General features: G+C 62.2%; 49 protein-coding genes and 2 pseudogenes (1 of these 51 only partly in view). 17 read left to right on the top strand and 34 right to left on the bottom strand.

The features are described 5' to 3' along the window. The 5 genes from ACTJKT_RS07630 to fabB form a co-directional block, all read left to right on the top strand. A protein-coding gene (locus tag ACTJKT_RS07630; RefSeq protein ID WP_440786671.1) for a TonB-dependent receptor plug domain-containing protein crosses the window boundary here: on the top strand, window positions 1–1,587 show its 3' portion. It extends 537 nt beyond the left edge of the window; 1,587 of the gene's 2,124 nt are visible here — the last part of the coding sequence; its start codon lies off the left edge, out of view; the stop codon is at window positions 1,585–1,587. Window position 1,588: 1 nt separating this feature from the next. Then, window positions 1,589–2,518, top strand: coding sequence for an ABC transporter substrate-binding protein (locus ACTJKT_RS07625; RefSeq protein WP_440786670.1), 930 nt, complete (start codon window positions 1,589–1,591; stop codon window positions 2,516–2,518). Beyond that, on the top strand, window positions 2,515–4,416 hold the full coding sequence (locus tag ACTJKT_RS07620) for an ATP-binding protein (RefSeq protein WP_097302559.1): 1,902 nt from the start codon (window positions 2,515–2,517) through the stop codon (window positions 4,414–4,416). The genes ACTJKT_RS07625 and ACTJKT_RS07620 overlap by 4 nt, the downstream gene beginning before the upstream one ends. 248 nt (window positions 4,417–4,664) lie before the next feature. Further along, entirely contained in the window at window positions 4,665–5,180 is a 516-nt protein-coding gene (gene fabA, locus ACTJKT_RS07615; protein WP_007931558.1) for a 3-hydroxyacyl-[acyl-carrier-protein] dehydratase FabA, read from the top strand. A gap of 11 nt (window positions 5,181–5,191) precedes the next feature. Further along, window positions 5,192–6,412 (top strand): beta-ketoacyl-ACP synthase I, encoded by a 1,221-nt coding sequence (fabB, locus tag ACTJKT_RS07610; RefSeq protein ID WP_440786669.1) that lies wholly within the window; start codon window positions 5,192–5,194, stop codon window positions 6,410–6,412. Between the two features lie 78 nt (window positions 6,413–6,490). On the opposite strand, the pseudogene ACTJKT_RS07605 reads toward fabB, so the two are convergent. From ACTJKT_RS07605 to ACTJKT_RS07595, 3 genes and pseudogenes are all read right to left on the bottom strand, one after another. Next, window positions 6,491–7,087: pseudogene (locus ACTJKT_RS07605) on the bottom strand (methyl-accepting chemotaxis protein); the annotation flags it as partial. Window positions 7,088–7,345: 258 nt separating this feature from the next. Continuing rightward, window positions 7,346–8,053: pseudogene (locus ACTJKT_RS07600) on the bottom strand (MCP four helix bundle domain-containing protein); the annotation flags it as partial. A gap of 200 nt (window positions 8,054–8,253) precedes the next feature. Further along, window positions 8,254–8,718: a DUF3859 domain-containing protein gene (locus ACTJKT_RS07595; protein WP_440786668.1), complete on the bottom strand. Its 465-nt coding sequence runs from the start codon at window positions 8,716–8,718 to the stop codon at window positions 8,254–8,256. Window positions 8,719–8,930: 212 nt separating this feature from the next. On the opposite strand from ACTJKT_RS07595, the gene ACTJKT_RS07590 reads away from it, so the two are divergent. The 4 genes from ACTJKT_RS07590 (at window position 8,931) to ACTJKT_RS07575 (ending at window position 13,027) form a co-directional block, all read left to right on the top strand. After that, entirely contained in the window at window positions 8,931–9,347 is a 417-nt protein-coding gene (locus ACTJKT_RS07590; RefSeq protein WP_007931549.1) for an OsmC family protein, read from the top strand. Between the two features lie 62 nt (window positions 9,348–9,409). Further along, window positions 9,410–10,297, top strand: a complete 888-nt coding sequence (locus ACTJKT_RS07585) for a pirin family protein (protein WP_440786667.1) — start codon at window positions 9,410–9,412, stop codon at window positions 10,295–10,297. Between the two features lie 178 nt (window positions 10,298–10,475). Continuing rightward, window positions 10,476–11,852 (top strand): pyridoxal-phosphate dependent enzyme, encoded by a 1,377-nt coding sequence (locus tag ACTJKT_RS07580; RefSeq protein ID WP_440786666.1) that lies wholly within the window; start codon window positions 10,476–10,478, stop codon window positions 11,850–11,852. After that, window positions 11,849–13,027 (top strand): trans-sulfuration enzyme family protein, encoded by a 1,179-nt coding sequence (locus ACTJKT_RS07575; protein ID WP_226305005.1) that lies wholly within the window; start codon window positions 11,849–11,851, stop codon window positions 13,025–13,027. The genes ACTJKT_RS07580 and ACTJKT_RS07575 overlap by 4 nt, the downstream gene beginning before the upstream one ends. A 93-nt stretch (window positions 13,028–13,120) precedes the next feature. Here ACTJKT_RS07575 and ACTJKT_RS07570 read toward each other — a convergent pair whose 3' ends face one another. The 4 genes from ACTJKT_RS07570 to ACTJKT_RS07555 form a co-directional block, all read right to left on the bottom strand. Further along, a complete protein-coding gene (locus tag ACTJKT_RS07570; RefSeq protein ID WP_440786665.1) occupies window positions 13,121–13,849 on the bottom strand; it encodes a dienelactone hydrolase family protein in 729 nt (242 codons plus the stop codon). A gap of 67 nt (window positions 13,850–13,916) precedes the next feature. Next, entirely contained in the window at window positions 13,917–15,821 is a 1,905-nt protein-coding gene (htpG, locus tag ACTJKT_RS07565; protein WP_025805268.1) for a molecular chaperone HtpG, read from the bottom strand. An 88-nt stretch (window positions 15,822–15,909) separates the two neighbouring features. Continuing rightward, on the bottom strand, window positions 15,910–16,362 hold the full coding sequence (locus ACTJKT_RS07560; protein ID WP_440786664.1) for a PaaI family thioesterase: 453 nt from the start codon (window positions 16,360–16,362) through the stop codon (window positions 15,910–15,912). After that, window positions 16,359–16,835 (bottom strand): PaaI family thioesterase, encoded by a 477-nt coding sequence (locus tag ACTJKT_RS07555; RefSeq protein WP_440786663.1) that lies wholly within the window; start codon window positions 16,833–16,835, stop codon window positions 16,359–16,361. The genes ACTJKT_RS07560 and ACTJKT_RS07555 overlap by 4 nt, the downstream gene beginning before the upstream one ends. Window positions 16,836–16,993: 158 nt before the next feature. Here ACTJKT_RS07555 and ACTJKT_RS07550 point away from each other — a divergent pair, with 158 nt between their 5' ends. Beyond that, window positions 16,994–17,245: a hypothetical protein gene (locus ACTJKT_RS07550; protein ID WP_009047772.1), complete on the top strand. Its 252-nt coding sequence runs from the start codon at window positions 16,994–16,996 to the stop codon at window positions 17,243–17,245. A 65-nt stretch (window positions 17,246–17,310) separates the two neighbouring features. Here the strand turns inward: ACTJKT_RS07550 and ACTJKT_RS07545 are convergent, their stop codons facing one another. From ACTJKT_RS07545 to sdhC, 12 genes are all read right to left on the bottom strand, one after another. Further along, window positions 17,311–17,712: an MAPEG family protein gene (locus tag ACTJKT_RS07545; RefSeq protein ID WP_053278014.1), complete on the bottom strand. Its 402-nt coding sequence runs from the start codon at window positions 17,710–17,712 to the stop codon at window positions 17,311–17,313. Further along, the gene (locus tag ACTJKT_RS07540) at window positions 17,712–18,449 is read right to left on the bottom strand and encodes a DUF599 domain-containing protein (RefSeq protein WP_025805264.1); all 738 of its coding nucleotides are present in this window, start codon (window positions 18,447–18,449) and stop codon (window positions 17,712–17,714) included. Before ACTJKT_RS07540 ends, ACTJKT_RS07545 begins: the two co-directional genes overlap by 1 nt. Window positions 18,450–18,623: 174 nt before the next feature. Further along, window positions 18,624–19,937 (bottom strand): branched-chain amino acid transport system II carrier protein, encoded by a 1,314-nt coding sequence (gene brnQ / locus ACTJKT_RS07535; protein ID WP_025805263.1) that lies wholly within the window; start codon window positions 19,935–19,937, stop codon window positions 18,624–18,626. A 383-nt stretch (window positions 19,938–20,320) separates the two neighbouring features. Then, window positions 20,321–21,202 (bottom strand): succinate--CoA ligase subunit alpha, encoded by an 882-nt coding sequence (sucD, locus tag ACTJKT_RS07530; protein WP_007931513.1) that lies wholly within the window; start codon window positions 21,200–21,202, stop codon window positions 20,321–20,323. Continuing rightward, a complete protein-coding gene (gene sucC, locus ACTJKT_RS07525; RefSeq protein ID WP_009047768.1) occupies window positions 21,202–22,368 on the bottom strand; it encodes an ADP-forming succinate--CoA ligase subunit beta in 1,167 nt (388 codons plus the stop codon). Before sucC ends, sucD begins: the two co-directional genes overlap by 1 nt. A 224-nt stretch (window positions 22,369–22,592) precedes the next feature. After that, window positions 22,593–24,029, bottom strand: coding sequence for a dihydrolipoyl dehydrogenase (lpdA, locus tag ACTJKT_RS07520; RefSeq protein WP_025805261.1), 1,437 nt, complete (start codon window positions 24,027–24,029; stop codon window positions 22,593–22,595). Between the two features lie 112 nt (window positions 24,030–24,141). Next, a complete protein-coding gene (gene odhB / locus ACTJKT_RS07515; protein ID WP_440786662.1) occupies window positions 24,142–25,356 on the bottom strand; it encodes a 2-oxoglutarate dehydrogenase complex dihydrolipoyllysine-residue succinyltransferase in 1,215 nt (404 codons plus the stop codon). Window positions 25,357–25,398: 42 nt separating this feature from the next. Continuing rightward, the gene (locus tag ACTJKT_RS07510; protein ID WP_124323825.1) at window positions 25,399–28,230 is read right to left on the bottom strand and encodes a 2-oxoglutarate dehydrogenase E1 component; all 2,832 of its coding nucleotides are present in this window, start codon (window positions 28,228–28,230) and stop codon (window positions 25,399–25,401) included. Between the two features lie 276 nt (window positions 28,231–28,506). Beyond that, entirely contained in the window at window positions 28,507–29,211 is a 705-nt protein-coding gene (locus ACTJKT_RS07505) for a succinate dehydrogenase iron-sulfur subunit (protein ID WP_007931501.1), read from the bottom strand. A gap of 12 nt (window positions 29,212–29,223) precedes the next feature. Further along, entirely contained in the window at window positions 29,224–30,996 is a 1,773-nt protein-coding gene (gene sdhA, locus ACTJKT_RS07500) for a succinate dehydrogenase flavoprotein subunit (RefSeq protein ID WP_440786661.1), read from the bottom strand. Window positions 30,997–30,999: 3 nt separating this feature from the next. Next, window positions 31,000–31,368, bottom strand: coding sequence for a succinate dehydrogenase, hydrophobic membrane anchor protein (sdhD, locus tag ACTJKT_RS07495; protein WP_007931497.1), 369 nt, complete (start codon window positions 31,366–31,368; stop codon window positions 31,000–31,002). Next, on the bottom strand, window positions 31,362–31,748 hold the full coding sequence (sdhC, locus tag ACTJKT_RS07490) for a succinate dehydrogenase, cytochrome b556 subunit (RefSeq protein ID WP_169915034.1): 387 nt from the start codon (window positions 31,746–31,748) through the stop codon (window positions 31,362–31,364). Before sdhC ends, sdhD begins: the two co-directional genes overlap by 7 nt. A gap of 351 nt (window positions 31,749–32,099) precedes the next feature. Between sdhC and gltA the strand changes: the two genes are divergently transcribed. Beyond that, window positions 32,100–33,389 carry a citrate synthase gene (gene gltA / locus ACTJKT_RS07485; protein WP_009047765.1) on the top strand — a complete coding sequence of 430 codons (1,290 nt, stop codon included), beginning with the start codon at window positions 32,100–32,102 and terminating at the stop codon, window positions 33,387–33,389. A gap of 308 nt (window positions 33,390–33,697) precedes the next feature. Here the strand turns inward: gltA and ACTJKT_RS07480 are convergent, their stop codons facing one another. The 3 genes from ACTJKT_RS07480 to ACTJKT_RS07470 form a co-directional block, all read right to left on the bottom strand. Next, window positions 33,698–35,356, bottom strand: a complete 1,659-nt coding sequence (locus ACTJKT_RS07480; RefSeq protein WP_007931491.1) for a cation acetate symporter — start codon at window positions 35,354–35,356, stop codon at window positions 33,698–33,700. Beyond that, complete coding sequence (locus ACTJKT_RS07475; RefSeq protein ID WP_009042787.1) at window positions 35,353–35,664, bottom strand: DUF485 domain-containing protein; 312 nt, start codon at window positions 35,662–35,664, stop codon at window positions 35,353–35,355. The genes ACTJKT_RS07480 and ACTJKT_RS07475 overlap by 4 nt, the downstream gene beginning before the upstream one ends. Window positions 35,665–35,856: 192 nt before the next feature. Further along, a complete protein-coding gene (locus ACTJKT_RS07470; RefSeq protein WP_440786660.1) occupies window positions 35,857–36,708 on the bottom strand; it encodes a glycine betaine ABC transporter substrate-binding protein in 852 nt (283 codons plus the stop codon). A 341-nt stretch (window positions 36,709–37,049) separates the two neighbouring features. Between ACTJKT_RS07470 and ACTJKT_RS07465 the strand changes: the two genes are divergently transcribed. Beyond that, the gene (locus ACTJKT_RS07465; protein WP_440786659.1) at window positions 37,050–38,603 is read left to right on the top strand and encodes a glycoside hydrolase family 17 protein; all 1,554 of its coding nucleotides are present in this window, start codon (window positions 37,050–37,052) and stop codon (window positions 38,601–38,603) included. A gap of 89 nt (window positions 38,604–38,692) precedes the next feature. Here ACTJKT_RS07465 and ACTJKT_RS07460 read toward each other — a convergent pair whose 3' ends face one another. Beyond that, entirely contained in the window at window positions 38,693–39,064 is a 372-nt protein-coding gene (locus ACTJKT_RS07460) for a hypothetical protein (protein WP_440786658.1), read from the bottom strand. A 241-nt stretch (window positions 39,065–39,305) separates the two neighbouring features. On the opposite strand from ACTJKT_RS07460, the gene ACTJKT_RS07455 reads away from it, so the two are divergent. From ACTJKT_RS07455 to ACTJKT_RS07445, 3 genes are all read left to right on the top strand, one after another. Then, entirely contained in the window at window positions 39,306–40,604 is a 1,299-nt protein-coding gene (locus ACTJKT_RS07455) for a hypothetical protein (protein WP_063429052.1), read from the top strand. Beyond that, on the top strand, window positions 40,597–41,385 hold the full coding sequence (locus ACTJKT_RS07450; RefSeq protein WP_440786657.1) for an MlaA family lipoprotein: 789 nt from the start codon (window positions 40,597–40,599) through the stop codon (window positions 41,383–41,385). Before ACTJKT_RS07455 ends, ACTJKT_RS07450 begins: the two co-directional genes overlap by 8 nt. Window positions 41,386–41,559: 174 nt before the next feature. After that, window positions 41,560–43,590, top strand: a complete 2,031-nt coding sequence (locus tag ACTJKT_RS07445) for an FUSC family protein (RefSeq protein ID WP_440786656.1) — start codon at window positions 41,560–41,562, stop codon at window positions 43,588–43,590. A 69-nt stretch (window positions 43,591–43,659) separates the two neighbouring features. Here ACTJKT_RS07445 and ACTJKT_RS07440 read toward each other — a convergent pair whose 3' ends face one another. From ACTJKT_RS07440 to ACTJKT_RS07395, 10 genes are all read right to left on the bottom strand, one after another. Further along, window positions 43,660–44,265: a LysE family translocator gene (locus ACTJKT_RS07440; protein WP_009042782.1), complete on the bottom strand. Its 606-nt coding sequence runs from the start codon at window positions 44,263–44,265 to the stop codon at window positions 43,660–43,662. 89 nt (window positions 44,266–44,354) lie between these two features. Next, window positions 44,355–44,984, bottom strand: a complete 630-nt coding sequence (locus ACTJKT_RS07435; protein WP_097302546.1) for a LysE family translocator — start codon at window positions 44,982–44,984, stop codon at window positions 44,355–44,357. A gap of 81 nt (window positions 44,985–45,065) precedes the next feature. Next, on the bottom strand, window positions 45,066–45,668 hold the full coding sequence (locus ACTJKT_RS07430; RefSeq protein WP_440786655.1) for a formyltransferase family protein: 603 nt from the start codon (window positions 45,666–45,668) through the stop codon (window positions 45,066–45,068). A gap of 60 nt (window positions 45,669–45,728) precedes the next feature. Beyond that, entirely contained in the window at window positions 45,729–47,051 is a 1,323-nt protein-coding gene (locus ACTJKT_RS07425; RefSeq protein WP_440786654.1) for an aspartate aminotransferase family protein, read from the bottom strand. A 27-nt stretch (window positions 47,052–47,078) separates the two neighbouring features. Continuing rightward, a complete protein-coding gene (locus tag ACTJKT_RS07420) occupies window positions 47,079–47,222 on the bottom strand; it encodes a hypothetical protein (protein WP_007931463.1) in 144 nt (47 codons plus the stop codon). A gap of 34 nt (window positions 47,223–47,256) precedes the next feature. Further along, window positions 47,257–49,098 (bottom strand): carbamoyltransferase family protein, encoded by a 1,842-nt coding sequence (locus tag ACTJKT_RS07415; RefSeq protein WP_440786653.1) that lies wholly within the window; start codon window positions 49,096–49,098, stop codon window positions 47,257–47,259. Between the two features lie 65 nt (window positions 49,099–49,163). Then, the gene (locus tag ACTJKT_RS07410) at window positions 49,164–49,790 is read right to left on the bottom strand and encodes a LysE family translocator (protein ID WP_007931461.1); all 627 of its coding nucleotides are present in this window, start codon (window positions 49,788–49,790) and stop codon (window positions 49,164–49,166) included. Between the two features lie 14 nt (window positions 49,791–49,804). Continuing rightward, complete coding sequence (locus ACTJKT_RS07405) at window positions 49,805–50,848, bottom strand: inosamine-phosphate amidinotransferase 1 (protein ID WP_440786652.1); 1,044 nt, start codon at window positions 50,846–50,848, stop codon at window positions 49,805–49,807. Between the two features lie 16 nt (window positions 50,849–50,864). Beyond that, entirely contained in the window at window positions 50,865–53,042 is a 2,178-nt protein-coding gene (locus ACTJKT_RS07400; RefSeq protein WP_440786651.1) for an iron-containing redox enzyme family protein, read from the bottom strand. 185 nt (window positions 53,043–53,227) lie between these two features. Next, window positions 53,228–54,232: an inducer of phenazine A gene (locus ACTJKT_RS07395; RefSeq protein ID WP_097302541.1), complete on the bottom strand. Its 1,005-nt coding sequence runs from the start codon at window positions 54,230–54,232 to the stop codon at window positions 53,228–53,230. Window positions 54,233–54,507: 275 nt separating this feature from the next. Between ACTJKT_RS07395 and ACTJKT_RS07390 the strand changes: the two genes are divergently transcribed. Further along, window positions 54,508–55,923, top strand: coding sequence for a PLP-dependent aminotransferase family protein (locus ACTJKT_RS07390; RefSeq protein WP_440786650.1), 1,416 nt, complete (start codon window positions 54,508–54,510; stop codon window positions 55,921–55,923). A gap of 51 nt (window positions 55,924–55,974) precedes the next feature. On the opposite strand, the gene ACTJKT_RS07385 is transcribed toward ACTJKT_RS07390, so the two are convergent. Beyond that, window positions 55,975–56,901 carry a DUF808 domain-containing protein gene (locus tag ACTJKT_RS07385; protein ID WP_440786649.1) on the bottom strand — a complete coding sequence of 309 codons (927 nt, stop codon included), beginning with the start codon at window positions 56,899–56,901 and terminating at the stop codon, window positions 55,975–55,977. Between the two features lie 135 nt (window positions 56,902–57,036). Between ACTJKT_RS07385 and ACTJKT_RS07380 the strand changes: the two genes are divergently transcribed. Then, complete coding sequence (locus ACTJKT_RS07380) at window positions 57,037–57,645, top strand: TetR/AcrR family transcriptional regulator (RefSeq protein ID WP_440786648.1); 609 nt, start codon at window positions 57,037–57,039, stop codon at window positions 57,643–57,645. Window positions 57,646–57,671 lie beyond the last annotated feature (26 nt).

Below are 57,671 nucleotides of genomic sequence, written 5' to 3'. Positions count from 1 at the left end.
GGCATCAGCGACTGGTACGCCAGCCAGGGCACCGGCTGGGACACCGGCGACCTGCGCCTTTCGCTGTCCGGGCAGGAAGACGACGGCTTCGACAGCGATCGCAACGGCGCCGACTACCGCGACAGCCGGCGCTTGAACCGCTTCAGCCTGTCGGTCAGCCAGATGCTCAACGAGCAACAGAGCATCGACTGGCAGCTCAGCGCCAAGGAAGGCAGCAACCAGCGCCCCTATACCTACCGCCCGGTGTTCTCCGGTATCACCTCGGCCGGCTACAACTCCGACGTGATCGCCAAGGACTATGCCGGCTCGCTGCGCTGGAACCTGGACATCAACCCGGACCACAGCCTTTATATACAAGGCTCGGCCCAGCATTGGGACCGCCAGCAGAACTGGCGCGCCTGTGACGCCGAAGTGTCGTTCAGCCCGGAACTGACCCGCCTCTGGCAGCTCAACCCGAACTACGCCGAACTGCTGGCCCGACACATGGACAATTTCACCGGCTCCGGCGCCCCTCCGGGCACCGCGGCCGAACAAGCCCTGGCGAACCAGGTGTTGACCCAATGGAAGGACGGCGCCAAGCGCACGGTCTGCGGGGACATCGACCAGAGCGCCCGCGAATCGCGCTACGACCTCGAACTGCAGGACACCCTGAGCCTGTCCGACGGCGTGCGCCTGGTCAGCGGCCTGAACTATCGCTACGACCGCGCCGACTCGGAAACCTACTTCAACGGCACCCTCGACGACAGCACCTGGCGCGCCTTCGGCCAGCTGGAATGGCGCGCCACCGAGCACTGGCTGCTGCAGGGCGGCGCCATGTTCGAGGACTCGCAGCTGAGCGGCAGCTCGCTGACCCCGCGGGTGGCGGTCAACTACCTGATCAACCCGCGCCACGGCCTGCGGGCGGTGTATTCGGAAGCGATCCGCTCGCCGGACATGTTCGAGAACAACGTCAACTGGAGCTACCGGGTCACCAAGCTGAGCCCGACCGCCTACGGCCAGCCCAGCGCCCAGTACTTCGTCAAGACCCGCGGCCCGGGCAACCTCGACCAGGAACGCATGCGTTCACGGGAGCTGGGCTACAACGGCTTTTTCGCCGATCTCGGGCTGAACCTCGATGTGAAGCTGTTCTACGACGAAATCAGCGGGATGATCAGCGAGCCGCTGCGCAACAACCAGTACATCGCCAGCAACAGCAACAACTCACGCTTCGCCGGCACTGAAACCCAGCTGGACTGGCGCCTGAACCCGGCGGACCGGCTGCGCCTGACGTACGCCTATGTCGACGCCGAGGCCAGCAACCCGCTGGACGAGCAATTGACCGCGCGCCACAGTGGCTCGGCGGGCTGGTTGCGCGACTGGGGCCAGGGCTGGTCCAGCGCGCTCTTCTATTATGGTTCCAGCGCGCTCAACAGTTACCGCTTCGAACGGGTCGATACCCGCGTCGCCAAGCGTATCCCCCTGGGCAAGGGCAGCCTGGAGCTGGCCGGCGTGCTTCAGCAACGGCTCGACGATGAGCCCACTACCTTTGTCGACAACAACTATGACTCGCACCACGTCCTCTACTTCAGTGCGGAGTTGACGTTCTAGCATGAGCCACCGTCAGTCAGGGATGACGCCTGCCTTGAACCGTTTCCGGGTTCGCCTGCTGCTGTTCTGTTGCCTCTGGGGTGCATTCCCCGCATGGGCGGCCCAGGTGTTGCTGACCGGCGCCGAAGACAGCGCCGGCGTGCAGGCCTTTGCCCAGGCACTGGCGCAACAGCGGCCCCAGGACGACGTGCGCTTCGAACCCCTGGCCAACCTGCCTGCCCCCGGTCAATTGCCAGCAGGCACCCGATTGATCCTGCTCGACCCGGCCAGCCTCGAATGGCGCCAGCAGGAGGCCCAGGGCCCGGCCACGCTGGTGCTGCGCATCGGCCGGATCCAGGCCCAACAGCGTCTGGGGGCAACCTCATCGCCCCGGCTGAGCCTGCTATGGAGCGACCCGCCGCTGGCTCGGCAATTGCGACTGATCCGCAAGATCCTCCCCCAGGCCCGGCGGATCGGCGTGCTCTACGGCGCCGACAGCGAGTTCCTGCTCAAGGAACTGCACCAGGCCGCCCATCCCCTGGGGCTGGAGATCGTCGCCGAGCGCTGGGACGACACCAATGACAGCCGTCCGCTGCAAAGCCTGCTGAAAAGCAGCGACGTCCTGCTGGGGCTGGACGACCCGCGGCTGTACAACCCGAAAACCGCGAAGAATCTGTTATTGAGCAGCTATGCCCGGCAGCTGGCGCTGATCGGCCCCAATGCCGGCTTCGTCAAGGCCGGCAGCCTGGCCAGCACCTACAGCGACCAGGAAGACTGGCTGCAGGTGCTCGACGATTTGCTGGACCGGCCCACGACCCACTGGCCGCGTACCCTGTATCCGCAACCGTTCAAGGTGTTGAGCAACCCGCAAGTGGCACGTTCCCTGGGTGTCGAACCGATTGACGAGCAATCGGTGGCGACCCAGCTGGCCGAAGGAGAAAAACGCCCATGACCTTCCGTCGCCGTTGGGACATCAGTACCCGCACCCAGATCATCTGCCTCGGCCCGGCGCTGCTGCTGACCCTGCTGCTGATCAGCTTCTTTACCTTCGTGCGGATCCAGGATCTGCGCCAGGAGCTGAACCACACCGGCCAGTTGATCGCCAACCAGTTGGCTCCGGCCACCGAGTACGGGGTGATTTCGGGCAACAGCGAAGGCCTGGAAAGCCTGCTCAAGGCCACCCTGTCCACGCCCCATGTGCGCTTTCTCGAAGTCCAGGACAGCCGCAACAAGATCCTGGTGTACGTCGAGCAGCCTTCGGAAACCCACAACCGCTCGCAGCAGGTGGAAGTGTTCCAGGCCCCGGTGCGCCTGCAACGCATCCAGCTCAACAACGATTTCTTCCAGGACGACCCGGGCGCCAGCACTACCCCCAACGCGGACTACCTGGGGCGGGTGATCGTCGGCATGTCCAACGACGCCTTCAGCCAGCGCCAGCAGGAGATCCTGTTCAAGGCCGGCATCCTCGCGCTGTTCGCCCTGCTGTTCACCTTCCTTCTGGCCCGCCGCCTGGCGGCCAGCCTGTCGCAGCCGATCAGCGCCATGGGCACCGCGGTCAAGGCCATTCAACAGGGTGACTTCAAGACTCCGCTGCCGATCGTCGACGATGCCGAGCTGGGCGATCTTTCGCGGCATATCAACAACCTCGCCGCCGGCCTCGAACAGGCCAGCCGCGAACAGCACCAGGCCATGGCCCAGTTGATCCAGACCCGCGAAGAAGCGGAGCGGGCCAACAACGCCAAGTCGGACTTCCTGGCGATGATGAGCCACGAACTGCGCACGCCCATGAACGGTGTGCTGGGCATGCTGCAACTGCTCGAAACCACGGAAATGACCGATGAGCAGCACGAATACGCGGCGCTGGCGTCCGAGTCCACCGAGCACCTGCTCAAGGTGATCAACGACATCCTCGACTTCTCGCGCATCGAGCGCTCGGCCCTGGAGCTGGAGCACATCCCGTTCAACCTCGCCGAACTCATCGGCAGCTCGGCCCAGGCCTTCCAGCACAGTGCCGCGCAGCGCGGGCTGGACCTGCAGCTGCGGCTGCCGCCCGGCATGGAGTCGCTGCAAGTCAAGGGCGACCCGACGCGCATCCGGCAGATCCTGGTGAACCTGATCGGCAACGCCTTGAAGTTCACCGAACAAGGCAGCGTCACCATCGAGCCGCAATGGCAGGCCCTGGACCACGAGCTGCTGTGGTTCACCTGTACCGTGCGCGACAGCGGGATCGGCATCAGCCCGCAAAGCCTGGAACTGATGTTCAACGCCTTCCAGCAGGCCGACAGTTCGATTTCCCGGCGCTACGGCGGCACCGGCCTGGGGCTGCCGATCGCCCGCACCCTGGCCGAACGCATGGGCGGCACCCTGCGCGCCCAGAGCGAGGAAGGCCGCGGCTCGGTGTTCACCCTGGAGATCCCGCTGGCGCTCTACCAGCAAAGCCTGCCGGTGCTGGCGCCGCGGGTGCACAGCGGGCATGCCCATGGCGAAGGACGCAATGTGCTGCTGGTGGAGGACAACCCGGTCAACCAGACCGTGATCCAGGCCATGCTGCGCAGCCTGGGCTTCACGGTCAGCATCGCCACCGACGGCGCCCAGGCCATTCGCAGCGCCGAAAGCCTGATCTTCGAGGCGATCCTGATGGATTGCCGGCTGCCGCTGATCGACGGTTACGAGGCCACCCGGCAGATCCGCCAACTGCCCGGATGCGCCGATCTGCCGATCATCGCCTTGACCGCCAACGCCTTGCAGGGCGACCGCGAAGCCTGTCTGTCGGCGGGCATGAACGATTACCTGGCCAAGCCGTTCAAACGCACGGATCTGCAGCAAATTCTCCAACGTTGGGTGCAGTAGCGGCCATTTATCGACCATCTGCGACTGGCGTGAAGGGCGAAAGTGCGGCAGTCTTAGGCACCCGAACAGGCCCCTCACAGGGCCTGTATAATAATTTCAGTGCACAAGTGTACATTCATGTCCCTTGTGCTGTGACTTTCACCACAACGCAATAGTCTATGAGTAGGCTGCCGGCTCGAGGCATGAACGCTTCGATCGGCCGGGAAGATTTGCCCCACCCTGCCGCATGGGACTATTGAGGAGCTCGCATGACCAAACAAAACGCCTTTACTCGGGAAGATCTGCTGCGCTGCAGTCGCGGTGAGCTGTTCGGCCCAGGTAACGCGCAACTGCCCGCCCCGAACATGCTGATGGTGGATCGCATCACTCACATCAGCCAAGAGGGTGGCAAGTACGGCAAAGGTGAATTGGTCGCCGAGCTGGATATCACCCCTGACCTGTGGTTCTTCGCCTGCCACTTCGAAGGCGATCCGGTGATGCCGGGCTGCCTGGGCCTCGACGCCATGTGGCAACTGGTCGGCTTCTTCCTGGGCTGGCAAGGCCTGCCGGGCCGCGGTCGCGCCCTGGGGTCGGGCGAAGTGAAGTTCTTTGGTCAGGTGCTGCCGACCGCCAAGAAAGTCACCTATAACATTCATATCAAGCGCGTCCTCAAGGGCAAGCTGAACATGGCCATCGCCGATGGCTCGGTCAGCGTCGACGGCCGCGAAATCTACACCGCCGAAGGCCTCCGGGTCGGCGTTTTCACCTCCACTGACAACTTCTAAGGGTTATCCGCATGCGCCGCGTCGTTATCACTGGTCTGGGCATCGTTTCGTGCCTGGGCAATGACAAAGAGACCGTCTCCGCTAACCTGCGTGCAAGTCGCCCTGGCATCCGCTTCAACCCGGAATATGCCGAAATGGGTCTGCGTAGCCAGGTTTCCGGCTCCATTGACCTCAACCTCGAAGAGCTGATCGATCGCAAGATCTATCGCTTCGTCGGCCACGCGGCGGCTTACGCCTACCTGGCCATGAAAGACGCCATCGCCGACTCCGGCCTGACCGAAGAGCAGGTTTCCAACCCGCGTACCGGCCTGATCGCCGGCTCCGGCGGCGCCTCGACCCTGAACCAGATGGAAGCGCTGGACATCCTGCGCGAGAAAGGCGTCAAACGCGTCGGCCCATACCGTGTAACACGGACCATGAGCAGCACCGTTTCCGCCTGCCTGGCCACTCCGTTCAAGATCAAGGGCCTGAACTACTCCATCGCTTCCGCCTGCGCCACCAGTGCTCACTGCATCGGTACCGCCATGGAACAGATCCAGATGGGCAAGCAGGACATCGTGTTCGCCGGCGGCGGTGAAGAAGAACACTGGAGCCAGTCGTTCCTGTTCGACGCCATGGGCGCCCTGTCCAGCCAGTACAACGAAACCCCGGACAAGGCTTCCCGTGCCTACGACGCCAAGCGTGACGGTTTCGTCATCGCCGGCGGTGGCGGCATGGTGGTGGTCGAGGAGCTGGAACACGCTCTGGCCCGTGGCGCGAAGATCTACGCCGAAATCGTTGGCTACGGCGCGACGTCCGACGGCTACGACATGGTGGCACCAAGCGGCGAAGGCGCAATCCGTTGCATGCAGATGGCCATGTCCACCGTCGACGCACCGATCGACTACCTGAACACCCACGGCACCTCGACTCCGGTCGGCGACGTCGCGGAAATGAAAGGCGTGCGTGAAGTGTTCGGCGACAAGGCCCCGGCCATCAGCTCCACCAAGAGCCTGTCGGGTCACTCCCTGGGCGCCGCCGGCGTTCACGAAGCGATCTACTGCCTGCTGATGATGGAAGGCAACTTCATGGCCGGTTCCGCCAACATCGAAGAGCTGGATCCGGAAGTGGCCGACATGCCGATCCTGACCAAGACTCGCGAAGACGCCACCATCAACACCGTGATGAGCAACAGCTTCGGCTTCGGCGGCACCAACGCCACCCTGGTCCTGAAGCGCTGGCAGGGCCAGTAAGCCCCGCCGCTTCGCTACATGAAAAACGCCCCGACTGGTTCGGGGCGTTTTTTATTGGGCGATTGTTTTCCGAAGCCCTTACACCGAGAACCGCGCCACCAGGGTGTTCAGGTCCACCGCCAGTCGCGACAGCTCCTGGCTCGCGGCGCTGGTCTGGTTGGCCCCGGCCGAGGTCTGCATGGCCAGGTCGCGGATGTTCATCAGGTTGCGGTCCACTTCCCTGGCCACCGCAGCCTGCTCCTCCGAGGCGCTGGCGATCACTGTGTTGCGCTCGTTGATCAGGGTGATAGCCCCGGCGATTTCCTCCAGCGCCGCCCCCGCCGCCTTGGCCAGCTCCAGGGTCGAACGGGCCCGGCTGTTGCTCTGCTGCATGGAGCTGACAGCCTGGTCGGTGCCCTGCTGAATGCCGCCGATCATCTGCTCGATCTCCTGGGTCGATTGCTGGGTGCGATGAGCCAGCGCCCGTACCTCGTCCGCCACCACCGCGAACCCGCGGCCGGCATCTCCGGCCCGCGCCGCCTCGATGGCCGCATTCAGGGCCAGCAGGTTGGTCTGCTCGGCCACCGAGCGAATCACATCCAGCACCTTGCTGATGCCATAGACCTTCTGCGCCAGCTCTTCGACCTGGGAGGCGTTGGCGGTCACGTCGTCGGCCAGGGACTCGATGGACTGCACCGTCTGCCGCACCTGCTCGCGCCCATGCTGGGCAATCAGGTCGGACTGGCGGGAGGCTTCGGACGTCGCCACGGCATTGCTGGCCACCTCCTCCACCGCGGCGGTCATCTGGTTCACCGCCGTCGCCGCCTGCTCGATTTCCTGGCTCTGCTGATGCAGGCCGCGGGTGGCGTCCTCGGTCACGCAATTGAGCTCCTCCGAGGCAGAGGCCAGCTGGCTGGAAGAGTCGGCGATGCGCCGGATGGTTTCCCGCAGGCTGTTCTGCATGGCCTTGAGCGCCTGCAGCAGGCGGGCCGGCTCATCCTTGCCGCTGATGCGGATGTCCTCGGTCAGGTCGCCGCCGGCCACCACTTCGGCCACGTTCAGCGACTGCGAGAGCGGCAGCACAATGCTGCGGGTGAGCAACAGGGCCAGGACAATGGTCATCAGTCCGGCCACCACGATCATCACGACCACCCAGACCTTGGCGCTGTTGAACACCGCCCGGGCCAGCTCGGTGGCCAGGTTGGCATTGTTCCGGTTCAGGGCCACCAGTTCGTTGAGGGTGCCCGCCAGGTCATCGGCCAGCTGGCTCATTTCGCCATTGACCACCGCGACCGCATCCTCCACCCGCCCCTGTTGCGACAGCGCCATCACCTGGTTCTGGTGTTCGAGGTAACGTTTCTCGGCGGCTTTGTAGCGATCGAACAGCACGCGCTCTTCCGGCAGCACGATCAGCGCGTTATAGCGCTCCTGGGCCACCTTCATGCCGCTCTTGATCTCATTGAGCTTGCTTTCGTTCTGCGCCAGGGCCTGGGGGCTGCGGTTGAGCAACAAGCGCATGGTCAGCGCGCGGACCCGCAGCAGGTCCTGATTCATTTCGCCCACCGACATCACACTGGGCAGCCAGTTGTTGTCGACCTCGTCGGACTGCGCACGCATGTTCGCCATCTGCAGCAGGGCGAACGCCCCCAGGCCGAACACCATCAATGCCAGCAGACCGAAGCCCAGGCCCGCACGCGGTGCAATGTTGAGACTTCTGATGCTCATTCTCCGGTTCCTTCCAAAAGCGCTGCATTCGCCATGCAGCGGGCTGCTGTTGAAAGTATCGGGTCCCGGAAAATTTGCTTAAGACGAAAACGTGATATCAAAACGCCCAAGCACTCCGATGCCTGGGCGTAAACGATTCAGCGTACGGTAAAACGCTGCTGAACCAACAAACGGTCGCCCTGGAACACCATGAAGCGCCACTCGCCGGGGATCACTTCATGACTCTCGGTGAACTCGTAGGCCATGATGTCCTGCGGCGCGCCCGGTACCAGTTTCTGGGTCACTTCGAGCTTGTCGTGACGCTTGCCATCCGGGGTACGGATGCCCGGCGTGAAATACAGCAGGGTCAGCGGCACATCCTCGACCACCTTGCCGGCCAGCTGATAACGCAGGCCGAACTTGGTGCCCAGCCGCGCAGGCACGATCTCGGTCTGCTCGATGTTTTCGTTGCTGCGCCGCAGCACCCGCTCACCCGACTGCAACGCGGCCTTCGGCCCTTCGAACACACCATATTCCACCGGTCCTTCGACACGGACTTCAGCACTGGCAAGGCCACTGAGCATCATCAGCGCCGCCAATGCGCTTAAACGGGTGAGGTGCATATCGCGCTCCTTGATTGAGATGGCGCGAGCCTATGACGCAGGCATGACAGGCTGATGACAAACCTGCATCGCTACCCTCGCCCCTCGACGGGCAGAGCGCGCCCCAGGCAGCGCGAAGTAGAAAAAGTGGAACGCACAGACAACCTAATGCTCTATAACTGCACCACCTTTCAACCGCTGTTCCGACTGCTCACTACTGCCCGAGGTCCGTCATGACTATCACCGTCAACACCGAATCCAGCGAAGGTTTCCGCCACAGCATCCAGATCGATGACCACCAATTGTTCGCCGACCTGCCCAAGACCCTGGGTGGCGAAGGTTCCGCGCCGGAGCCCCACGACTTTTTCGATGCGGCCCTGGGCGCCTGCAAGGCCCTGACCCTCAAGCTGTACGCGCAGAAAAAAGAGATTCCGCTCACGGGCGTCACGGTCGAGGTCAAGCACGACAACAGCCAGGAGCAGAAAGGCAAATACGCGCTGCACGTCAAGCTGACCCTCAAAGGCGTACTGACCGACGCCCAGCGTGAAGAACTGCATCGCGTCGCCGACCGCTGCCCGGTGCACAAGCTGATGACCACCGCCGAGGTAAGCATCGAGACCCACCTTTCCGAAGGCGCCTTCAGCCAGTAACGCCATGCTCCGTACACGCGGGTTATGCTTGCGGGCATAACCCGATCAGCCTGGAATGCACCATGAACACACCGCTCGTGATCCGTCCTCGTATCGAGGACGTCGAAGGCCAACCCATCCTGCGCCCGCTGCCCTCGGCCCAATGCCGCAGCGTCGGGCCCTTCGTGTTTTTCGATCACATGCTGCAAACCCGCTACCCCGCGGGCAAGGGCATGAATATCCGCCAGCATCCGCATATCGGCCTGTCGACCCTGACCTACCTGTTCCAGGGGCAGATCCAGCACAAGGACAGCCTGGGTTCCGATCAGGTAGTGAACCAGGGGGATGTCAGCTGGATGACCGCCGGCAGCGCCATCGCCCATGTCGAGCGCACCCCAAAGGCGCTGATCGACAGCGACTTCAGCATGCATGGCCTGCAAGTCTGGCTGGCCTCCCCCAAGGCCCATGAACAAGGCCCGGGGCACTACAGCCACCACCCGGCCGCGACCCTGCCGGTCAGCGACAACCTTGGGGTCAAGATCCGCATGATCGCCGGCAGCGGTTTCTGCCTGGAGTCGCCGGTCCCGGTGCTCTCGCCGACCCTGTATGCCGAACTGCAGCTGCAGACCGCGACCACCCTGCTGATCCCCGCCGAACACGAGGAGCGCGCCCTGTACGTGCTCGAAGGCGACGCCCAGCTGGACGGCGAGCCCGTCGAGCCCCATGCGCTGGTGATCCTGCCGGCCGGAACCACCCCCACCCTGTTCGCCGACAGCGACTGCCATGCCGTGCTGTTCGGCGGTGCGCCGCTGGATGGTCCACGACGGATCAACTGGAACTTCGTCTCCAGCGACCCGGCCCGTATCGATGAAGCCCGCCAACGCTGGGCCGCCGGCGACTGGCCGACGGTCCCGGGAGAAAGCGAACGAATCGAACTGCCCAAAGGCAAAGGCTCGCCGTCACCCCTGTAGCGGCGGGCGTGCGGCGGCTCGGAACTGGCCAGACACCGGCCAGTCTCCACCGCCGCCAGGTTGCGGGTAGCCGGATCCCGGCCTATGGTCCAAGCGATGCATTGCCTGCGACCACCGCGCGATGATTCGCCGTGGGTCGCTGTCCATCCAGCGCAGCTTTGCGCAGCGAGGTGACAACATGCCAAACGATTCCCGTCCTGCCGTGCTCGAACTGATCGGCAACACGCCGCTGGTGCGTGTCAGCCGTTTCGATACCGGCCCCTGTACGCTGTTTCTCAAGCTTGAATCGCAAAACCCCGGAGGTTCGATCAAGGACCGCATCGGCCTGGCGATGATCGACGCCGCCGAGCGCGACGGTCGCCTGCGACCCGGCGGCACCATAGTCGAGGCCACCGCCGGCAACACTGGCCTGGGCCTGGCCCTGGTCGGCCGCGCCAAGGGCTACCGGGTGGTCCTGGTGGTGCCGGACAAGATGTCCACCGAGAAGGTCCTGCACCTCAAGGCGATGGGCGCCGAAGTGCACATCACCCGCTCCGATGTCGGCAAGGGCCACCCTGACTACTACCAGGACATGGCCGCGCGGCTGACCAAGGATATTCCCGACGCCTTCTTCGCCGATCAGTTCAACAATCCGGCCAACCCGCTGGCCCACGAATGCAGCACCGCGCCGGAAATCTGGGCCCAGACCCAACATGATGTGGACGCCATAGTGGTCGGCGTCGGCTCCGCCGGTACCCTGACCGGGCTGACCCGTTTCTTCCGCCGGGTGCAGCCGGACCTGGAGATGGTCCTGGCCGACCCGGTGGGCTCGGTGATGGCCGAATACAGCCGCAGCGGCACCCTGGGCACGCCCGGCTCCTGGGCGGTGGAAGGCATCGGCGAAGACTTCATTCCGTCCATTGCCGACCTTTCCAGCGTGCGCAAGGCCTATTCCATCAGCGACGAGGAAAGCTTCGAGCACGCCCGCCAGCTGTTGCGCGCCGAGGGCATTCTCGGCGGCTCTTCCACCGGCACCCTGCTGGCCGCGGCCCTGCGCTACTGCCGCGAGCAGACCGAGCCGAAGCGGGTGGTCAGCTTCGTCTGCGACACCGGCACCCGCTACCTGTCGAAGATCTACAACGACCAATGGATGAACGACCAGGGCCTGCTTGCGCGCAAGCGCTACGGCGACCTGCGCGACCTGATCGCGCGGCGCTTCGAGGACGGCCGGGTGATCAGCGTGGGGCCGGACGACACCCTGCTCACCGCCTTCCAGCGCATGCGCCTGGCCGACGTCTCGCAACTGCCGGTGCTGGTGGACGGGCAGCGGCTGGTCGGGGTGATCGACGAGTCGGACATCCTCCTGGGCGTGCACGAAGACGCTTCGCACTTTCGCCAGACCGTGGCCAGCGCGATGAGCGATCAGCTGGAAACCCTGCCTCCCGGCGCCAGCCTGGCTGAACTGGAGGCGGAACTCGACCGTGGCTTCGTGGCGATCATCGCCGACGCCTCGGGCTTCCACGGCTTGATTACCCGGGTCGACATGCTCAATCACTTACGGAGATCCTTAACATGAGTCAGCAGGATGAAACCGGCGCGCCGCGTGCCTTTGCCACCCGGGTAATCCATGCGGGGCAGACGCCGGACCCTTCCACCGGGGCGCTGATGCCGCCGATCTACGCCAATTCCACCTATGCCCAGCAGAGCCCCGGGGTGCACAAGGGGCTCGACTACGGGCGCTCGCACAACCCCACGCGCTGGGCGCTGGAGCGCTGTGTGGCGGACCTCGAGGGCGGCACCCAGGCCTTCGCCTTCGCCTCCGGGCTGGCAGCGATTTCCAGCGTGCTCGAACTGCTCGACGCCGGCGCGCATATCGTTTCCGGCAATGACCTGTATGGCGGCACCTTCCGCCTGTTCGAACGGGTGCGCCGGCGCAGCGCCGGGCATCGCTTCAGCTTCGTCGACCTGTCCGACCTCTCGGCCTTCGAAGCGGCGCTGCAGGACGATACCCGGATGGTCATGGTCGAGACTCCGAGCAACCCCCTGCTACGCCTCACCGACCTCGCCGCCATCGCGCGCATCTGCCGCGCCCGGGGCATCATCTGCGTCGCCGACAACACCTTTGCCAGCCCGTGGATCCAGCGCCCGCTGGAGCTGGGCTTCGACATAGTGCTGCACTCGACGACCAAGTACCTGAACGGCCACTCCGACGTGATCGGCGGTATCGCAGTGGTCGGACAGAACCCTGACCTGGCCGAGCGCCTGGGCTTCCTGCAGAACGCCGTGGGGGCCATCGCCGGGCCGTTCGACGCCTTCCTCACCCTGCGTGGGGTGAAGACCCTGGCGCTGCGTATGGAGCGCCACTGCAGCAACGCCCTGGAACTGGCGCAATGGCTGGAACGCCAGCCCCAGGTGGCGCGGGTCTACTACCCGGGCCTGCCGTCACACCCGCAGCACGCCCTGGCGCAGCGGCAGATGCGCGGTTTCGGCGGGATGATTTCCCTGGATCTGAACTGCGACCTGGCCGGTGCCAAGCGTTTTCTCGAGAGCGTGCGGATCTTCGCCCTGGCCGAAAGCCTGGGAGGCGTGGAAAGCCTGATCGAGCACCCGGCGATCATGACCCACGCCAGCATTCCCGCGGAAACCCGGGCGCAGCTCGGCATCGGCGATGCCCTGGTGCGTTTGTCGGTTGGGGTCGAGGATGTGGAGGATCTGCGCGCCGACCTGGCCCAGGCGCTGACGCGTATTTGAATAAGTAACAGGCACAAAAAAGCCCGTTTTGCGTACAAGGCGGCTCACTGAGAGCCGCATTGCATCGCCAGGCGGGCTTGTCGTTTCCAGGGCTCAGCCCTTGAACACTTCTTCCAGCAGGTTGTGCATCGAGGTAAAGGCACGGCCCGCGGTCCTGGCGTCGTACATCATCATGCCCGGCACATTGGCGTGCGGATCGGTGAAGGAATGCACCGCGCCGCCGTAGCTCAGCAACTGCCAATCCACGCCCGCGGCGTTCATTTCCGCTTCGAAGGCCGGCAACTGCTCTTTCGGCACCAACGGGTCGGAGGCGCCATGCAGCACCAGTACCGAGCCCTTGATATTCCCCGCGTCGGCCGGGTTCGGCGTATCCAGGGTGCCGTGGAAGGACACCGCGGCTTTCAGCGGCGCACCGCTGCGCGCCAGCTCCAGGGAGCAGCAGCCACCGAAGCAGAAGCCGAAGGTGGCAAGCTTCGCCTTGTCCAACGCAGCTTCCTGCTGGCTTTGCAGCGCCTCGAAGGCTGCCTGCATGCGCTTGCGCAGCAAGGCCCGATCATTCTTCAGCGGCATCATGGCGGCGCCCGCCTCGTCACCATTGCTCGGACAGACCTGTTGCCCGTACAGGTCGGCGATCAGCACCACATAACCCTTGGCGGCCACCGCCTCGGCGATCTTCTCGGCGCCGGCGCTGACCCCCATCCAGTTCGGCGCCATCAACAGCCCCGGGCGCGGCCCTTTGTGGCTGGCATCGAACGCCAGGCGGCTTTCATAGGCTTGACCATCAATCTGGTAGACCAGGGAACGAACAGTGACTTGGCTCATTTCAGACTCCTGATTCAAAAACACCTGAATGAAAAAACCCGCCGAAGCGGGTTTTTATGCAACGCAGTTAAACCGACAGTTCAACCAGCAGCTTGTTCAGGCGGCGCACATAGGCGGCCGGGTCTTTCAAGCTGTCGCCGGCAGCCAGGGCCGCCTGATCGAAGAGGATGTGCGACAGATCGCCGAAGCGCTCGTCGCTCCGCTCGCCGTCGAGTTTCTCGATCAACGGGTGAGCCGGGTTGAATTCGAAGATCGGCTTGGAATCCGGCACCTTCTGCCCGCTGGCCTCGAGGATCTGGCGCATCTGCAGGCCCAGGTCCTGTTCGCCGATCGCCAGGATCGCCGGGGAATCGGTCAGGCGGTGGGAAACCCGCACTTCGCTGACGCTCTCGCCCAGGGCGGTCTTGATCCGCTCCACCAGGCCTTCCTTGCTCTTGGCGACTTCTTCCGCGGCCTTCTTGTCCTCTTCCGAGTCCAGGTTGCCCAGGTCCAGGTCACCACGCGCCACGTCGACAAAGCTCTTGCCGTCGAAGTCGCTCAGGTAGCTCATCAGCCACTCGTCGATGCGGTCGGTCAGCAGCAGCACTTCGATGCCTTTCTTGCGGAAGACTTCCAGGTGCGGGCTGTTCTTGACCTGCGCGTAGGTTTCGCCGGTGAGGTAGTAGATCTTGTCCTGACCTTCCTTGGCGCGCGCCAGGTAGTCGGCCAGGGAAACATTCTGCTCGCCGTCGTCGCCCTGGGTGGAGGCGAAGCGCAGCAGGCCGGCGATCTTTTCCTTGTTGGCGAAGTCTTCGGCCGGGCCTTCTTTCATCACCTGGCCGAAGTTTTTCCAGAAGCCCTTGTATTGCTCAGGCTCGTTCTTCGCCAGTTTTTCCAGCATGTCCAGCACGCGCTTGGTCAGCGCCGACTTCATGGAGTCGATGATCGGGTCTTTCTGCAGGATTTCCCGCGACACGTTCAGCGACAAGTCGTTGGAGTCGACCACGCCCTTGATGAAGCGCAGGTACAGCGGCAGGAAGGATTCTGCCTGGTCCATCACGAACACGCGCTGCACGTACAGTTTCAGGCCTTTCGGCGCTTCACGCTGGTACAGGTCGAATGGCGCACGGGCCGGCACGTAGAGCAGCGAGCTGTATTCCAGCTTGCCTTCGACCTTGTTGTGGCTCCAGCTCAGCGGGTTCTCGAAATCGTGGGCGATGTGCTTGTAGAACTCCTGGTATTCCTCGTCCTTGATCTCGGTACGCGGACGGGTCCACAGGGCACTGGCGCGGTTGACGGTTTCCCATTCCTGCGCAGGCTTCTCCTCGCCTTCGGCGGCAGCAGCCTCTTTCGGCAGCTCGATCGGCAGGGCGATATGGTCGGAGTACTTCTTGATGATGTTGCGCAGGCGCCAGCCATCGGCGAACTCGTCTTCGCCGGACTTCAGGTGCAGGACGATACGGGTACCGCGGTCGGCCTTGTCGATGGTCGCGACTTCGAACTCGCCTTCGCCCTTGGAGGACCAGTGCACGCCTTCGCTGGCGGCGAGGCCGGCACGACGGGTGAAGACATCGACCTTGTCGGCAACGATGAAGGCGGAATAGAAGCCCACGCCGAACTGGCCGATCAGGTGCGAATCCTTCTTCTGGTCGCCCGTGAGGTTTTTCATGAAATCGGCGGTGCCGGACTTGGCGATGGTCCCCAGGTGGGTGATCACATCTTCCCGGCTCATGCCGATGCCGTTGTCTTCGAGGGTGACGGTCTTGGCGTCCTTGTCGAAGCTCACACGGATTTTCAGCTCCGCGCCACCTTCCAGCAACTCAGGCTTGGACAGGGCTTCGAAGCGCAATTTGTCGACAGCGTCAGAGGCGTTCGAGATCAGTTCGCGAAGGAAGATTTCCTTGTTGGAATACAGCGAATGGATCATGAGGTGCAGCAGTTGCTTTACCTCGGTCTGGAAGCCCAGGGTTTCCTTTTGAGTTTCCACACTCATGGTCATCAAACTCCAATCAGATGGCATAAGCCGCGCCCGGAGGGCTTACGGCGGGATGTCCACAGAGTTGGGGGCTATACCTGAGATTTCAAGGGCCTGGACTTTCTTCAAGCTTGAAATGTGCTCGGGCGGTGGCAATCGGCTCCTGCGCGCTGCTCTGCCAGGCGGTGATGGCCACGTTCGCCACCCGCCGGCCCTGGCGGCAGACCTGGCATCTGGCATAGGTATCGCGAAACTGCCCGGCACGCAGGTAGTCGAGGGAGAAGTCGATGATCTTCGGCACGCCGGGCGAGCCGGTACCAATCAACAGATGCAGGGCCGCCGCCAGCTCCATGAAACCGGCGATCACCCCACCGTGCAGGGCCGGCAGCAACGGGTTGCCAATGTTGTCGCGGTTGGCGGGCAGGCGAAACAGCAACTCATCGCCCTGCCGCGAACACTCGATACCGATCAGCCTGGCGTAGGGAATCAGCTGCAGCAGTGCCGCGTAATCGCCTTGCTGGTGGGCTCGCTGCACCTGCTCCTGGAAATCGTCGCTCATGGCTGCTCACCCTTGATGGCGCCGGCAAAACCTTTGCTGCCCTTGATGCCCTTGCCCATGCGCATGAAGGTGCCCACCACATGGGCAACGGGGTGCTCGGGATCGTCCTGATAGGCAAAACCGCGGGTGAAAATCACATCGGTGGTCACCCGATAGCACTGGGCAAAGCCATATACGCTTTTGCCCGGCTCTGCCGGGTGCATGTAATCGACACGCAAATCCAGGGTCGGACAGACTTCGAATTCCGGCAGGACGCACAAAGTGGCCATGCCGCAGGCGGTGTCCATCAACGAGGTCAGCGCGCCACCGTGGATCACTCCAGTCTGTGGGTTGCCGACTATCTGCGGGCTGTAAGGCAGCATCAGGGTGATGCCGTCTTGTGAAGCGCTGTGCACGCTCATTGCCAATACCTGGCAATGGCGCAGCGCCGACAGAAACCGCGTCGCCCGCTCAAAAACAGGGTTTTGCTCCATAAGGCAATTCTCTAGTTGGTGTCAAAACCGCTCAGTTAAGGAGACCGGTAAAAGTTCCATATTGCTGGCACTTTATATATCTTTAACTTTCAAGGAACTTAACCTGTAGAGCCATGCTCGAAAGGCCAGAAGATATCTTCAATAAGGAGAAACACCCCATGCGTAAGACTTTAGCTATTGCCCTGATGCTGACCGCTTCCCTCGGTCTCGCTGCCTGCGATAAAAAATCCGAGGACAAAGCTCAAGATGCCAACCAACATGCCGAGCAAGCTCAACAGAAACTGAACGAAGCTCAGGATAAAGTGAACGAAGCCGCAAAAGAAACCGTCGATGCAGCCAAAGATCAGGTTGAATCGAGCAAAGCAGCTGTTGAAGAAGCTGCCAAGGAAGCCGCTCCTAAAACCAACTAATCCGGTTTTAGTGCAGCAAAAAGAAAGCCCGCCTAGTGCGGGCTTTACTTTGTCTGGAATAACCTCTAAGCCAACAGGCGGCGAAAAATCGGACTAAGCATCAGCAACATTGAACAGAGCAGACCGATAAACCAGACCAGACTGCGCTGCCAGGCAAGATCCGCCCAATAGCACAGCAGATAGATAACCCGGGTAATGACGAAGACGATCGCCAGGCCGTCGATCAACCAGCCCTGAGTCTGGGTGGTATGGGCCATCAGCACCCCGACCGCGAATAACATGAAGGCTTCGAAACTGTTCTGGTGCGCCGCCACCGCCCGGGCGCCGAACCCGGTGAGTTGCGCCTGTTGCTGGCGTGGCAGGTGATTGTTGTAACCACCCTGCTCTTTCATGGCCCTGGCCACCGGCATCCGTGCCACGTAAATCAGCAGTGCGCTGATAAACACACACCAGAACGCGATACTCATCAGGCAATCTCCTTGTTCACCTCGGGCAATGGCGCCTCTGTAGGGGTATAGACCATCACGTCCAACACGTCGGAATGAAACTCCCGGCGGTACAGCACCAGCACCACGCCCGCGCTCATCAGCATGAACAGCCAGGGGCTGACGAACCAGGCCAGCATGCTCATGCCGAAGTAATAGGAACGCAGGCCGAAGTTGAACTGGTTGGCGGCCATGGAAATCACCCGCGCGGCCCGCATGGCAAAGGCTTTGCGCTCCTGTTCGGAAACATGCCGTTCACCGATCATCGGCGCCGAGCCCACGAGGATGGCGGCGAAGTTGTACTGGCGCATGCACCAGCTGAAGGTGAAGAAGGCATAGACGAACACCAGGGCCAGGCACAGCAGCTTGATCTCCGACATGCCCTGGGAGGCCTGCTGCACCATGGGAATGTCGGCCAGCAGCGACACCGCACGCTCGGAAGCGCCGAGCACAGTGAGGATACCGGCAAGGATAATCAGGGTGCTGGAGGCAAAGAACGAGGCATTGCGCTCCAGGTTGCCGATCACGCTGGCGTCGGCGATACGGTTGTCGCGCAGCAGCATGCGGCGCATCCAGTCTTCCCGGTACAGGTGCAGCACGCTGGCCAGGCACGCGGTGTCGCGGCCCTTCCACGTGGCGTAGCGGGTATAGCCGCCCCAGCAGATGACAAACCAGAGGGCGGCGATGAGATGGATCAGGTTGGCTTCGACGAACGACATGCAGGTTCCCGGATAGGCGTTGGCAGAGTGCGGATACAACTGGCACTGCTTCGACGTTGATCGAGGAAAAAAGACACCATCCGCCGCCCATAAAAAATGCCCCGTATCGCTGGATACGGGGCATTTTTTTGGCTACTCGGTGCCCGCTTGTGACGGGCCCGGGCAGATAGCGGTTTAGGCCAGCGCTTCGCTGCGCTTGCCCAGCAGGCGGTCGCAGACCACCGCGACCACCAGGGTCATGACCGAAGGCACCAGCCACGCCAGGCCCTGCTCGCTCAGCGGCAGGTGCATCAACTGGGTTGGCATCCAGTCCGCCAGGCCGGCGCCCTTGAGGGCGTCGATCAGGCCGAACAGGAAGGACACCAGCATCACCGGACCGACGATGCGGCCTTGCTCATGCCAGAAGTCCTTGCAGAAGCTCAGGGCCACCAGGGCGATGCACGGCGGGTAGATGGCGGTCAGCACCGGGATGGAGAAAGCGATCAGCTTGGTCAGGCCCAGGTTGGACACCAGCAGCGAGAACGCCGCCAGGATGATCACCAGGGTCTTGTACGACAGCGGCAGTACGCGGCTGAAGTACTCGGCGCAGGCACAGGTCAAACCAACCGCGGTCACCAGGCAGGCCAGGGAAATCAGCACGGCCAGGAAGCCGCTGCCCAGGGAGCCGAAGGTGTGTTGCACGTAAGCGTGCAGCACCGCCGCGCCGTTGGTGGCGCCGGCCGCGACTTCGTGGCTGCCCGAACCCAGGCGGAACAGGCTGACATACACCAGCGCCAGGCCGACGCCGGCAATCAGCCCGGCGATGATCGCGTAACGGGTGATCAGGCGTGGCGACTCGACACCGCGGGAACGGATGGCGTTGACGATGACGATGCCGAACACCAACGCGCCCAGGGTATCCATGGTCAGGTAACCATTGATGAAGCCCTGGGAGAACGGCGCCGCGACGTATTCGGGAGTCGCCACACCGATATCACCGGCTGGCAAGGCGAACGCGGCGATGCCCAGTACGGCCAGGGCGATGATCTTCAGCGGCGCGAGGAAACGCCCAACGGTGTCCAGCAGGCGTCCCGGGTAGAGGGAGATGAAGAACACCAGCAGGAAATACGCCGAGCTATAGAGGAACAGCGCCAGCGGGCTTTCGCCGGTCAGCGGCGCCAGGCCCACTTCGAAGGACACGGTCGCGGTCCGCGGCGTCGCGAACAACGGGCCGACCGCCAGGTAGCAGACCGCCGCCAGCAGGCCACCGGCGATTTTGCCGATCGGGCTGCTCAGCGCGTCCATCGCGCCGCCGACCTTGGCCAGGGCCACGACGGTCACCACCGGCAAGCCCACAGCGGTGATCAGAAAGCCCAGCGCCGCGATCCAGACGTTAGGTCCGGACTGCAAGCCGACGATAGGCGGGAAGATGATATTGCCGGCCCCGACGAACAGGGCAAAGGTCATAAAACCCAGTGCCAGAATGTCCTGGCCTTTCAACACTTTCATTAGGGAAATACCACACTACTGAATCGGAATTTAGAGAGGGATTTCCCTTATGGGTGAGGGAAATGCTGTCGGTCCGTATAGGACTGACCCGTTTAGCGCGCAGCTTCCTTGTGGGACGCAGACGCAAAAGAGGCGGCTAGACTACCGAATTTGTAAGACAAACGCACTGTTAGAGGGCGAACTGTCCGATAAGCGACATTTCCGTGTCGCGTTTATATAGATAAATGGCTGTTGGCCATGATTATGGCCAGGCCCCTCCGGTTCTGTAGGAGCGAAGCTTGCTCGCGATCAGGCCATCGAACACCACAATTCCCCTTCCCCACAAAGCACAAAGGCCACCCGAAGGTGGCCTTTGTTGGTGGAGCGTCAGCTAAGCGCGAGGCTTACTTGACAGCCCAGCCAGTCAGCTCGGCCAGGGCCTTGCCGATGTCTGCCAGCGAACGCACGGTTTTCACGCCTGCGTCTTGCAGAGCAGCGAATTTCTCGTCTGCAGTGCCTTTGCCGCCAGAGATGATTGCGCCAGCATGGCCCATGCGCTTGCCCGGAGGAGCAGTCACACCAGCGATGTAGGAAACAACCGGCTTGGTCACGTTAGCCTTGATGTAGGCAGCCGCTTCTTCTTCAGCCGAACCGCCGATCTCGCCGATCATCACGATCGCTTCGGTCTTCGGGTCTTCCTGGAACAGCTTCAGGATGTCGATGAAGTTGGAGCCTGGGATCGGGTCACCACCGATGCCGACGCAAGTGGACTGACCGAAACCGGCGTCAGTGGTCTGCTTGACGGCTTCGTAAGTCAGGGTGCCGGAACGGGAAACGATACCGACCTTGCCTGGCAAGTGAATGTGACCTGGCATGATGCCGATCTTGCATTCGCCTGGAGTGATCACGCCTGGGCAGTTAGGGCCGATCAGGGTAACACCCAGCTCGTCGCACTTGACCTTGGCATCCAGCATATCCAGGGTAGGAATGCCTTCGGTGATGCAGACGATCAGCTTGATGCCGCCGAAAGCCGCTTCCAGGATGGAGTCCTTGCAGAAAGGAGCTGGAACGTAGATCACGCTGGCGGTGGCGCCAGTGGCAGCTACAGCGTCTTTCACGGTGTTGAAGACAGGCAGGCCCAGGTGCTCGGTGCCGCCTTTGCCCGGAGTTACGCCGCCAACCATCTTGGTGCCGTATTCGATGGCTTGCTGGGTGTGGAAACTACCTTGCGAACCGGTAATACCCTGGCAGATAACTTTGGTGTCTTTATTGATCAGGACGCTCATTATTTGCCCTCCGCAGCTTTGACAACTTGTTGAGCAGCGTCGGTCAGGCTGGTAGCAGCGATGATGTTCAAGCCGCTTTCTGCCAGTACTTTAGCGCCCAGTTCAGCGTTGTTGCCTTCAAGGCGAACAACAACCGGGATTTTCACGCCGACTTCTTTCACGGCGCCGATGATGCCTTCGGCAATCATGTCGCAACGAACGATGCCGCCGAAGATGTTGACCAGTACTGCAGCGACGTTGGTGTCGGACAGGATGATCTTGAAGGCTTCGGTCACGCGCTCTTTGGTAGCACCACCACCTACGTCGAGGAAGTTGGCTGGCTTGCCGCCGTGCAGGTTGACGATGTCCATGGTACCCATGGCCAGACCGGCACCGTTGACCATGCAGCCGATGTTGCCTTCCAGGGCCACGTAGTTCAGTTCGAACTTGGCAGCGTGCGCTTCGCGCGGATCGTCCTGCGACGGATCGTGGAAAGTCTTCAGCTTAGGCTGACGGTACATGGCGTTGGCGTCGATGTTGATCTTCGCGTCCAGGCAGTGCAGATCGCCATCAGCCTTGATCACCAGCGGGTTCACTTCCAGCAGAGCCAGATCGTGGTCCTGGAACAGTTTGGCCAGACCAACGAAGATCTTGGCGAACTGGGCAACTTGCTTGCCTTCCAGACCCAGCTGGAAAGCCAGCTCGCGACCCTGGAATGGCTGAGCGCCAACCAGTGGATCGATAGTGGCCTTGAGAATTTTTTCTGGAGTGTCGTGAGCGATTTTCTCGATGTCCACGCCACCTTCGGTGGAAGCCATGAACACGATGCGACGGCTCGAACGGTCGACGACAGCGCCCAGGTACAGCTCTTTAGCGATATCAGTGCACGATTCAACCAGGATCTTGGTGACTGGCTGACCATTGGCGTCAGTCTGGTAAGTCACCAGACGCTTGCCCAACCACTGTTGAGCGAATGCTTTAGCGTCTTCTTTGCTGCGAACCAGCTTTACGCCGCCCGCTTTACCGCGACCACCGGCGTGAACCTGGGCTTTGACAACCCACTCGGAGCCGCCGATCTTGTCGCAAGCTTCTGCTGCTTCTTCCGGGGTGTCTACCGCGTAGCCTTTGGATACTGGCAGGCCGTATTCAGCGAACAGCTGCTTACCCTGATACTCGTGAAGATTCATGCTTTTTACCGTCTTCGTTAGGTACTGCGCATTCGGCGCTGCGCTCTTGATGAGTGCCGCGCCACCTGTGACCGCTCCTCACCGGACTCCCCTGCCCCGCCTCCGCAGCCTGGGCTGCGGCACAACGCATGAAGATTCCCGTGAGGTCGAGTCCAGCGGACGTTCCGCGGTGAGTCTTGCTCGCAAGGCTCACGACGGGCAATCCGCCGTGGTTTCTTATTGTCTTAACGCTTTTTGCGGTTGGCGATGTGGATGGCGCCGCCATTCACTGCCAGTGCTGCTTCGTGCAGCGCTTCGGACAGGGTCGGATGGGAGAAAACCATCATGCCCAGGTCTTCGGCGCTGGTGCCGAATTCCATGCCGATCGCACCTTGCTGAACCAGTTCCGCCGCGCTCGGGCCGATCACGTGGACGCCCAGTACGCGGTCAGTCTTGGCATCAGCGATAACTTTTACGAAACCGCCGGTGTCGTTGGCTGCCATGGCACGGCCGCTGGCTGCGAACGGGAAGGTGCCGACGTTAACTTCAACGCCTTCAGCTTTCAAGGTCTGCTCGGTTTTACCGACCCACGCGATTTCCGGGTGAGTATAAATAACCGAAGGGATCAGGTCATAGTTCATCTGAGCCTTGTGGCCCTTGATGCGCTCGACGACCATGATGCCCTCTTCCGAGGCCTTGTGCGCCAGCATCATGCCGCGAACCACGTCGCCGATCGCGTAAACGCCCGGTACGGTGGTGGCGCAGTGATCGTCAACGTGCACGAAACCGCGCTCGTCGAGGGTCACGCCGCAATCGGCAGCCAGCAGATCAGTGGTCACCGGACGGCGACCAACGGCTACGATCAGCTTGTCGAAAGTGATGTTCTGTTCGCCGTTGGCATCGGTGTAGGTCACGACCACTTCTTCGCCGTTGACCTTGGAGCCGGTGACGCGAGCGCCCAGCTTGATGTCCAGGCCCTGTTTGGTCAGGGTTTTCAGCGCTTCCTTGGAGACCGCGGTGTCGGCAGCCATCAGGAAGGTGTCCAGGGCTTCCAGGACGGTCACTTCAGCGCCCAGACGGGACCATACCGAACCCAGTTCCAGACCGATCACGCCAGCGCCGATCACGCCCAGACGTTTTGGTACGGATTGGAATTCCAGGGCGCCGGTGGAGTCGACGATCACTTTCTGATCGACCGGAGCCGGTGGAATGTCGATTGGACGGGAGCCTGGCGCCAGGATGACGTTCTCGGCTTCGATCACTTCCACCGAGCCGTCTGGCTTGGTGACTTCGACTTTCTTACCGGCCAGCAGTTTGCCGTGGCCCTGGATGGAGGTCACGCCGTTGGCCTTGAACAGGGTGGCAACACCGCTGGTCAGGTTTTTCACGATGTTGGCCTTGCGGCCGACCATCGCAGGCACGTCCATGGACACGCCAGCGTGGCTGATACCGTGGATCGCGAAACCGTCTTGGGCTTCGTGGAATTTCCAGGAGCTGTCCAGCAGCGCCTTGGAAGGGATGCAGCCGACGTTCAGGCAAGTACCGCCGAGGGCCAGTTTGCCCTCCTTGTCGGTATATTTCTCGATGCAGGCAGTCGTGAGGCCGAGTTGCGCAGCTTTAATGGCAGCTACATAGCCGCCTGGGCCTGCGCCAATCACTACCACGTCGAATTTCTGAGTCATGTGTCATTCCTTCTCGAATCAAACCGGACGGCCCCTTGTGGAGGCCGTCGTGGGACGAAGCTGTTCGTTTCGGCGAAAGGCCGATCATCACTGATCGGCCCAGGCTACGAAATCAGATATCCAGCAGCAGACGAGCCGGGTCTTCCAGCAGGTTCTTGATGGTAACCAGGAAGGTCACTGCTTCTTTGCCGTCGATCAAACGGTGATCGTAGGACAGAGCCAGGTACATCATCGGACGGATAACCACCTGACCGTTGATCGCCATAGGACGCTGCAGAATGTTGTGCATGCCCAGGATCGCCGCTTGCGGCGGGTTGACGATCGGAGTCGACATCATCGAACCGAAAGTACCACCGTTGGTGATGGTGAAGGTACCGCCGGTCATCTCTTCCATCGACAGTTTGCCGTCACGGGCTTTCTTGCCGAAGGTAGCGATGCCGCCTTCGATTTCAGCCAGGCTCATCAGTTCGGCGTTACGCAGAACCGGAACCACCAGGCCGCGGTCGCTGGACACGGCAACACCGATGTCGGCGTAGCCGTGGTAAACGATGTCGGCGCCGTCGATCGAGGCGTTGACCGCAGGGAAACGCTTCAGCGCTTCGGTGGCGGCCTTGACGAAGAACGACATGAAGCCCAGGCGTACGCCGTTGTGGGACTTCTCGAACAGATCCTTGTACTTCGAACGCAGGGCCATGACTTCGGTCATGTCGACTTCGTTGAAAGTGGTCAGCATCGCCATGTTCGACTGGGCTTCGACCAGACGCTCGGCAACCTTGGCACGCAGACGGGTCATCGGAACGCGCTTCTCGACGCGGTCGCCGGCAGCGAATACCGGAGCAGCAGCGGCAGGAGCAGCAGCCTTGGCAGGCGCGGCAGCCGGAGCGGCTTTCTTGGCAGCAACGGCTGCAACCACGTCTTCCTTGGTCACGCGACCGCCTTTGCCGGTACCGGCAACGGAGGCAATGTTGATGCCGTTCTCTTCAGCCAGCTTGCGCGCGGCAGGAGCAGCGATTGGATCTTCTTCGCCTTCGGCGGCAGGAGCTGCGGCCTGAGCGGCAGCTGGTGCGGCAGCGGCTGGAGCAGCAGCGGCGCCTTCAGCGATGGAGCCCAGTACTTCGTCGGACAGAACGGTGTCGCCTTCGTTCTTGACGATAGCGCCCAGTACGCCGTCAGCGGTGGCCAGAACTTCCAGCACGACCTTGTCGGTTTCGATGTCGACGATCAGCTCGTCGCGCTTGACGGCGTCGCCCGGTTTTTTGTGCCAGGTGGCAACGGTGCCATCGGCAACCGATTCCGGGAAAGTGGGGGCTTTGATCTCGATAGCCATTATCTGTGGTTCCTTAAATTCGGTTTCAGGTGCGCGAAGGCGTTAAACAGTGAAAGCATCTTGCAGCAGTTTTTCCTGCTGCTCGGCGTGCATCGATGCATAACCACAAGCTGGGGCAGCAGAAGCGTCACGACCGGCGTACTCGAGTACGAGCGACTTGTTGTGACCGCTGATGATGCGACGCATGTGATGCTGGCTGCAGTACCAGGCACCCTGGTTCATCGGCTCTTCCTGACACCAAACGATGTGTTTGAGGTTCTTGTACGGAGCCAGGACTTCGATCAGGTCGTCCTCAGGGAATGGGTACAGCTGCTCGATACGCACGATGGCGATGTCGTCACGGCCTTCAGCACGGCGTTTTTCCAGCAGGTCGTAGTAGACCTTGCCGCTACACAGAACGATGCGACCTACATCTTTTGGATCCTGGGCATCGATTTCCGGAATAACGGTCTGGAACGAACCTTCCGCCAGATCTTCCAGGGTCGAGATGGCCAGTTTATGACGCAACAGCGATTTCGGAGTCAGGACCACCAGCGGCTTGCGCAGCGGGCGAATCACCTGACGACGCAGCAGGTGGTAGATCTGGGCCGGGGTGGTCGGCATGCAGACCTGGATGTTGTGCTCGGCGCACAGCTGCAGGTAACGCTCCAGACGAGCCGAAGAGTGCTCCGGACCCTGACCTTCATAACCGTGCGGCAGCAGCATGGTCAGACCGCAGAGGCGGCCCCACTTGTGCTCGCCACTGGTGATGAACTGGTCGATCACCACCTGGGCACCGTTGGCGAAGTCGCCGAACTGGGCTTCCCAGATCACCAGCGCGTTTGGCGTGGTGGTCGAGTAACCGTATTCGAACGCCAGTACGGCTTCTTCGGACAGGAACGAATCGTACAGATCGAAACGTGGCTGGCCGTCGTACAGGTGCTGCAGCGGAATGTAGGTGCTGGCGTCTTTCTGGTTGTGCAGGACCGCATGACGGTGCGAGAACGTACCGCGGCCGATGTCCTGGCCAGTCATGCGAATCGGGTGACCTTCGAACGCCAGGGTCGCGTATGCCATGGTTTCGGCATAACCCCAGTTGATCGGCAGGCCGCCGGCTTGCATCTTCTGACGGTCTTCGTAGATCTTCGCGACCTGACGCTGAACCACGAAGCCTTCCGGCAGCTCCAGCAGCTTGGCGGACAGTTCCTGCAGGGTCTTCAGATCGAAGGTGGTGTCGTGACGCGCAGTCCAGGCGTGGCCCAGGTATGGACGCCAGTCCACGAACAACTCTTTGTTCGGCTCTTTGACCAGGCTCTTCACTACGTGCAGGCCGTTGTCCAGCGCGTTGCGGTATTCGTCGACTTTCGCCTGAACACGCTCGGCGTCGAGCACGCTGGCCTGAACCAGACGATCGGCATACAGCTCACGGGTGGTGCGCTGCTTGGCGATCTGCTGATACATCAGAGGCTGGGTGCCGCTTGGCTCGTCCGCTTCGTTGTGGCCGCGACGACGGTAGCAGACCAGGTCGATCACCACATCGCGCTTGTACTGCATGCGGTAGTCGATGGCCAGCTGGGTCACGAACAATACAGCTTCCGGATCATCACCATTCACATGGAGGATCGGCGCCTGGATCATTTTCGCGACGTCGGTGGCGTACTCGGTGGAACGCGAGTCCAGCGGGTTGCTGATGGTGAAACCGACCTGGTTGTTGATCACGATGTGCACGGTGCCGCCGGTCTTGAAACCGCGGGTCTGCGACATCTGGAAGGTTTCCATCACCACGCCCTGACCGGCGAATGCCGCGTCACCGTGGATGGAGATTGGCAGAACCTTGTCACCGGTCTGGTCGTTGCGACGATCCTGACGGGCGCGCACCGAACCCTCGACCACTGGCGAAACGATTTCCAGGTGGGACGGGTTGAAGGCCATGGCCAGGTGAACTTCGCCGCCTGTGGTCATCACGTTGGACGAGAAGCCCTGGTGGTATTTCACGTCACCGGAGCCCAGCTCGACCTTCTTCTTGCCTTCGAACTCGTCGAACAGCTCGCGCGGGTTCTTGCCGAAGGTGTTGACCAGGACGTTGAGGCGACCACGGTGGGCCATGCCGATCACGACTTCCTTGGTGCCGTAGGAACCGGAACGCTGGATCAGCTCGTCGAGCATCGGGATCAGGCTTTCGCCGCCTTCCAGGCCGAAACGCTTGGTGCCCGGGTATTTGGTGCCCAGGTATTTTTCGAGGCCTTCAGCTGCAGTGACGCGCTCGAGCAGGTGACCCTTGATATCCGTGGAATAGGTCGGACGGCCGCGTACGCTTTCCAGACGCTGCTGGAACCACTGGCGCTGCTCGGAATCGGTGATATGCGTAAATTCAGCGCCGATGGTGCGGCAATATGTCTGCTGCAACGCTTCGTGAATTTCGCGTAGGCTCGCTTCCTCTTTGCCGATGAACAGGTCGCCGGCACGGAAGGTCGTATCAAGATCGGCATTGGTCAAGCCGTAATGATTGATTGACAGGTCTGCAGGTGCAGGACGCTGCCACAGCCCCAGCGGGTCAAGCTGGGCTGCCTGGTGGCCACGCATACGGTAGGCCTGGATCAATCGCAGCACTTCAACTTGCTTCTTCTCGTGCTCGCTGCTCACGCTACCGGCGGATACCGGCTGGGCGCGGCGCTGGTTCTTTGCCAGCAACACGAAATGATCGCGGATTGTCGAGTGCGAAACATCGATGGCAGTGCTGCCGTCGGTAGGCAACTTCTGGAAGTAAGTGCGCCACTCTTCTGGCACAGCGTTAGGGTCGTGCAGGTAGAGCTCGTAGAGCTCTTCCACATAGGCAGCGTTACTACCGGATAGGTAGGCGCTGTTCCACATGCGCTGCATCACGCTTTCTTGCATGCTTGGTCACCCTCGGTTAGGGGAACACCACCGGCGAAGACACCGAGCAAACTTGCAAAAGTCCGAGTGCAGCGACCAAAACAAGCCACTTAGGATCACGCTGATAGTCCGGGTACCAGCCCGGATGCCCCTGCTTGTCTCATTTCTTCAAAATACGAGCGGCAACTTTGTGAGCTGCTGCTCAGCTTAAAACTACGGCGCCGGTTGAAGCCTGCGCCGTAGCCTCTACGGGTACAGCGGTCCAGCCTTTACAACAGCTGGGTTACAGCAGCTGAATCACACGCCGCTCGAGAGCAGCATGTTACGTATGTGACCGATGGCCTTAGTCGGGTTCAGGCCTTTCGGACAAACGTTGACGCAGTTCATGATGCCGCGGCAGCGGAATACGCTGAACGGATCATCCAGCGAAGCCAGACGCTCGGACGTCTTGGTGTCGCGGCTGTCTGCCAGGAAGCGATAGGCTTGCAGCAGAGCAGCTGGACCCAGGAACTTGTCCGGGTTCCACCAGAAGGACGGGCAGGAAGTCGAGCAGCAAGCGCACAGGATGCACTCGTACAGACCATCGAGCTTTTCGCGCTCTTCAGGGGACTGCAGACGTTCGATGGCCGGAGCCGGCGTGTCGTTCTGCAGGAATGGCTTCACCTTCTCGTATTGCTTGTAGAAGATGCTCATATCGACGACCAGGTCACGGATAACCGGCAAACCTGGCAGCGGACGAACAACCAGCTTGTTGTTCTTCACCACGGCAGACAGCGGCGTGATGCATGCCAGGCCGTTCTTGCCGTTGATGTTCATGCCGTCGGAACCGCAAACGCCTTCACGGCAGGAGCGACGGTAGGAGAAACCTTCGTCCTGCTCTTTGATCAGCGCCAGTACGTCCAGCACCATCAGATCCTTGCCACCGGTGTCGACCTGGAAAACCTGGGTTTTCGGCGCGGAGTCGGTGTCAGGGTTGTAACGATAAACTTCGACTTGCAACATATCGATCACCCTTTAGTAAGTCCGGACTTTTGGTTCAAAAGTCGGAACAGTCTTCGGCGAGAAGTTAACGGCACGCTTGGCAACGCGCTTCTCACCCGGGAAGTACAGGGTGTGGCACAGCCAGTTTTCGTCGTCGCGGTCTTCGAAGTCTTCACGGGCGTGGGCGCCGCGGGACTCTTTGCGCACTTCGGCAGCGATGGCGGTGGCTTCGGCCACTTCCAGCAGGTTCTGCAGTTCCAGTGCTTCGATACGTGCAGTGTTGAACGCCTGCGACTTGTCGTTGATCTTGACGTTGGCGATGCGGGTACGCAGTTCGGCCAGCTGGGCGATGCCCTTCTGCATGTATTCGCCGGTACGGAATACGCCGAAGTAGTTCTGCATGCAGCTTTGCAGCTCGCGACGCAGGGTAGCCACGTCTTCGCCATCAGTACGCTCGTTCAGAGCGTTCAGGCGTGCCAGGGCAGCCTCGATGTTGGCGTCGGTCGCGTCATCGTATTCGATGCCGTCGGTCAGGGCTTTTTCCAGGTGCAGGCCGGCAGCGCGGCCGAATACCACCAGGTCGAGCAGCGAGTTGCCGCCCAGGCGGTTGGCACCGTGAACCGATACGCAAGCCACTTCACCCACTGCGAACAGGCCAGGGATGATTTCGTCGGTGCCTTCGGCGTTCTGGGTGATCGCCTGGCCATGAATGTTGGTAGCAACGCCGCCCATCATATAGTGGCAAGTCGGAACGACCGGAACCGGAGCAACAACCGGGTCAACGTGAGCGAAAGTCTTGGACAGTTCGCAGATGCCTGGCAGACGGCTGTGCAGCACTTCCTCGCCCAGGTGGTCGAGCTTGAGCATCACGTGGTCGCCATTCGGACCGCAACCGTTGCCGGCGATGATCTCTTTAACCATCGAACGGGCAACAACGTCACGACCGGCAAGGTCTTTGGCGTTCGGAGCATAACGCTCCATGAAACGCTCGCCGTGCTTGTTGATCAGGTAACCGCCTTCACCACGGCAGCCTTCGGTAACCAGTACACCGGCGCCGGCGATGCCGGTCGGGTGGAACTGCCACATTTCGATGTCTTGTACTGGCACGCCAGCACGCAGCGCCATGCCGACACCGTCACCGGTGTTGATCAGGGCGTTGGTGGTGGATGCATAGATACGACCTGCACCGCCGGTCGCCAGTACGGTGGCTTTCGCGCGGATGTAGGTGGTTTCGCCGGTTTCGATGCAGATCGCGATCACACCGACGAACGCGCCGTCCTGATTCTTCACCAGGTCAACAGCGTAGTACTCGTTCAGGAAGGTGGTGCCGGCTTTCAGGTTGCCCTGATAAAGGGTGTGCAGCAGCGCGTGACCGGTACGGTCGGAAGCCGCGCAGGTACGGGCAGCCTGGCCGCCTTTGCCGTAATCCTTGGACTGACCGCCGAAAGGACGCTGGTAGATACGACCGGTTTCGGTGCGGGAGAACGGCAGACCCATGTGGTCCAGTTCGAAAACCGCGGCCGGGCCTTCCTGACACATGTATTCGATAGCGTCCTGGTCACCGATGTAGTCGGAACCCTTGACGGTATCGTACATGTGCCAGCGCCAGTCATCGTTCGGGTCGGCCGACGCGATGGCGCAGGTGATGCCGCCCTGGGCCGACACAGTGTGCGAGCGGGTCGGGAACACCTTGGTGATCACTGCAGTCTTGTGGCCGCCCTGGGCCAGCTGCAATGCGGCACGCATGCCGGCGCCGCCGCCACCAATAATGATGGCGTCGAAAGAAATCGTTGGAATGTTAGCCATGAATCAGATACCCCAGAGAATCTGCACACCCCAGACGAAGTAGGCGAACATTGCAACGCCGCATACTGCCTGGAAAAGGAAACGTACTGCAGTCGCCGATTTGCCCAGCGCCATCGGCGTCAGGTAGTCGGTCGAAATGGTCCACATGCCGACCCAGGCGTGAGCGCCCAGAGCAACCATGGCCAGCAGGCTGAAGATACGCATCCAGTTGTTGGAGAACAGTGCGTGCCATTGCTCGTAGCCAAGGCCCGGGTTCGCAACGAGGTATCCGATCAGGAAGATGAAATAAGCCGCGAGAACGACCGCAGACACACGTTGTGCCATCCAGTCATAGAGGCCCGAACGCGACAGGTTCGTGACGTTAGTTACCATATCCAAACTCCTGCCAGAACGATTACCACCACGGATACGGCGATAACGATTTTAGAGCCCAGCTTGCCGCCTTCCAGCGTCTCACCGATGCCCATGTCCATGATCAAATGGCGCACACCGGCAACCAAGTGATACAGCAAGGCGGACAGGATGCCCCAAATCACTAGCTTGGCTAGCGGACTGGTCAGACACGCTTTCACCTCGCCGAAGCCTTCCTCGGAGCTGAGCGACTTGTCCAATGCATAAAGCATGATGGCAAGGCTCACAAAGAGGATGACACCGGAAATACGGTGAAGGATGGACGTGTAAGCAGTGACTGGGAGTTTGATGGTCCTTAGGTCTAGGTTTACAGGTCGTTGGCTATTCACGGCTTTTTTCACACTGAAGAGCCCCTAACAATCAGGGCAAAGTTGTTGGGGAGTGCACTGGTCAGGTACCCACCACCCAGGGAGTGACGACCCCCATCAAACCGGGCCCGAAAGCCCATGGCGGTCGGTGGCCGAGTATAGACAGTTAGGCTACTAATGACAACGCAATCCCCTTCCCCTAATAGCTCATTGCGTTAGGCGGATAAAAGGCGTAAATGGCGGGGAATTTCGAGGAAAAAGTCCGGTTAAAGCCTTCTGGGGCAAGACTTTAGGCAAATTGACATTCGGATTTATCTCACTATAGTGGTGCGGGCCCTGCGTGGGGGGTCTGTCTGATGATTTCAAGCATAAATAGGAGGCCACATGGCTGACAAAAAAGCGCAGTTGATCATCGAGGGCGCAGCCCCCGTCGAGCTGCCCATTTTAACCGGCACCGTTGGTCCCGATGTAATCGATGTTCGGGGCTTGACGGCCACGGGCCGCTTCACCTTTGACCCGGGTTTCATGTCGACCGCCTCCTGCGAGTCGAAAATCACCTATATCGACGGCGACAACGGCATTCTGTTGCACCGCGGCTACCCGATCGAACAGTTGGCTGAAAAGTCGGACTACCTGGAAACCTGCTACCTGCTGCTCAACGGCGAACTGCCGACCGCAGAACAGAAGGCCCAGTTCGTCAGCAACGTGAAGAACCACACCATGGTTCACGAGCAGCTGAAGACCTTCTTCAACGGCTTCCGTCGCGACGCCCACCCGATGGCCGTCATGTGCGGCGTAGTCGGCGCCCTCTCGGCCTTCTACCACGACTCCCTGGACATCAATAACCCGCAGCATCGCGAAATCTCCGCGATCCGCCTGGTTGCCAAGATGCCGACCCTGGCCGCGATGGTTTACAAGTACTCCATGGGCCAACCCATGATGTACCCGCGCAACGACCTGTCGTACGCGGAAAACTTCCTGCACATGATGTTCAACACCCCGTGCGAGATCAAACCGATCAGCCCGGTGCTGGCCAAGGCAATGGACCGGATCTTCATCCTCCACGCCGACCACGAGCAGAACGCATCGACCTCCACCGTACGCCTGGCAGGCTCCTCGGGTGCCAACCCGTTCGCCTGTATCGCTGCCGGTATCGCCGCACTCTGGGGCCCGGCTCACGGCGGCGCCAACGAAGCGGTACTGACCATGCTCGACGAAATTGGCGATGTCTCGAACATCGACAAGTTCATCGCCAAGGCCAAGGACAAGAGCGATCCGTTCAAGCTGATGGGCTTCGGTCACCGCGTCTACAAGAACCGCGACCCACGTGCCACCGTCATGAAGCAGACCTGCGACGAAGTGCTGAAAGAGCTGGGCATCAAGCACGACAAACAACTCGAACTGGCCATGCGCCTGGAAGAGATCGCCCTGACCGACCCGTACTTCATCGAACGCTCGCTGTACCCGAACGTCGACTTCTACTCGGGGATCATCCTCAAGGCCATCGGCATTCCGACCAGCATGTTCACCGTGATCTTCGCCCTGGCGCGTACCGTCGGCTGGATCTCGCACTGGAAAGAAATGCTCTCCAGCCCTTACAAGATCGGCCGTCCTCGCCAGCTGTACACCGGCTACGAGTCGCGCGACATCACCAAGCTGGAAGACCGCAAGTAAGACCTGTTGCCTTGCGCTAACGTCTTGACTGCAGCGGATACGGCCTCTTTATAGAGGCCGTATTCGTTTGCGCTCCCCTCCCCCGCCATTACCCTGTAGCAGCCTGTATTCGGCCGCACAGCGGATATGGAGCGCCAAATCCATCCCCTCTCACTGAAGAGCTTGCGAGCGCTGCGCGCTCGATCGCAGGCTGCGCCAGCGGCTACAAGGGACGACGCATTCCTGGAACCAATAAAAATGCCCCTGTCTCTCGACAGGGGCATTGGTTTGCAACTCAGCTTATATATAGAAGCCGATACACAGGGGCCTTAGTGCGATACCGCTCCGCTGGCGCCCAGGCCGGTCTGCGAGCGCACGAATTGCGGGAAGAACAGCGCCCGCTCATTGTCAGCCGCAGTGGACTTGTCGGTGATGGAGAAGAACCAGATCCCGATAAAGGCAATGATCATCGAGAACAGCGCCGGGTACTCGTAAGGGAAGATGGCTTTCTCATGCCCCATGATCTGCACCCAGATGGTCGGGCCGAGAACCATCAGGCCCACGGCACTGACCAGGCCCAGCCAGCCGCCAATCATGGCGCCGCGGGTGGTGAGCTTCTTCCAGTACATGGAAAGCAGCAGTACCGGGAAGTTGCAGCTCGCCGCGATGGAGAACGCCAGTCCGACCATGAACGCAATGTTCTGGCTCTCGAACAGGATGCCCAGGGCAATCGCCAGCACACCCAGGCACACGGTGGTGATCTTCGAGACGCGGATTTCATCCTTCTCGTTGGCCTTGCCCTTCTTGATCACGCTGGCGTACAGGTCATGGGAAACCGCCGAGGCACCGGCCAGGGTCAGGCCAGCCACCACCGCCAGGATAGTGGCGAAGGCCACCGCCGAGATGAAGCCGAGGAACACGCTGCCGCCCACGGCATTGGCCAGGTGCACCGCCGCCATGTTGTTGCCGCCGAGCAGAGCGCCCGCCGCGTCCTTGAACGCCGGGTTGGTGCTGACCAACAGGATCGCGCCAAAACCGATGATGAAGGTCAGGATGTAGAAGTAGCCGATGAAACCGGTGGCATACAGCACGCTCTTGCGCGCTTCCTTGGCGTCGCTCACGGTGAAGAAGCGCATCAGGATGTGCGGCAGGCCCGCGGTACCGAACATCAGCGCCAGGCCGAGGGAGAACGCCGAGATCGGATCCTTCACCAGGCCGCCCGGGCTCATGATCGCTTCACCTTTGGGGTGAACCTTGGTGGCTTCGGAGAACAGCATGTTGAAGTCGAAGTTGACATGCTTCATGACCATCAGCGCCATGAACGAGGCGCCGGACAGCAGCAGGACCGCCTTGATGATCTGCACCCAGGTGGTCGCCAGCATGCCGCCGAACAGCACGTACAGCACCATCAGGATACCCACCAGGATCACCGCCACATGGTAATCGAGGCCGAACAGCAGCTGGATCAGCTTGCCGGCACCGACCATTTGCGCGATCAGGTAGAACGCCACCACCACCAGCGAGCCGCAGGCCGACAGCGAGCGGATCTGGGTCTGCCCGAGGCGATAGGACGCCACGTCGGCGAAGGTGTATTTGCCCAGGTTGCGCAGGCGCTCGGCGATCAGGAACAGAATGATCGGCCAGCCCACCAGGAAGCCGATCGAATAGATCAGGCCGTCGTAGCCGGAGGTGAACACCAGGGCGGAAATCCCCAGGAAGGACGCCGCCGACATGTAGTCACCGGCAATCGCCAGACCGTTCTGGAAACCGGTGATCTTGCCGCCCGCAGCATAGTAGTCGGCCGCCGACTTGTTGCGCTTGGAGGCCCAGTAGGTGATGCACAGGGTGGCCCCGACGAACAGCACGAACATGATGATCGCGGAGACATTGAGGGGTTGTTTATGTACTTCGCCGGTCAGGGCGTCGGCCGCCCAGAGACTTGGAGCAAAGGCCGCGACGCTAAAAAAAGCCAATAGACGCCGGATCATTGCTGAGCCTCCTTGAGAATCGCATTGTTCAGGTCGTCGAATTCGCCGTTGGCGCGTCGCACGTAGATACCGGTCAGGACAAAGGCCGCGACAATCAACCCGACACCAATGGGAATGCCCCAGGTGATGGATGATTCAGGACTGAGTTTTGCCCCCAGCACATGAGGTCCGTAGGCAATCAGCAGGATGAAGCCCGAATAGAGCCCGAGCATGATCGCCGACAGTATCCAGGCGAATCGTTCGCGCTTGCTGACCAGCTCCTTGAAACGCGAGCTGTTTTGAATCGAGAGGTAAATGCTGTCGTTCATTGTTTTTATCCTCGCAGCACAGATTTTAGTTGGAACCTAGTCCACTCTATGCAGCTCTCGGGCCGGTTCCAGACGACCTTAGTATTAGAACGACAGCCCGCCTTACAGACACTTTTGCACCGGGCAAAACAAAAGGCCGCCGGGTGCGAACACCCGACGGCCTCGAGACCTGCGATCCAGACACTTCGCCGATCAGTTAGCGGTCCACTCGGCGACGCGCTCAGGGTGTTTGGCCACCCAATCCTTGGCCGCAGCTTCCGGCTTGGCGCCCTCTTGAATCGCCAACATCACCTCGCCGATTTCATCCTTGGAGGCCCACTGGAATTTCTTCAGGAAGGCCGAGACCTCCGGCGCTTTCTTCTCCAGGCCCTTGCTGCCGATGCTGTTGACGGTTTCAGCAGCACCGTAGACCGCCTTCGGATCGTCCAGGAAGCGCAGTTTCCACTTGGCGAACATCCAGTGCGGTACCCAGCCGGTGACCGCGATGGAGTCGTTCTTCTCTTCGGCACGGGTCAGCTCGGCAATCATCGCCGCGCCCGAACTGGCTTGCAGCTTGTAGTCCAGGCCGTAGTCCTTGATGGCCTGGTCGGTCTTGAGCATCACGCCCGAGCCGGCGTCGATGCCGACGATCTTGTTCTTGAAACTGGTGTCATCCTTCAGGTCGGCGATGCTCTTGGCCTTGACGTACTCCGGCACGATCAGGCCGATTTTCGCGTCCTTGAAGTTGGGGCCGTAGTCGACCACCTTGTCCTTGTTCTTGGTCCAGTACTCGCCGTGGGTCACCGGCAGCCAGGCCGACAGCATGGCGTCCAGCTTGCCGGTGGCCACGCCCTGCCACATGATCCCGGTCGCCACGGCCTGCAGCTTCACGTCATAACCGAGTTTCTGCTTGATCACCTCAGAGGCTACATAGGTGGTCGCCACACTGTCCGACCAACCGTCGACATAGCCGATGCTCAGGGTTTTGCTGTCGGCGCTGGCCAGGGTGGTGCTGATCGCAAGTACCAGACCGGCACCTGCGCCTAAGAGTCGTCGCATCTTCATCGTTACTTCCCCGAAAGTGCTGCGCCCGACGGGTGCCGAGCCGCGTCAACCTGTTGTTATGGTGCACAGCGCCCTCATCACGCCCTACCGACTTGCTCGAACATCAGCGCGATTGCCCTATGAGAGCTCTGACGCGTCGATCATCAACCTGACGCCAAAGGCGACCTGCTCTGACTGCGACCTCAAAACATTCAGCAACGACACCAATTCGCCAGTAATCAGGGCATGCCCAAAACAGTCGCCCAATCCCGCCCAAACTTTGCATGTCAAAATCATGCAGGCCACCTGGGCAGCGGCAAATCCGGGTAAGATGCCGGGCTTTGTTTCCTGACGGCCTGACCATGCCCTCGATTGCCCGCTTCCCGCTCCTGCCCTATCTATTCGCCTGCCTGCTGGGGCTCTTCGCGCTCTGCGGTTTCTGGTACGGCCTCGGCCAGCCGGTGGTGCTGCCGGATGTCGCCAGCGCCAGCCACAAGCTGCAATGCGCGTCCTACACCCCGTTCGACAAGGACCAGTCGCCCTTCGACCAGCCGTTCAAGTTGCGCCCGGAGCGCATGGACGCCGACCTGGCATTGCTGGCAACCCGCTTCGAGTGCATCCGTACCTATTCCATGACCGGCCTCGAAGCCCTGCCGGACCTGGCGCGCAAGCACGGCCTGAAGCTGATGATCGGCGCCTGGATCAACAGCAACCCGGTGGACAGCGAAAAAGAGGTCGACCTGCTGATCGCCTCGGCCAATGCCAACCCGGATGTGGTCAGCTCGGTGATCGTCGGCAACGAAGCCCTGCTGCGCAAGGAAGTCACCGGTCCGCAACTGGCCCGGCTGATCAACAAGGTCAAGGCCCACGTCAAGCAGCCAGTCACCTACGCGGACGTCTGGGAGTTCTGGCTCAAGCACCCGGAAATCGCGCCGGCGGTGGACTTCCTGACCATCCACCTGCTGCCCTACTGGGAAGACGATCCGTCCAACATCGATGCCGCGCTGAACCATGTGGCCCAGGTGCGCCAGGTGTTCGGCAACAAGTTCGCGCCCAAGGACGTGATGATCGGCGAAACCGGCTGGCCCAGCGAAGGCCGCCAGCGCGAAACCGCCCTGCCGAGCCGGGTCAACGAGGCCAAGTTCATCCGTGGTTTTGTGGTCATGGCCGAACAGAACGGCTGGCATTACAACCTGATCGAAGCCTTCGACCAGCCGTGGAAACGCGCCAGCGAAGGTGCGGTCGGCGGTTACTGGGGACTGTTCGATGCCGATCGCCAGGACAAGGGCGTGCTCGCCGGGCCGGTGTCGAACCTGCCTTACTGGCCATTGTGGCTGGGCGTGGGCGGGGTGATCTTCCTTGCCACGCTGATCCTCGGTGGCCGGGTCCGCGGTACCCGCGCAGCCCTGGTCCTGCCCTTGCTCGGCGCCCTCGCCGCCTGCTCCATCGGCGCCTGGGGCGAGCTGGCGCGGGTCACCAGCCGCTTTGCCGGGGAATGGTTCTGGGCAGGCCTGCTGCTGGCCCTGAACCTGCTGGTGCTGGCCCACGCGGCACTGAGCCTGAGCCCACAAACCGGCTGGCGCCAACGCGCTTTCAACAGCCTGGAAAAACGTGCCGGCTGGCTGCTCGCCGCCGCCGGTTTCGCCGCAGCGGTGATGATGCTGGAGCTGGTGTTCGACCCGCGCTATCGCAGCTTCCCCAGCGCCGCCCTGCTCCTGCCGGCCCTGGTCTACCTGTGCCGTCCGGTGCGGGTGCCGCGTCGCGAAATCGCCCTGCTGACCTTTATCATCGGCGCCGGCATCGCCCCTCAGCTGTATCGCGAGGGCCTGGAAAACCAGCAGGCCTGGGGCTGGGCCCTGGTCAGCGTGCTGATGGTCGCCGCCCTGTGGCGCAGCTTGCGCGCCCGCAAGGCCTGAGGCCCGTAGGAGCGAGGCTTGCCCGCGATGGCAGCACCGCGGTGTAGCAGCAATACCGCGTCATCCTTCATCGCGAGCAAGCTTCGCTCCTACAGAACAGCGCGAGGCGCCCGCACCAGTCGCAAGGCGCCGATCACGATGGCAAACACTGCCAGGCTGGTGTTGTAGAGCGCCAGCGCCGGAAAGCCGAACAGCAGCGCCAGCGCCGCCAGGCTCCAGCCGGCACGACCCGGCATCACGAAGGCGACCAGGGACGCCGCCAGCGCCGCCCAGCCCATGACCTTGAAGTGGATCAGCAGCCCCAGGCTGGAACGCGCCTGGCACTCCCAGCGGCTGGCCTCGTCGACGCAGACGCCGACCCATCGAGCGTCCTCCATGAAGCCGTAGCGCACGCCATAACTGGCGGCCAGCCACAACGGCAGGACAACAAGCAGCAGAATCACGGGAAAACGGCGGGACATGAAGCACTCCGATAAGCGAAAACGGCGCCCAGCATAATCGCCCGAGGCCGGTAAGCAAGCCTGTTACACAGATAACTGTTGAGCAAACAACGGCAAAGTGTATCGTCTGGCGACTATTACCGCCGATCCGGCTTTGCCCTGCCTTGATCGTTTTTTGTGCCGTGCCATGGCACTTCGGCAGTAACCCGGTGGTCATAGCCTGCGAACTTCACTCGGCACCTTCCTCTACAGGGATTCAGTCATGCTCCGTTCCTTGCGCTTCGCTGCCCTGTTTGGCGGCCTTATCTCGAGTGCGTCCGCGCTCGCGGTCGACATCGACGCCGCCAGCTATGGCTATCCCTTGACCAATCCGTTCGAGGCGACCATTGCCACCACTCCGCCGGACCTGCGTCCGAAGTTGCCGAGTGACGACGACATCAATCAGACGGACCGCAGCCTGACCTTGCGCCCCGAGCGCGAGTTCATCCTGCCGGACAACTTCTGGGCCGTGAAGAAGCTCACCTACCGCATCGCCGAGCAGGACCATGCCGCACCGCTGATCTTCCTCATCGCCGGCACCGGCGCGCGCTATGACAGCAGCCTCAACGAATACCTGAAGAAGCTCTATTACCAGGCCGGCTACCACGTGGTGCAGCTGTCCTCGCCCACCAGCTTCGACTTCATCAGCGCCGCCTCGCGGTTCGCCACCCCCGGCGTGACCAAGGAAGACGCCGAAGACATGTACCGCGTGATGCAGGCGGTGCGCGCGCAGAACCCGAAACTGCCGGTCACCGACTTCTACCTCACCGGCTACAGCCTCGGCGCCCTGGATGCGGCCTTCGTCAGCAAGCTGGACGAAACCCGGCGCAGCTTCAACTTCAAGAAAGTCCTGCTGCTCAACCCGCCGGTCAATCTCTATACCTCCGTCACCAACCTCGACAAGCTGGTGCAGACCGAGGTCAAGGGCATCAATAACACCACCACCTTCTACGAGCTGGTGCTGAACAAGCTGACCCGCTACTTCCAGCAGAAGGGCTACATCGACCTCAACGATGCCCTGCTCTACGACTTCCAGCAGTCCAAGCAGCACCTGAGCAACGAGCAGATGGCGATGCTGATCGGCACCTCGTTCCGCTTCTCCGCCGCCGACATCGCCTTCACCTCGGACCTGATCAACCGCCGCGGCCTGATCACCCCGCCCAAGTACCCGATCAGCGAAGGCACCAGCCTCACGCCATTCCTCAAGCGCGCCCTGCAATGCGACTTCGACTGCTACCTCACCGAGCAGGTGATCCCGATGTGGCGCGCCCGCACCGACGGCGGCAGCGTGCTGCAACTGATCGACCAGGTGAGCCTGTACGCACTCAAGGACTACCTGCGGGACAGCCCGAAAATCGCCGTGATGCACAACGCCGACGACGTGATCCTCGGCCCGGGCGACCTGGGCTTCCTGCGCAAGACCTTCGGCGACCGGCTGACGGTCTACCCCCATGGCGGCCATTGCGGCAACCTCAACTACCGCGTCAACAGCGACGCCATGCTGGAGTTCTTCCGTGGCTAAACATCTCTTGCTCATCGCTGCGTTGTTCTGCGCAGGTTATGCCAATGCCGACGACAGCAAGGCCGCGACACCCGTGGTCGCAGACGGGGACGGCTTCACCGAGCCGCTCAAGCGGCTCAAGTTCAACCCGGGCCTGGACCAGCGCGAATTCGAGCGCTCGACCCTCAACGCGCTGAACGTCTACGACCCGCTGGAGTCGTGGAACCGTCGGGTCTACCACTTCAACTACCGCTTCGATCAGTGGGTGTTCCTGCCGGTGGTCGACGGTTACCGCTACATCACCCCGAGCTTCCTGCGCACCGGCGTGAGCAACTTCTTCAACAACCTGGGCGACGTGCCGAACCTGGTCAACAGCCTGCTGCAGTTCAAGGGCCAGCGCTCGCTGAACACCACCGCGCGCCTGCTGGTCAACACCACCATCGGCATTGGCGGTCTCTGGGACCCGGCCACCAGCATGGGCCTGCCACGCCAGAGCGAAGACTTCGGCCAGACCCTGGGCTTCTACGGCGTGCCGGGCGGCGCCTATTTCGTCCTGCCGATCCTCGGCCCCTCGAACCTTCGCGACACCGCCGGCCTGGCGGTGGATTACACCGCCGAGTCGGCGATCAACTTCCTCAACGTTTCCGAGGTCAGCTCGAACCACCCCGAGGTCTGGATCCTGCGGGGTGTCGACAAGCGCTATCAGACCAGCTTCCGCTACGGCCAGCTGGACTCGCCGTTCGAGTACGAGAAAGTCCGCTACGTCTACACCGAGGCCCGCAAGCTGCAAATCGCCGAGTGATCCCTCCCGGGCCCTGCGCACCCGCGCAGGGCCCTTTATCTGTCTTCCCCCTCCGATAAACCCTGCTCCCCTACCCGCCTGCATCCTCGCCAGATGCGGAAAAATCTTCATTGGAATTTTCCAGGCAAGTAGATACGATGCTAATCATTAGCCAGCTATCTATATGCCTTGCGAATGAAAAGCCCCACCCTGCGAATCCCCGATTTCTGGCTGGCCGTCCTGGTTCCAAGCCGCAACGACCTGCTGTTCGCCATCAGGAACATGATCGCCGGGGGCATTGCCTTGTACCTGGCCTTTCGCTTCAACCTCGAACAACCCCAGTGGGCCCTGACCACCGTGTTCATCGTCAGCCAGCCCAGCAGCGGCATGGTCCTGGCCAAGGGCGCCTTCCGCCTGCTCGGCACCTTTAGCGGGGCCCTGGCCTCGATCGTGCTGATCGGCCTGTTCGGCCAGGCGCCCCTGCTGTTTCTGCTGGCCATGGCGCTGTGGCTGGCCTTCTGCACCACCGGCGCCTCGCTGCTGCGCAATCACGCCTCCTACGGCTTCGTACTGGCCGGCTACACCGCGGCGATCATCGCCCTGCCCGCCACCACCCATCCGCTGCAGGTGTTCGACCAAGCCGTGGCCCGCTGCTCGGAAATCAGCCTGGGCATCGTCTGCGCGGCGATCGCCAGCACCCTGCTCTGGCCGCGCCGGGTCGAACAGGCGCTGGCCACCCAGGGCAAGGCGGCCTGGCAAGCCGGCATGCGCGCCGCGGCCTCCGAGCTGATCGGCCAGGACCAACGCAAGGGGCTGCTGGAAGCCCTCGGCAAGCTGGTGGCGGTCGATGCCCAGCGCGATCACGCCTGGTTCGAAGGCCCCCTGGGACGACGGCGCTCCCAGGCCCTGCGGGTGCTCAGCCGCGACTTGCTGAGCCTGCTGCGCGCCGCCCGCGGCGTGGCCCGCCAGCGGCTGATGCTCGACAGCGCCGCGAGTGCCAACGTTGCCCCCCTGGTCGAACAGCTGGCCACGGCCCTGGAACACAGCCACGAGGAAGATATCGCCCAGCTGTCGGTACACCTTCAAGAGGCGCTGCAGGACCGCAGCCTGTCGCAGGACGCCCATCTGTGCCTGATGCAACTGGCTCAGGTGCCGCTGCTGCTGGAACGCAGCGCACAGACCCTGCAGGCCGTCGAGCAAGGCCGGGTACCCCAGGGCGCGCCTGGCGCCCTGTCCTGGCACCGGGATATCGAGCAAGGCATCCTCGGCGGCCTGCGCAGCGCCCTGGCGTTTCTCGCCGTGGCCGGCTTCTGGGTGCTCTCGGCCTGGCCCTCCGGCCTGGGCGCGGTGTCGATCTGCGGGGTGGTGCTGAGCCTGTTCGCCGGCCGGGAAAACCCTTCTGCCTCCAGCCTCAACTTTCTCAAGGGCATCGCCCTGTCGGTGCCGGTCGCCGGCTTCGTCGGCCTGGGATTGCTGCCCGGCTGGGACGGTTTCCCGCTGCTGTGCGTGGGCCTCGGGGTGCCGCTGTTTTGTGCCTCGCTGTGCATGAGCAAGCCGCGGATGGCGCCGATCGCGTCAGCGTTCTGCATCTTTTTCGTCAACAACGTCGGCCCCGGCAACCTGATGACCTACGACCTGGCCAACTTCCTCAACAAGGCCATGGCCACCCTGGTCGGCGTCGGCATCGCGGTCCTGGTGTTCCGCCTGGTCAGCCTCAACCCTGGCGAACATCACTATCGGCGGATGTTCCGCGCCTCGCTGTTCGACCTGGCGCAACTCACCTCGCGCCCGCTGGAGCAAGCCGAGAGCTGGTTCGGCGGGCGCATGGCCGACCGTCTGATCCGCCTGGCGCGCTATTCCGAAAGCCTGCCCCAGGAACGCCGCCAGCACTGGGACAATGGCCTGCTCGGGCTCGACCTGGGCGACGAACTGCTGCAATTGCGCGCCAGCCTGAGCGCCGCCAGCGGTGCCCTGGGCGTCGAGCGCGGGCACTACCTGCAGAGTATCGCCACGCTGCTCAAGTCAGGCGGACCGACGCCACGCCGCACCGACCAACTGGATGGTCCGACCGTCACCTTGCTCAAGGCCCTGGAGCAGGCGCCGCAACTGCCGGAGCAGGATCTGGAAATGGCCAGGGCGGCGCTGCTGCAACTGCAATTCACCTGGCATAAATGGTGCCGCCTGACTCGCCACGAACCCGGCGTGGCAGCTGTCGCCCAGGGGTAATGAACAGGCAAAAAAAACCGCCACGCGCCGGTTGCGGCGGGTGGCGGCATAACGCCCTGAGAAAGCCCCTCAGGCTTGCAGCAACGGGAACAGCGAAATCACCAGCAGCAACGCCATGCCGTAGTTGAACAGGCGCAGCCAGCGCGGGTCGCGCAGGACATTGCGCAGCACGCTGCCGAACCCGGCCCAGACCCCGACGCTCGGCGCGTTGATCAAGGCAAACAGGCTGGCGATCACCACCACGTTGAAGAAGTAACCCTGCAACGGCGTGTAGGTACTGATGGCCCCCAGCGCCATGACCCAGGCCTTGGGGTTGACCCACTGAAACGCCGCGGCGCCCCAGAACCCCAGCGGCCGGCCCTTGCCATCGACTTCCTGGGACACCGGCCCGGAACGGGCGATGTTCCAGGCCAGGTACAGCAGATAGGCGGCACCGACGTAGCGCAGCACCTTGTACAACACCGGGTAGGCCTCGAACACCGCCCCCAGGCCCAGGCCGACGGCCAGCACCAGCACCAGGAACCCCGAACTGATCCCGAGGATATGCGGCACCGTGCGGCGGAATCCGAAATTCACCCCCGAGGCCAGCAGCATGGTGTTGTTCGGTCCGGGGGTCACCGAGGTGACAAAGGCAAACAAGGCGAAAGCCAACAACAAGTCGATCGACAACGGCATACAGTCATCCTGAGAAGTACATGCTCCGAACAGAGCCCTGATTCATTGTTTTCGCCCCGGCGATCGCCACGGGCGAGGCTTATCCACGCTTACAGCAAGGACCCGATGAAGCCCGCGGCGACCATCGTGTAGAACGCGCCGCACACCAGGCCGAAAGCCTTGCGCGTGCGGACGAAAAACGGCTCCGCCGAACGCGCGGAAAAGGCCAGGGCATAGGCACAGAAAATCACGAAGCCGGCGACCGCGCAGCTGCCCACCAGCACGAAGCTGGCCCAGGATGGCGCCGTGGCGCTGAGGCCGACGGTGGTCACGGTGAACCAGGTCAGGGCCGCCTTGGGGTTGGTCAGGTGGATGCCCAGCCCTTGCAGGTAGAACCCCAGCGTGCGGCTCTGCTTGGCCCGGGCGCGACTGAGGTTGACCGCGTTGGGGCTCAGGGCGCCGCGGATGGATTTGTAGGCCAGCCATAACAGGTAGCAGGCGCCGAGGATCTTCAGCCAGACCAGCACCTGGGTGTTGGACATCAGCAAGGCCGAGACGCCCGCGGCCGTCATCGCCCCCCAGCACAACGAACCGGAAATGACCCCGGCCGCCAGCGCCAGCCCCGGGGTACGCCCGTAGCTGAGCGAGGTGTTGGCAATCGCCAGGTTACCCGGGCCAGGGCTGGCGGTTCCGATGACATAAACGGCCATAGCAGCACCAAAGCTCGATAAATCAAACATTTGACGGTCTCTCGTAGAAGTCGCGGGAGCAGGGTTTACCAACCGGGGATGCCGCCCCGCGCGGGCCGGCATCCATCCTCGCTACTTGAAGCAGCGATGATCGGGTTCTTCGGCCCGGATCTTTTCCATCCAGGGTTTGAGTTCGGATTGCTTGTACAGCCGCTCGCCCCAACGCTCGGGCGACACCGGCAGCGGACGGCCTTGCAGGATGTAGTCGGTCAACAGGTGGATGAACTGCTGCAGGCAATAGGCACCGACATGCAGGCGCAGCGAAGACGCGGTTTCCGCCGGGGCGACGTTGAAACGCGCGACATGGATGATGTCGCCGCTGTCCACCGAGGGTGCCAGGTGATGGCAGGTCGAACCGTAGGTTTCGTCCTGGTAGTAGATCGCGTAGTACTGGCTGCCCAGGCCACGGTACTTCGGCGGCGCCGGGTGCAGGTTGATCGCACCCTTGCGGGCCCGCTGATAGATGCTCGGCGGGAAGATGAAGTCGCCGCGATAGGAAATGATCCAGTCGCCTTCCCAGTCTTCCAGGTGATACGGATAGGGGTCGCCCGGGTCCCAACAGAACACTTCCAGGTTGGAAAAAACCGTCTTGGCGAATTCGACGCCGTGATCGCACCAGTCCATGGTGCACACCGACAATAGAACTTTGTCCTTGCATGGTTCGATGGTCTGCATAGTCTTTTCCATTATTGGCTGTTGGTACATTTGGAACACATCCCCGGTCCGCCCTCCCCGCTAGCCCTGCTGGCAGGCCTCGACCACCGCCGTGAAGCGCTCGACCATTTCGGCGATTTCCGCTTCGCTGGAGATGAAGGGCGGCGCGAACAGCACGTGGTTACCCTGGACGCCATCGGCGGTTCCCGACCCCGGATAGATCAGTAGCCCTTGCTCCAGCGCCTGCGCCTTGAGCCGCGCGGCGTAACGACCGCCACCCTGATACGGCTCGCGGGTGCCCCGGTCCTGAACGAACTCCACCCCGACGAACAGGCCGCGCCCGCGCACATCGCCGACATGCTCGAAGCGCGCCAGGCACTCGCGCAGGCCGTGGCGCAATTGCTCGCCGCGCAGGCGCACGGCCTGCAGCAGGTTCTCGTCCTGGATGACCCGCTGCACCTCCAGCGCGACCGCACAGGCCAGCGGATGGTTGACGTGGGTCTGGCCGTTGCCCAGCACCCCGGAGTTGCCCGCCATGGCCTCATGCACCCGGCTGCTGACCAGCAACGCCGAGATCGGCTGGTAACCGGCCGCCAGGCCTTTGCCGACTGCGACCATGTCCGGCACGATGCCGTCGTCCTCGTAGGCGAAGAACCTGCCGGTACGCCCCATACCGGCCATGACCTCGTCGAGGATCAGCAGCACGTCATGGCGCTCGCACACCGCCTTGATCTTGCGGAAGTAACCCGGCACCGGCGGCACCGCGCCGTTGGTGGAGCCGACCACGGTCTCGGCGAAGAACGCCGCGACCTTGTCGCTGCCCAGTGCCTTGATTTTTTCCTCCAGTTCCAGCGCCAGCCGAGTCCCGTACTGCTCGTCGCTTTCATCGGCGCCCTGATGGCGATAGGCATAACAGGGCGAGACGAATTCGGCGGGCCCCAGCAGCGGCTCGAATACCCCGCGACGCTGCAGGTTGCCGGAAATCGCCAGGGTCCCCAGGGTGCTGCCGTGGTAGCTCTGCTGCCGCGAGATAAAGATCGATTTGTCCGGCAGCCCGCGCTCGCACTGATACTGGTAGGCAATTTTCATCGCCAGCTCCATGACCTCGGAGCCGCCGGAGAGAAACTGCGCCTTGGCCAACCCGCCGGAGGCCCCCACCAGCAGGTCCGCCAATTCCTCGGCGGCGGCCGTGGTGAAGCTGCCGGCATGGGCCCAACTGAGTTTCTTCGCCTGCTGCTCGATGGCCGCGGCGATCCGTGGATGTCCATGTCCCAGGCTGGAAACCGCTACCCCGCCGCAGGTGTCGAGGTAGCGTTTGCCCGAAGCATCCTCAAGCCAGACCCCAGCGCCATTGACGGCGTGAATCGGTGAGGCATTCAAGTTCTTGTAGATGACCGTTGACATGGATCCGAGCCCTTGCAGTTATACGGCCTAACGGGTGTTTTCCGGGTGGTCCCACGCCGTCGAGCCTTGATGGAAACGCTGACTGAAGCGCGAGGAATTGAATATCCGGCGCGCCCAGCCGATCGGTAGCAACACCACAGCGAACATCAACAACGAAAGCAACCTGAGCATGGCCTTGTCTCCTGAATAAAAAGTGAGTGAGCGATCAGTCCAGCGGGATCTCGTTGCGCCAGTCGACCTCTTCGACGAACTCCGGCTGGGTCGTGCGCTCGAGAATGAAGTTGCCCAGCACCAGCACATCCATCTCGGTGCGCATGAAGCAGGCATAGGCCTCTTCCGGCTTGCACACGATCGGCTCGCCGCGCACGTTGAACGAGGTGTTGACCAGCACCGAGCAGCCGGTGCGCTTCTTGAAACTGCGCAGCAGATGGGTGAAGGGCGCGTTGTTTTCTTCGGTCACCGTCTGCACCCGCGCCGACAGGTCGACATGGGTCACCGCCGGCAGCTGCGAACGGATCGAGTTGATGCTGCCCAGGCCGCGCTCGGGGCCGCCGGGCTGCAACGACTCGGCGGTTTTGATCGAGTCGTTGACCTGGGAAACCATCAGCATGTACGGGCTCTTCTCGCAGATGTCGAAGTAGATCTGGGCGTCCTCGTCCAACACCGCCGGGGCAAAGGGGCGGAAGGATTCGCGGTACTTGATCTTCAGGTTCATGGTGCGCTGCATCTCGGGATTGCGTGGATCGCCGAGGATCGAGCGCGCGCCCAGGGCTCGCGGGCCAAACTCCATGCGCCCCTGGAACCAGCCGACCACGGCGCCGTCGGCCAGGTGCCGCGCGGTTTCGTCATACAGCTCGGTACCCTCGAAGCGCCGGTACGGATACTGGTTGGCATCGAGAAACGCCTGGATCTCTTCATCGCCAAAACCCGGCCCCAACAGGCTGCCGCTCATGGCGTCGAGCTTCTTGCTGCCCAGGTGCGGGCGCCCGGTGCGCTTGACCGAATAGTCCATGGCCGCCCCCAGGGCACAACCGGCGTCGCCGGCCGCGGGCTGAATCCAGATCGCATCGAAACGTCCGGAACGGCTGAGTACGCCGTTGGCCACACAGTTGAGCGCCACGCCACCGGCCAGGCACAGGTTGCGGTAACCGGTCTGCCGCACAGCCGCGGTGGCCAGCCCCAGCACCACTTCCTCGGTCACCTGCTGCACCGAGGCCGCCAGGTCGCATTCGCGCTGGGTGATCGGGCTCTCCGGCTTGCGCACCGGGCCGCCGAACAGTTCCTCGAACGCCTCGCCGACCATGCGCTCGCCACGCAGGTACTCGAAGTACTTCATGTTCAGAGTGAAGGAGCCATCGGCGCGGATGTTGATCAGTTCCTTGCGGATCTTGTCGGCATAGATCGGCCGGCCATAGGGCGCCAGGCCCATCAGCTTGTACTCGCCGGAGTCGACCTTGAAGCCGCAGTAATAGGTGAACGCCGAGTAGAACAGGCCGACCGAGTGCGGATAGGAAATCGAGTTCATCAGGTCGAGCTTGGAGCCGTCGCCCTTCCAGATCGTGGTCGAATGCCATTCGCCGATGCCGTCGATGCACAGCACCGCCGCCTGCTCGAACGGCGACGGGAAAAACGCCGCCGCGGCATGGGAACGGTGGTGCTGCGAGGCGATGGTGAGCGGTCCGGTACCACGTCCCAGTTCCTCGAGCTTCTCGTCGATGAACTTGAGCACGTTGAGCTTCCAGCGGATCCATTCCGGCATGGTGCTGATGAAGGTGCGCGCGCCGCTGATGCCGCCACTGGCGAAGGAGGAGATCATCCGCGAGAACTTTTCCTGCGGGTCTTCGTAGTAGACCACGGCGGTCAGCTCATCGAGGCCGATACCCTCGGCGTCCAGGCAGTACTTGATGGCATTGGCCGGAAACGCCGCGTCGTGCCGCACCCGCGTGAAGCGCTCTTCCTGGGCCGCCGCCACCGGCACCCCGTCCTTCACCAGCGCCGCGGCGCTGTCGTGATAGAACGCCGAAATCCCTAATACGTAAGTAGCCATTTAAACGCTCATCCTCATAGCTTCATGCCAATCCATGGAAATTCCCTGTGTCTGTGCACAGTCCGTCATCCGTGCAACCAACTTGAGACCGGCAGGCTTTTTAATGCCGGAATCAACGACACCACCAACAACACACTCATTGAAATGTTGAACAGCCGCAGCCGGTTCGGCTCGCTGAGAAAACGCCGCAAATAACGTCCGAACAGCACCCAGACCATCGAGCAGGGCGAGCCGAAGAGAAAGAAGATCAAGGCGATCAGCAGGATCTGCGCACTGTAGGAACCGACCGGCGTGGTGTAGGCCAGGACCGCGCCCACCGCCATGATCCAGGCCTTGGGGTTGACCCACTGGAACAGCGCCGCGCCGGTGAAGCCCAGCGGACGCCCGCCCTGGTCGTCGAGATCGACCGTGGGCGCCGTGGCGATCCGGTAGGCCAGGTACAGCATGTACAGGGCACCGACGACCTGCAGGATGTCGTGCAGGCTGGGATAACGATGGAACACCGCGCCGGCGCCGAGCCCCACCGCGATCAGCATCAGCGGAAAGCCGATGTTGATGCCCGCGACGTGGCGCAGGGTGCGGCTGATGCCGAAGTTGACCCCGGAGGACATCAGCATCACGTTGTTCGGCCCCGGCGTCACGCAGGTGGAAATCGCGAACAGGATGACGGCGTAGTAGTCCAGATTCTGCATGCCCCAGGCTCCGCTCAACGATAGTCTTCAAGGGTGCCGCGGCGACGAATGTCGACCGACACGCAATGGAAGCCGCCACTCAGGCTGCGGGCATGGCGCATTTTCAGCGGCGCCACATCGATACCCTGTTTTTCCAGGGCGCGAATCAGCGGCACCTGCTGGTCGTTGATCACTGCCAGCGCCGGGTTGACCATGATGAAGTTCATGCCCTGCCAGATCGATGCGCGCGGGTAGGACCAGCAGTAGCCGGTGTCGACCATCTCCGGCGCCCAGATGATGTCCCAGTTCTTGAACAGCGCCGGCACCTGGTCCTTGCGGATCCGCTCCGGACACAGCACCACCAGCCCCGGACGGACCACGGTGATGGTGGTATCCAGGTGCGTGCCGTCGTACACACCCTTGACCGGATGTACCCGGTAACGCTCGCCCAGCACCCGCTGCAGCCACTGGCAACCCAGTTCGTTGCCACTGCGGGAAACCAGATAGAGGATGTCCTCGCCGACGCGGATCACGTTGGCGGCGTCGAAGATCGGCTCGTCATTGGCAATGATCGAACCGTCCTTGGGGTTGATCCGGTAGGTGCTGTCCAGCAGCTGCGGCTTGGGCGCGGAAATCCAGTTGGAACCGCTGGCAAAGTAGTCGGCCAGGTGGCGGCGATAGGCGAACGGTTCCAGGTAGCGGCTGCGCAGCGCCATCGGCGCCTCGATGATGGTCTGGCCGATGGGCAGCAGCACATCCCGCGGGCAGTAGTTGTATTCGCCGTCGGTTTTCCAGGCGGAAGTACCGAATACCGCGCGATGATCAGTGACGTCCGGGCGCCGCACTATGACCCCGTGGGAACGCAGGAAAGCGGCGAAGGCGTCCAGGTCCTCGCCGGCTTCCTCGATGACCTGCTGCGGGTAGGGGCCGGATGGAATGTCCTCGATGTAGTCGTGCTGCTCGCTGTAATCCAGGGCGAACAGGCCGCGGTCGGGTCGCGGCACCTGCGCGCCCTGAGCGACGCCGACAATCATTTCTTCCAGCGGATCCCACTCGTTGTGCACGTTGACCAGAGACATGGGCACTCCTTGATGTTCAGGCCGTTACGCCAACCGGCGCGGCAGGGACAATAGGTTCGTGATGGAGCAGCGCCTGATCCTCGCCCCGCGCCTTGCTCCGGGGCAGGACCGCGCCCGCCGAGCCGATACCCAGGCGCTGCAACCAGGACGTCAGGCGATCCGGCTGCGGTGCCAGGGACTCGTAGCCGACGCGGACCCGCTGCCAGTGTTCCTCCAGTTCCGCCGGCTTCGACGCGGCGACCTGGCGCATGTAGGCGTCGATGGCGTCCACCGCCCAGGCCGAATGCCCGGTGGAGACGTTATCGATGGTGTTGTGCAGGTCGACGAACGCCGTGCTGAAACCGTAGTGCCGGAGGAAGCGCCGGGCCGAGCGGTAACTGCCGCCCACCCCCGACAGCTCCATCGCCAGGTTCATGCCGAGGATTTCCGGCATGAAGGTCACCGGCAGCTTGCCCAGGCACAGCCAGTAGACCGGCAAGCGGAACGACGCTTCGTCCAGCCGCGTATCTTCGGCGAATTCACGGGCACCGGTAGGCGCCAGCTCCAGGCCCATCTGGCGCAGGCCGTCGCGGTAGATTTTCGGATGGTTCAGCGCGTAGGAGCCGTTGCCCAGCTCGTCCCAATAGGTCTGGAACAGCGCGTAACCGACATGGGACGAAGCCAGCCTCAGGTCGGTGAAGCCCTGCAGCCAGGCACCGTCGATCAGGGTCAACGGCGCCAGTTGCAGGGTGGAGTCGACGATTTCCTCGCGCGACGGCATGGCCGCCGGGTCGCTTTCTTCGAACTCCTGGCCGTGGCGGTCGTGCTTGTCCAGCAACCATTCGCGCAATACGCCGACATTCCAGGATTCGGGCAAGGTGCGTTCGGAGCTTTGCAGCGAGCGGCGCGACTGCTCCAGCCAGCGCGTCACATAAGCCTGGGCAAAAGCCTGGGTGCGAGGCGCCAACGCCCTGCCCTGCAAGACGAAATAGGCCTCGCGCAGGCTCTTGGGCCACTGGCCCTGCTCCTGAATGTCCTCGCCCAGCACCTGTGGAACCACTGCATGGCAAGGGGTTGGCACTGGTACTTCGCCAGCTTCTGCGCGCTGGATCGGGCCGGACAGGCCATCGATCCATTTGCGGATGACGTTCAGGTCGGCCTCGCTGAAAATCCGGAACATGCGCCCGTTCGGCGCGACCAGGGTGTTGACCAGCAGGCTCTTCTCGGCGTTGCCCGGCACGATCAGGCGGCTGCGCGAAAGCATTTCCAGCAGCGGCACGGGGTCGACCTGGGCCTCGCGCAGCCACTGCGCCAGGCTGCGGCCTTCCATCTTGTAATCCTGGTGATAAACCGCGCCGGCCCGGGCCATGCGCTGGATCATCTTGCCCATCAGGCGCTCGGGCGATACCGCGGCCCGACAGTGCGCCAGCAGCCGCTCGTTGAACGTCTTCAGGGCCGCGAACAACCACTGGGCGCCCGCCTCCAGTTGCAGGCGGCGAAGGCTGCCCAGGTTGGCAACCTGCTCGCAGACCCACTGGGAGATCTCCAGCGCCGAGCTGTCGCCCGCGGTTTCATCCAGTTGATTCAGGTCGAGCCGGCGGACGTCCAACTGCTGGGCATCCAGCACCGACCACCATGGGCTCAGCCCCAGGGCACGCCAGGCATAGTCGATGCCGCACAAGGTGTCGCCAAAGGCATCACTGCGGCGGCTCACCGCTTGCAGCAATGCCGGTAATTCGAACAGTTCGTCAGGCAGGTCGGGGAGCGTGGAAAGCTCGAACGGCGAAACCGCATAGGCGGTCAGCCCCGCCTGTACCAACAGCGATTTGAAGTGGTCGGCGCGCGATGCCAGGGGCCGCCCGACGCCCACGTCGTGGGCCAGCAACTCCATGAGCTTGAGCTGCGCGCTGTCCTCGAAGACCCCGGGGGCGCTCATGCCTTGCAGCCAGCAGCCCAGCACCGAGGCCAATGGCGCCGAGTGCACCAGCAGTGCCTCGGCGAATTCCCGTTGGTTGCCCAGCTCCGCAGCCTGGCTGGCCAGTTCGCGGTAAACCCAGGCCTGCTCGTCACGCCAGTGCTCGATCTGCACCCGCAACCCGGCCAAGCCATCCGCGCCGGCTTCACCCGGTGCGGCCAGGCCCATCAGACGCCGAATACTGACATCCCCCAGAAAGCTCTCGGGGTTGCTGACTGATCGATAAAACTGGCGCCACATACTCTTTACTTCCCTTCCAGGTTGGAGACCAAGGCAATCCATTGCCGGCCCTCAGTCATCGGCAAGCAATGACGTCGGGTGTCGAGATCAGAACATCGGGTAGATCGAAGAGTCCGGCTTCTTCTTTTTCTTCTTGCCGAACAGGCGTTGGAACAAGCTCTTGATGTAACTCATGGCAGACTCCTTTAAAGAACATCGAGGATGATTTTCGAGACGAAATCGTTCCCCTGGTCGGTGAAGTGAATACGGTCGACGAACAACCACTGTTCAGGCCGCAGGGCCTCGGACAGTAGCGGTGTAATGTTCACGAAACGCACGCCCATCTTCTGTGCGCCCTCGCGCAGGCGGGCGGCATAGGCCTCGCAGACGCTGGGTTGCAGGATGTCGCCATAGACCTCGCTGAAACTGCCGGCGCGATCCAGCTCGGCGAACAGTTGCTCTTCCTCGTCGCAGCCCTTTTCCCGGACCCAGCCGGCCAGCGGCTGCAGAATGAAGGTCAGCTTGGCGCCCATGTCGGCCGCCAGCGCACGCCAGGTATCCAGGTGACGCAGGGTCAGGTCGGCGGCGTATTCGATCTGCTCTTCCATGGTCGGTGGCGGCTCGGGCGCCGGCTCTTCCTGTTCCTTGCCGAGCAAGGCGCGGAACATGCCGCGCTTGGGTGCCTGAGTCTCCGGACGCATGGCGTCGAAGAACTGGTTGCAGTTGAAGAAAGCGCCGTGTTCGCCACGGCTGCTTTGTGGCTGGCGGGCCAGCCCCAGGTTGTTGAACCCGGAAAACAGCACGATTTCGTCGACCTTGGGCAGCAAATGACGGTAAAGGGTGAAGAGCGTCAGTTCCTGGGTCGAGTTGAAGCTGCGTCCGCCGAAGTTGATCCAGGGTTTGCTGTCAGGATCGTTCTCGGCCAGGCGCGAAGGCAGTGTCCAGGCATCCGAACTGGCACCGATGCCAAACACGGTCGAGCTGCCGGCCAGCACCCGCACGCTCTTGGCGTGACGGCTGTTGACCACCGAATACTGTATGCCCAGCAGTTCCGAATAACGGAAGCCCGAGGCATCTGTATTGACCACCTCCGAACTGTGGTCGGTAGGATGGAAATACATCAAATAAGGCAGCCAGCGAACCTCACCACCGTCGGTGAACTTCTGCTCGTACTCAGCCATCTGTGGAGTCAGTTTGATCCTTGCCGTCATTACCCTGCTCTTCCTTGAGAAGTCATCGTCTAAAGTAGCCTGAGGGGGAAGCCCGTTGCACGTTGCCCGGGGGGACTCTGAATTGCGCCGCAACTGTATTTAAGAACAACCAGTACAGCGCGATGCGGGCCATCTTCCCAAAGGCAACCACTGTCTTATAGGTACACGCTGGATGATTTTTCTCAGTACAGATTGCTTTTTCTCCACTAAAAATTTTCAAAAAAAGTGGAATCTGTAACTTTTTATACGACAGATGAGTCGCTACAGTCCCCCGCATGACTCGATACCTGAATCTCGCCGAATACATCAGCAGCCGCATTGAGCAGGGGTTATACGGGCCGGGGGAGCGTTTGCCTTCGGTGCGGGCCCTGAGCCTCGAGCACGGCGTCAGCCTCACCACCGTGCAACAGGCCTATCGGGTTCTGGAAAGCTCGGGGCTGGCTATTCCCAAGCCCAAGTCGGGCTATTTCGTCCCGGCCGGCCGGCGTTTGCCGGAGTTGCCGAAGATGGGACGGCCGTCGTTGCGGCCTGTGGATATCTCCCAGTGGGACCTGGTGCAGGACCTGATGCGCCAGGAGCAGAACGCCAATGCCATTCAACTGGGTTGTGGCATGCCCGACACCACGGCGCCGACCCTCAAGCCGCTGCTGACCGCCCTGGCGCGGATCAGCCGGCGCAGCGACAGCCCGAGCCTGCAATACAACCACCTGCAAGGTGTGCTGAGCCTGCGCGAGCAGATTGCCCGCCTCGGCGTCGACTCCGGTTGCCGCCTGACACCCGCGGAAATCGTCGTCACCAGCGGCTGCCAGGAGGCCCTGTCCATCGCCATCCGCGCCCTGTGCGAACCCGGCGATATCGTGGCCATCGCCTCCCCCTGCTTTCACGGCATCATCCAACTGCTCAAGGCCGCCGGCCTCAAGGCCCTGGAGATTCCCACCGACCCGGTCACCGGCATCAGCCTGGAAGCCATGGAAATGGCCCTGGAACAGTGGCCGATCAAGGCCATCCAGCTCACGCCCAATTGCAACAACCCGCTGGGCTACATCATGCCGGACGATCGCAAGCGCGCGATGATCCGCCTGGCCCAGCGCTACGACGTGCCGATCATCGAAGACGATATCTATGGCGACCTGGCGTTCCGCTACCCGCGGCCGCGCACCCTGAAGTCATTCGACGACGACGGACGCGTGCTGCTGTGCAGTTCGTTCTCGAAAACCCTGGCGCCGGGCCTGAGGATCGGCTGGATCGCCCCGGGGCGTTACCTGCCGCAAGTGCTGCACATGAAGTACGTCGGCTCCGGCACCACCGCGACCCAGCCGCAGCTGGCGGTCGCCGAGTTCATTGCCAAGGGTCATTACCTGCCGCACCTGCGACGGATGCGCAAACAGTACCAGCGCCATCGCGACCTGATGACCGAGTGGGTCAGCCGCTACCTGCCGGAAGGCACCCGGGTCAGCAAACCCCAGGGCGGGTTCACCTTGTGGGTGGAGCTGCCGGACGAGTTCGACACCTACACCCTGAACCGGCTGCTGGAAGCCGAGGACATCCAGATCGCCAACGGCAATATCTTTTCCGCGGCCGGCAAGTACCGCAATTGCCTCAGGCTGAACTTTGCCGGCGCGCCCAATCGCAAGATCGAACAGGCGATCAACAAGATCGGCCTGGCGGTCGCGCAACTGCTCCCCGCCTGACAGCCCCTCGCCCCCGGCCCTCGTCCTAGTACGGCGAGGGCCTTCAGCGAATCAGGCCCTGGCCGCGCGCCATAGCTTGCCGCCCAGCGACACCACGACCAGTACCGCGGCACCGGCGATGATGCCGGCCACGGCATTGAGCAGCGTCGGCATGATCAGCGAAAACCCGCCAACCGCCTCGGCCGTGTGCGCCGTGACAGTCTCGATCCAGTGATGCGCCGCCGGCACGCCGTGGGTGAGGATGCCGCCGCCCACCATGAACATCGCCGCGGTGCCGATCACCGAGAGGCTTTTCATCATGTAGGGTGCCGCGCGCAGGATGGCGCTGCCTATGCTTTTCGCCACCTGGCCCGGCTTCTGCGTCAGCCACAGGCCAAGGTCGTCGAGCTTGACGATGCCGCCCACCAGGCCATACACCCCGACGGTCATGACGATGGCGATGCCCGAAAGCACCACCACCTGCTGCATCAACGGCGCATCGGCGACGGTGCCCAGGGTAATGGCGATGATCTCGGCCGAGAGAATGAAGTCGGTGCGGATCGCGCCCTTGATCTTGGTCTTCTCGAAGGCCACCAGATCGGTAGCCGGGTCCGCCACGGCCTCGATCAGTTGCTGATGGTCGGCCTGATCCTCGGCCTTGCTGTGGAGAAACTTGTGGGCGAGCTTTTCAAAGCCCTCGAAGCATAGGTAGGCACCGCCGATCATCAGCAGCGGCGTCACCAGCCAGGGCACGAAGGCACTGATGGCCAGCGCCGCGGGCACCAGGATCAGCTTGTTCAGGAACGAACCCTTGGCCACTGCCCAGACCACCGGCAACTCACGCTCGGCGCGCACCCCGGAGACCTGCTGGGCATTGAGCGCGAGGTCGTCCCCCAGCACCCCGGCGGTCTTCTTCGCCGCCATCTTGGTCATCAGCGCCACATCATCGAGTACCGCGGCAATATCGTCGATCAGCACCAGCAAACTGCTTCCGGCCATGGATCAGGGTTCCTTGAGGTCATAAATGTTGCGAAGCATAGCGCGCAACGGGGTCTGGCGGGGCATTCTTGAGCCTCGCGCAAGGCCGGTGCTACCATGCGCAACCGCCCGAACAGGCAAGGAATCACCTGGTTTATGAGCACCATCCGCGAGCGCAACAAAGAACTGATCCTGCGGGCAGCCAGTGAAGAGTTTGCCGACAAAGGCTTCGCTGCGACCAAAACCAGCGACATCGCGGCCAAGGCGGGGTTACCCAAACCCAACGTCTACTACTACTTCAAATCCAAGGAGAACCTCTACCGCGAGGTCCTGGAAAGCATCATCGAGCCGATCCTCCAGGCTTCGACCCCGTTCAACGCCGACGGCGTGCCCAGCGAAGTGCTGAGCGGCTACATCCGCTCGAAAATCCGTATCTCCCGCGACCTGCCCTTCGCCTCCAAGGTGTTCGCCAGCGAGATCATGCACGGCGCCCCGCACCTGAGCCCGGACCAGGTCGAGCAGCTCAACGCCCAGGCCAAGCACAACATCGATTGCATCCAGACCTGGATCGATCGTGGCCAGATCGCGCCCATCGACCCGCACCACCTGATGTTCAGCATCTGGGCCGCGACCCAGACCTATGCCGACTTCGACTGGCAGATCTCGGTGGTGACCGGCAAGGCCAAGCTGGACGAGGCCGATTACGAAGCCGCCGCCCAGACCATCATCCGCCTGGTGCTCAAGGGCTGCGAAACGGATCGTTAGATCGCGTCGCATCCATCGCGGGCAAG

The sequence above is a fragment of the Pseudomonas sp. 22526 genome (assembly GCF_052044735.1).
GTDB lineage: Bacteria > Pseudomonadota > Gammaproteobacteria > Pseudomonadales > Pseudomonadaceae > Aquipseudomonas > Aquipseudomonas piscium.
The sequence above is the reverse complement of the archived record's forward strand: the minus strand, read 5'-3'. Positions and strand labels throughout refer to the sequence as shown.

Coding starts and splice junctions, on each gene's coding strand:
- ACTJKT_RS07555 (WP_440786663.1), bottom strand. CDS start 16,835: ATGGAGCAAAACCCTGTTTTTGAGCGGGCGACGCGGTTTCTGTCGGCG.
- ACTJKT_RS07580 (WP_440786666.1), top strand. CDS start 10,476: ATGCCAAACGATTCCCGTCCTGCCGTGCTCGAACTGATCGGCAACACG.
- odhB (WP_440786662.1), bottom strand. CDS start 25,356: ATGGCTATCGAGATCAAAGCCCCCACTTTCCCGGAATCGGTTGCCGAT.
- ACTJKT_RS07455 (WP_063429052.1), top strand. CDS start 39,306: ATGCTCCGTTCCTTGCGCTTCGCTGCCCTGTTTGGCGGCCTTATCTCG.
- sdhA (WP_440786661.1), bottom strand. CDS start 30,996: ATGGCTAACATTCCAACGATTTCTTTCGACGCCATCATTATTGGTGGC.
- brnQ (WP_025805263.1), bottom strand. CDS start 19,937: ATGAAAGTGTTGAAAGGCCAGGACATTCTGGCACTGGGTTTTATGACC.
- ACTJKT_RS07435 (WP_097302546.1), bottom strand. CDS start 44,984: ATGTTTGATTTATCGAGCTTTGGTGCTGCTATGGCCGTTTATGTCATC.
- ACTJKT_RS07480 (WP_007931491.1), bottom strand. CDS start 35,356: ATGATCCGGCGTCTATTGGCTTTTTTTAGCGTCGCGGCCTTTGCTCCA.
- ACTJKT_RS07405 (WP_440786652.1), bottom strand. CDS start 50,848: ATGTCTCTGGTCAACGTGCACAACGAGTGGGATCCGCTGGAAGAAATG.
- ACTJKT_RS07430 (WP_440786655.1), bottom strand. CDS start 45,668: ATGCAGACCATCGAACCATGCAAGGACAAAGTTCTATTGTCGGTGTGC.
- fabB (WP_440786669.1), top strand. CDS start 5,192: ATGCGCCGCGTCGTTATCACTGGTCTGGGCATCGTTTCGTGCCTGGGC.
- ACTJKT_RS07425 (WP_440786654.1), bottom strand. CDS start 47,051: ATGTCAACGGTCATCTACAAGAACTTGAATGCCTCACCGATTCACGCC.
- ACTJKT_RS07550 (WP_009047772.1), top strand. CDS start 16,994: ATGCGTAAGACTTTAGCTATTGCCCTGATGCTGACCGCTTCCCTCGGT.
- fabA (WP_007931558.1), top strand. CDS start 4,665: ATGACCAAACAAAACGCCTTTACTCGGGAAGATCTGCTGCGCTGCAGT.
- ACTJKT_RS07540 (WP_025805264.1), bottom strand. CDS start 18,449: ATGTCGTTCGTCGAAGCCAACCTGATCCATCTCATCGCCGCCCTCTGG.
- ACTJKT_RS07590 (WP_007931549.1), top strand. CDS start 8,931: ATGACTATCACCGTCAACACCGAATCCAGCGAAGGTTTCCGCCACAGC.
- ACTJKT_RS07510 (WP_124323825.1), bottom strand. CDS start 28,230: ATGCAAGAAAGCGTGATGCAGCGCATGTGGAACAGCGCCTACCTATCC.
- lpdA (WP_025805261.1), bottom strand. CDS start 24,029: ATGACTCAGAAATTCGACGTGGTAGTGATTGGCGCAGGCCCAGGCGGC.
- ACTJKT_RS07570 (WP_440786665.1), bottom strand. CDS start 13,849: ATGAGCCAAGTCACTGTTCGTTCCCTGGTCTACCAGATTGATGGTCAA.
- ACTJKT_RS07595 (WP_440786668.1), bottom strand. CDS start 8,718: ATGCACCTCACCCGTTTAAGCGCATTGGCGGCGCTGATGATGCTCAGT.
- ACTJKT_RS07585 (WP_440786667.1), top strand. CDS start 9,410: ATGAACACACCGCTCGTGATCCGTCCTCGTATCGAGGACGTCGAAGGC.
- ACTJKT_RS07385 (WP_440786649.1), bottom strand. CDS start 56,901: ATGGCCGGAAGCAGTTTGCTGGTGCTGATCGACGATATTGCCGCGGTA.
- ACTJKT_RS07390 (WP_440786650.1), top strand. CDS start 54,508: ATGACTCGATACCTGAATCTCGCCGAATACATCAGCAGCCGCATTGAG.
- ACTJKT_RS07460 (WP_440786658.1), bottom strand. CDS start 39,064: ATGTCCCGCCGTTTTCCCGTGATTCTGCTGCTTGTTGTCCTGCCGTTG.
- ACTJKT_RS07465 (WP_440786659.1), top strand. CDS start 37,050: ATGCCCTCGATTGCCCGCTTCCCGCTCCTGCCCTATCTATTCGCCTGC.
- gltA (WP_009047765.1), top strand. CDS start 32,100: ATGGCTGACAAAAAAGCGCAGTTGATCATCGAGGGCGCAGCCCCCGTC.
- ACTJKT_RS07415 (WP_440786653.1), bottom strand. CDS start 49,098: ATGGCTACTTACGTATTAGGGATTTCGGCGTTCTATCACGACAGCGCC.
- ACTJKT_RS07380 (WP_440786648.1), top strand. CDS start 57,037: ATGAGCACCATCCGCGAGCGCAACAAAGAACTGATCCTGCGGGCAGCC.
- ACTJKT_RS07575 (WP_226305005.1), top strand. CDS start 11,849: ATGAGTCAGCAGGATGAAACCGGCGCGCCGCGTGCCTTTGCCACCCGG.
- sucC (WP_009047768.1), bottom strand. CDS start 22,368: ATGAATCTTCACGAGTATCAGGGTAAGCAGCTGTTCGCTGAATACGGC.
- ACTJKT_RS07400 (WP_440786651.1), bottom strand. CDS start 53,042: ATGTGGCGCCAGTTTTATCGATCAGTCAGCAACCCCGAGAGCTTTCTG.
- ACTJKT_RS07420 (WP_007931463.1), bottom strand. CDS start 47,222: ATGCTCAGGTTGCTTTCGTTGTTGATGTTCGCTGTGGTGTTGCTACCG.
- ACTJKT_RS07620 (WP_097302559.1), top strand. CDS start 2,515: ATGACCTTCCGTCGCCGTTGGGACATCAGTACCCGCACCCAGATCATC.
- sucD (WP_007931513.1), bottom strand. CDS start 21,202: ATGAGCGTCCTGATCAATAAAGACACCAAAGTTATCTGCCAGGGTATT.
- ACTJKT_RS07560 (WP_440786664.1), bottom strand. CDS start 16,362: ATGAGCGACGATTTCCAGGAGCAGGTGCAGCGAGCCCACCAGCAAGGC.
- ACTJKT_RS07440 (WP_009042782.1), bottom strand. CDS start 44,265: ATGCCGTTGTCGATCGACTTGTTGTTGGCTTTCGCCTTGTTTGCCTTT.
- ACTJKT_RS07475 (WP_009042787.1), bottom strand. CDS start 35,664: ATGAACGACAGCATTTACCTCTCGATTCAAAACAGCTCGCGTTTCAAG.
- ACTJKT_RS07470 (WP_440786660.1), bottom strand. CDS start 36,708: ATGAAGATGCGACGACTCTTAGGCGCAGGTGCCGGTCTGGTACTTGCG.
- sdhD (WP_007931497.1), bottom strand. CDS start 31,368: ATGGTAACTAACGTCACGAACCTGTCGCGTTCGGGCCTCTATGACTGG.
- htpG (WP_025805268.1), bottom strand. CDS start 15,821: ATGAGTGTGGAAACTCAAAAGGAAACCCTGGGCTTCCAGACCGAGGTA.
- ACTJKT_RS07625 (WP_440786670.1), top strand. CDS start 1,589: ATGAGCCACCGTCAGTCAGGGATGACGCCTGCCTTGAACCGTTTCCGG.
- ACTJKT_RS07410 (WP_007931461.1), bottom strand. CDS start 49,790: ATGCAGAATCTGGACTACTACGCCGTCATCCTGTTCGCGATTTCCACC.
- ACTJKT_RS07545 (WP_053278014.1), bottom strand. CDS start 17,712: ATGAGTATCGCGTTCTGGTGTGTGTTTATCAGCGCACTGCTGATTTAC.
- ACTJKT_RS07445 (WP_440786656.1), top strand. CDS start 41,560: ATGAAAAGCCCCACCCTGCGAATCCCCGATTTCTGGCTGGCCGTCCTG.
- ACTJKT_RS07395 (WP_097302541.1), bottom strand. CDS start 54,232: ATGACGGCAAGGATCAAACTGACTCCACAGATGGCTGAGTACGAGCAG.
- ACTJKT_RS07505 (WP_007931501.1), bottom strand. CDS start 29,211: ATGTTGCAAGTCGAAGTTTATCGTTACAACCCTGACACCGACTCCGCG.